Origin of the sequence: Methylobacterium sp. UNC378MF, assembly GCF_900103195.1 — a bacterium.
GTDB lineage: Bacteria > Pseudomonadota > Alphaproteobacteria > Rhizobiales > Beijerinckiaceae > Methylobacterium.
Genome location: NZ_FMWU01000016.1, coordinates 1 through 54,602 on the forward strand (window position 1 = coordinate 1; position 54,602 = coordinate 54,602).

A 54,602-nucleotide genomic window follows, 5' to 3' on the forward strand; every position below is an offset into this window, starting at 1 on the left:
CCGGACGTGGTGCCGCGCGTTGTCGCTGGCGCGGACGCAGACGATGTAGCGATTGGGATCCAACGGCGCGAGTGCCGTGATCTGCCGCTCCAGCATGAGCTGGCCGTCGACCTCCGACAACCAGACCGGGTAGGGATCGTCCTCGGTCGGCGCGCTCGCGCCCGCGGCCAAGATGAGGATGTTCATGGCGCCGCCGCCTCGATCTCGGCGATCCGTCGGTCCACGTTCGAAAGCGTGACGTCAGCCGGTGTCCGGACGACGAGCAGGTGCGCCCCTGAAAGCCGCGCCGCCTTGATGCCGTGTTCGTTGTCCTCGAGGATCAGGGTCTCCTCCGGCGAGACGCCAAGGCGCTCCATGGCGGTCCGGTAGATTTCCGGGTCGGGCTTGGCCCGGGAGACATCCTCGTTCGACAGCATCAGGTCCAAGTGCGTGCTGAGGTTGGCGCGCTCCATCATCATGGTGACCGAGTCCCGGACGGAGTTCGAAGCCACCGCGAGCTTGATGCCGCGCGCCTTGAGACGCGCCAGGGCGAACTCGTGGGCGAAGGTCGGCCGGCACCGGGTGCTGACGATCTCCAGCGTGTAGGACTGCTTCAGCCGGTTGAGGAAACCGTGGAGGCCGCTCGGCAGGTTTTCGGTGGCCGTCAGGAGTTCGAGCTTCCTACGGGTCGGCAGACCGTCAAAAGTCGTCAAGTGATCGGTCCGGCTGATCTCCATGCCGAACAAACCGAGCGCGCGGTTCAGCGCCTCGTAATGCCAATCCTTGGCGTCGATCAGGACGCCGTCCATGTCGAAGATGACGGCCTTGATCATGGGCTGATCATACGATGAGCCCGATCAGGGAAATCGGTGCACAGGGTGATATCGCCGGGCATCGTTAGGAGCCAGTCCCAGACGCGGTGCGGGTCGCGCCCGTGCAGTTCCGGCGAGACCACGCAGACGGCCTTGCCGGCCGCCAGATGCCGTTCGATCACCGGCCTGTCGAACCAGTCGCCGCGGAAGCCGTCGAGCCACACCCCCTGCGCCGCGCCGTAGAGAATCGGCTCGGGCTCGACGTCGCTGTGGCGAGTGTAGAACGGCAGGCCGGCGCCCGCGTACCGGACCGTCTCCGGGCCCGACATGTCGAAGGCGAACCAAGAGATGCCGCGTCCCTCGAATGATCGTGCGAGCGCAGGCCCGATCCCATCAGCCTTGACGTTGACGGCGAGCGGCAGCCCGGTCCCGGAGAACAGGTCGAGCAGGACCTCCCAGGGCAGGGGCTCATCCTCCGGGGGATCGTGCGAGACAACCAGCCGGCCTGCGCGGTCTCGGACGTCGGTCTCGGTGCCGTAGCCGGCGGCGATCGTGCGCTCGAAGGCCGGGACGGTGTTCTTCTCGTCCGGCTGATGCCACCAGCCGCGATGGCTGATGATTCTCATGCGGCCGCGGCGTCCCGCGAGATCGGCAGGCTCAGGAATAGGTCCAGGTCCCCCGGCATGCCCAGCCCGTACATCCCGTCCGCCTCCCGGCCAATATTCATGTGCGCGATTCGGGCGCCGGCCTTGATCAGCTCCTCGTAGACGGGGGCGACGTAGAACTCGCCGTTGACGCGCTTGTCGGCCGCGATCATGCGCTTGGCCGCCTGGACGAAGTCGTCGCCGCGCCGGAAGTTGTAGATCCCCACAGTGGCCTCGTCGGAGATCGGCTGCTTCTCGACGACGCGCGTCACCCGACCGGCCTTGTCTAGGCCGACGAACGACCATTTCGGATCGTGCGCCGTCATGGTCATGATCAGGCCGTCAACCTCTGGGTCGTCGGTCTTGCTTAGGTAGTCGTCGATTGCGCAGTCGATGAACTGATCGCTGTTGGCGATCATCAGGGGGTTGCTGGAAAGATGCCGCTCGGCGAGGAGCACCGTGCAGGCCGCACCCTCGGTGACGCCGTCGATCGCGACGAGCTCGGCATTCGGCGCCCAGTCGGCGAGCTTACGATCCAGGCCGTAGGCTTCGACATGCTCGCGCTGGCAGATGAAGATGAAGCGGTGCGGACGCGTCGGGCGCAGGTTGCCGATGACCACCTTGATCATCGGGGTCTCGTGGATTGGGATCAGCGGCTTGGGCTGAGCATATCCGACGGACGCGAACCGGCTCCCCCGTCCAGCCATCGGTATGACGATATCGAGCATGATGGGCCGGCGGAGTCGAGAGCGTTCGAAGAGGTCGGGACGCCATAAGCGATCTGCCCGCGAGGCTCAAGGTGACCGGATCACGCGCCCGGCTCCGCAGTCTCCGACGTCATGGCCGATGGGATGTCGAACGGCGTGGCGTGGATCCGGTCCATGGCCGCCTCTCGCCTGATCGGCAGATTGGATATACGGCGGGATCAACACCCCGGTCCGGCCGGGAGATGCGGACGTGCCCTGTACCGCGGTGAGGCCGCGTTTGACGATAGAGCTGGCATGCGGGTTTCGTAGCGCGAATGCCAGCGCGAGCTCGGCGCTGCTGTCGGAGCCGAAGTGCAGAGACGGGATGCTATGACCGACCGTATCGGTTTGAAGACAGGATCGGATCGAAGCCTCGTGGCGGATGGGATCGCGCGGGCGATCTACGCATATGCCGGCCGGACGGGGCGCGCCGTCGGCCACGCGACCGTGCGCAAGGGCATGGCCCTCCTGCCCGCGCCCGTCGTTGAGACGATCACGCAGACCCTGTGTCGCGAATTCGCCAGCCGCGCCGGGACGCAGCCGTCACAGAGCGAACTTCGGCGGTTGGCCTTCCTTTACGGCGTGTTTCCGCGGGATCCGAACCTCATCGCGCTAACGTTCCGCGTGAACGTGTATCCCGACACCAACGCGCGCGCGATCGAGCATCTTCTCGCCCGCGTGACCCCCGACATGGACCGGCGCGACGACCTGAATGTCATGCGCCTCTTCTACGTCCACAAGACATCCCCGGCAGGGTTCGATCCGCAGCAGTTTCAGAGGATTACGTTCGACGCGATCCAGCACGATGGCATTCTGGTCGACATCTGGCGGGTTCTCTTCATCAAATTGGTGATGGAGAAGATGGACGCCGGCCCATTCGATAAATCGATCGTCCGGCACTATATCGAGATCGAGAACGATCCGAATATTTTATATTCGATCTTATACATATTGTTCGACAAATTCAATCGGCTCAACGATCTCGATGCTCTGGCAGCCGTCGTCGCGGTGGCGCAGTTCAAGAATTCTGCCGAGGGCTTCGCGATCGCGTATTTCTTCCTGGTGTCGTTCGGTTTCGAGGCGCAGGCGGAGGCGCTAGAGGAGTCGCACCGCGGTCTCCCGAACGCCCCGCTCCATCCCATGTCTATCAAGGGCCGGCTGGCGCCGCGGCCTGTCTCCGCCGCCTCGGACGACTGGGCGGCGGATGACCAGATCGATCCCGCCTACGCCGCCCTGACCTGGGCTTGGCGCGATGCCGAGCTTCAGAAGGTGGAGATCAGGACTCGGTTGGCGCGCCAGCCGCGCGCGGCGTCGCCGCAGGCTCCGGACACTCCGGCGAAGCCCCGCCTGCTGGTCGCGTTCTTCGGGCAAATGCGGTTTCCCGAGGCGACTCTGCCGGGCGTGCGCGACTGGATTCTGAACGACTTCGCCGCCCACGCCGCGGAGGTCGACCTGACCTTCGCGATCTGCACCTGGCGCGAGACCGGTGGCAAGGTGTTCTTGCCGGATGATCACATCGATACGATCGGCGGGTTCCTGTCGCCGCCGATCATCGCGCTCCTGAAGGGCCTCGGCTGCTGCACGATCTCGGATATCCGTCCGCATTGCCCGCGCGTCGTGAGCAAGATCCTCGATCAGGCGCATGTCAGCACGGAGATCGATGAGAGCCGGATCGCCCGCGACTTCCCGGGAGAGACGTATTTCGATGTCGACAGTGAGGCCGGCTACATGCGCGCGCTGGGCCAGATCATCGCGGAGGCGGTCGACGGCAACAAGATGCTGATGAATCAGGGGCGGATGATCTCGCGGATCAGCGCGGTGACGCAGATCCTGGCCACCATCGACCGGTCGCGCCCGGCGCCGACCCATGTCCTGTTCATCAGGCCGGACCTGTGCGACCTCTCCGGCTCGCTCGCCTCCGTCTTCCAGCAGATGCGAGGTCGGTCGAACTGGGCCGTGGTGGACCAGGATGCCTACGCGCAGGTCGTGGAGGGCGTCGGAGACCGCTTCATCCTGGCGGACAGGTTAGCCGCGGATGAGATCGCCGGGATCGGGCCGTATACGCGGCGGATCTTCGATGGCGTAGACCCTGAAAGTGCCCTGCGCCGGAAGCGCCTGGAGCCGCACCAGATGCTGCGGTCGCTGATGTTCGAGGCGAGCATTGACATCCGGACGGTGTCGCGCCGAACCGTCGGCTGGAACCTGTTCCGCGGCGCCGTCAATCCCGATACCGTCCTTGCGGAGCTGCGGGTCGACGTGGCCCATATGGCCGATGGCACCCTCAAGGAAGCGTTCACGGCGCGCCTGTAGTCCCGCCGTCCGAGTGCGGCCCAAGGTGCAGCGCCTGCGCCGTATGACCACGGGCCGGCTCCGGTCCGCAGTCAAGTGGCAATCACATCTGATCGTCGAAAGCGAGCTGCTCGATCGGGTAGTCGATCATCATCTGGCGGCGCTCCGGCGAGTTGTCCCACTCTCCGACCTTGGTGTACGCGCCCGCACGGTCCACGACTTCGACGATTTTGCCTATAGTGGGGATTCCCCTGAAGTGCTGAGGCCATCCGGACGCGAAGTAGTACACCTCCTCGACACGTTCGGAGAGATGGCAGACCCCGGGCCCGAATGTGCCGAGGCCGAACACCAAGTAGCGGCCGTTCACCAGGGCGGCGACGTCGTCAGCCAGCGTCCCGCTTTGCGTCTCCAGCGGGATGCCGAGCCCGACGATATATGCCTCGAGTTCGGAGATCACGGGGTTGAGCCGATTTTCGAACACCAGTTTGATGGAGGCGATGCCCTTCTCCGAAATCAGGCGCTCGATCACGAGCTTGTAGAACGCCAACGGCGGCTGCGGATAATGCGGCGCGACCCACGTGCTGAAGATGTCGCCAGACCGGATGTGGATCAGGAGCTGATCGTCGGGCTTCGTAGGAAACCGGGTCGGAAGCCGGTTGAATAGGGGGCGGATGTAGTTCGTGATGATATGGCGCGAGCGCTCTTGCTCCAGATCCCCGGCCAGCTTCTGGATTTGGACGTCGAAGAACATGCCCGACAAGAAATATCCGTCGGTCGGGAGCGGATGGGAGGCCGGGATGAAAGTAATGCCGCCGATCTCGCGCGGTTCGGCGTAATCGAGGACTTCGCTCCTGTCCCGGGCCGGGAGCTTGATGTATTTCAGCTTTAGCGCGACGCAGATGCCAATCGCTAGCAGACACTGGATGATGAAATTACCGAAGGCACCGTTCTCGTAGAGGTCGATGCCGACGATCGACAAGCTCCTCTGCTCCGGATGGCCGAGCAAGCGATACCCCCGGTAGAGATCGATGCCCGGCCGCTCGGACACCAAATCAAAATCTGCGTTCATGAGATTGCGCCAAACGATCAAATCGAAGGCGGAACGCTCGGTCCACACGCGCGTATTACCGGCGTCATCGGCAGCTAGGGCGGAGGTGGAAACGCGGATATAGCGGGTCCAGCTCGTCTCCGATGGAGCGATCAAGATCGATGCAATCGCGGCCGCACCGTCGGCCCGCGGGACGATTTCGGGGTACGTCCAGGTCTCGCCATCGTCCGAGAAGGCGATCCGAACCTCGGGTGTGTCCGCCACACCGGCCCGCGCGATCTCGATAGAGTGGACGGGGAAGCGGAGGCCCAGGTCGATCTGCCGCCAAACGCCGGCCTCGGTGGCTAACGATGGCGCGGCGATGTTCGGATCGACGACCGTCCACGCACCGTTCGGAGCGAGCGCGACAAGATCGCGATGAGAAGCTTGTTCGTCTGCCATCGACCCCGTTCCGTATGTCTCGCCTGACATCCCTCGTCGGGCTGACCGAGACCGAGTCCCGACCCGCTACATCGCCGGCCGCGCCGGCAGCCTCTGATCGTGCGGGTCGATGCAGGGCGACAATTCCACGCCGCGCACGCCGACGTTTCCCGCACCCGCGCGCCGTCTCTAATAGAGGCCGGCGTGGAGGTCGAGGGCTAGCTTCAGTGCGCACCTGCGTTGCGCACCCGATCGCTCCGCATGGACAGGCTGCATCGGTCGATGCGATATGTAACGCCGTTTCACCGTCGTCCGTATATGCGCGATCGTCGTCAATGCGGCTTACAGCCAGCCCAGGAAGCTGAGATCGAACAGGCATGCCCATCAAGATCGTCGACTTCGGCCAGAACAATCAGATCGATGCGGCGGACGGGTTCCTCGAGACGCAGAATGGAACCATCTTCTTCGAGCGCAGCAATAATCACGTCATCATCGGAAAAAATTCGAACAGTGACGACATTTATCTTCACTGCGGGTCCGACGCGACGGTCCATGTCGGAGATCACGTACGGCTGGCCAAGGCCAGGATGCACATCGTGGCGCCCACCAAGCTGATCGTGGCAGAATTCACATCGTTCGTCGGGAACGCGCAGATTTCGGCGCACGAGGCGGCTGAGATCACGTTCGGGCACAACTGCCTCATTGCCGACGAAGTGACCGTCTCGGTAAGTGACATGCACTCGGTCATCGATCTAGAAACTGGCGCGCGGATCAATCCTGCACGGCCAATCATGATTGGTCACCGCGTCTGGATCGGCGCTCGCTCGACTGTGCTGAAGGGCACGACAATCGGCGATGGATCCTTCATCGGCGCGCATTCGCTGGTGCGCGGCAGCTTCCCGCCCAATGTAATGGCTGGTGGCGTGCCGGCTAAAATAATCCGTACCGGTGTCACGTGGCGCACCGATCTGATTTAAGGACCTGGAAGTATGAGCTGTAGATGGCACTGTTTGTAGTAATTCTAGCGGCTAATGCTAAGCGTTCCCGCCGTGTGATCGCGTCTATATGAAAACGATAGATCCACTCAGTTGTCGGATGTGATAAGAGAGCTCTTGGAAGCCGTCATGACGCTCATTCGTCTTTTTCGTGGAACTGAACCTGGATCTGCGCCCGACCCAGGTAAGATGCGTCCTCGGGGACTCGCTGTAAACGTCGCTGATCGGACGATTTACTATCTCGACGCTAAAGGCAAGTTGGCATATTGGAAGGCGACCTCCATGCCAGACGAGCTTTGGGATCGTCTGGCAAATGGATTCGAAGTTCAACGCCGGGTTTAGCCGCATCTCAGAGTAATAGGAACGAGGCAGCCTTAAACACGAAGAGGCTTGTTTTGTCATGCAAAGGCGCCAAGAAGCGCGCTTTAGGGTATTATAGTGCGGTGCGATCGCTTCACCTCATGACGAGGATGTGAGGCTTTATGCAAAAAGCGTTCAAAATGCTTGCGCCGGATGAAAAATCTTATTGCGACAATAGGCGCTTGATGAGATCGTCCTGTGGCAAGCGTCCGCGTCTGAATGCTCAAGGTTCCGGCCGCCGAACCGCTACTTCTATTCCGACGTCGCGTGAGACGCCTATCGTGCAGACTTAAAGCCTGCACCTATTTTGAGATCAATGAAGCCAACCATTTTGCAGGCCCGAGAACGGCCTTAAGTGTTATAGTTCCGCCGCTCAGCCGTCGAGCCCGAGCATCAGCCCGAGATTTTGCACGGCTGCCCCGGAGGCGCCCTTGCCGAGATTATCGAGGCGCGCGACCAGCACCGCCTGCCCGTGCTCGGACGAGCCGAACACGCGCAGCTCCAGCCGGTCGGTGTCGTTGAGATCCTCCGGCTCGATCTTCTCGCGGTGCGCGCCGGTGGCGGCGCCCGGCACCACCTCCACCAGCCTCTGCCCGGCGTACCAGTCGCGCAGGGCCGCCTCGAGATTGGAGGCCGTGGGCCGGCCCGGCAGGGTGTCGAGGTGCAGCGGCACGCTCACCAGCATGCCCTGCCGGAAGTTGCCCACCGACGGCACGAAGATCGGCCGCCGGGTGAGGCCGCTGTAGCGCTGCAGCTCCGGCAGGTGCTTGTGGGCGAAGCCGAGGCCGTAGAGCTGGAACGGCGGCGCCGTGCCCTGCTCGTAGGCCTCGATCATGCTCTTGCCGCCGCCGCTATAGCCGCTGACCGCGTTGACGCTGATCGGGTGGTCGGCCGGGATCAGGCCGCCCTCCACCAGCGGGCGCAGGAGCGCGACGCCGCCGGTCGGGTAGCAGCCGGGATTGGCGACCCGCCGGGCGCGGGCCACCGCCGCCCCCTGCTCCCGGGTCAGCTCTGGGAAGCCGTAGGTCCAGCCCTCCGCGACCCGGTGGGCGGTGCTGGCGTCGAGGACGCGGGGGCCACCGCCGGGCAGGCTGTCGGCCAGCGCCACGGTCTCCTTGGCGGCCTCGTCCGGCAGGCAGAGCACGACGAGGTCGACCTCGGCGAGGAGCGCGCGCTTCGCCGCCGGATCCTTGCGGTGCTCCGGCGCGATGCTGCGCAGGGCGACCCGCCCGTCGCGCTCCAGGCGCTCGCGGATGCCGAGACCGGTGGTGCCGGCCTCGCCGTCGATGAACACGGTGGGCTTCGTCGCGCCTGCGCCAGACATCGTCCGTCTCGCTCTCTCAAACATGCCTTGCCGCCCGAGTCGGGCACCGCGGCCGGGGATCAGGTGCGCGCGGTGCGACAGCCTGTCAACGACCACGCCGCGGCCTGAAAACGCGAAAGGGCGGCTCCCGCAGGAACCGCCCTCTCCGTGACACCGGTGTGACCGGATATCAGCGCTTCGAGAACTGGAAGCTGCGGCGGGCCTTCTTGCGGCCGTACTTCTTACGCTCGACCACGCGGGCGTCGCGCGTGAGGAAGCCCTCGCGCTTCAGCGGGCCGCGCAGCTCCGGCTCGTAGTAGGTCAGCGCCTTCGAGAGACCGTGGCGCACCGCGCCGGCCTGGCCCGAGAGGCCGCCACCCGCCACGGTGACAGTGATGTCGTACTGGTCGACGCGGCCGGCGATCTCCAGCGGCTGGCGCAGGATCATGCGCAGCACCGGACGGGCGAAATAGGTCTCCACCGGGCGCTTGTTGACCGTGACGGTGCCGTTGCCGGGCTTGATCCAGACGCGGGCGACCGCGTCCTTGCGCTTGCCGGTGGCGTAAGCCCGGCCCTGCGCGTCCAGCTTCTGGACGTGGACGGGGGCTTCGTTGGCCGGATCGACCGCGCCGGTGTTCGACCGGTTGAGGTCGGCGAGAGACTGCAGGGTCGCCATGATCAAGCGCTCACGTTCTTGCGGTTGAGGGCGCCGACATCGAGCGCCTGCGGCTGCTGGGCCTCATGCGGGTGCTCGGAGCCCTTGTAGACGCGGAGGTTGCCGAGGATCTGGCGGAAGAGCGGGCCGCGGGGCAGCATGCGCTCGACGGCCTTCTCCACCACGCGCTCGGGGAAGCGCCCCTCGAGGATGAACTTGGCCGTGCGCTCCTTGATCCCACCCGGATAGCCGGTGTGATAGTAGTAGCGCTTCTGGACGTACTTGCGGCCGGTGAACTTCACCTTGTCCGCATTGACGACGATGACATGGTCGCCGCAATCGACGTGGGGCGTGTAGGCAGCCTTGTGCTTGCCGCGCAGGCGCATCGCCACGATCGACGCAAGGCGGCCGACGACGAGGCCCTCCGCGTCGATCACGATCCACTTCTTGTCGACCTCGGCGGGCTTCAGCGAGGTGGTCTTCATAGCCAAATCCCAGGGGTTCCGACGGACCGGCCCCCGACGCGTCGGGATCCGCGGACATCGGGGTGCCGAAAAACGAGCCGCCGCGTGGGGCACACGCGGCGGCGGTGCCGGGTGCATAGACGGACCCGCGGGTTCGGTCAACACCGAAATGCGGAGTCGCAAAAAATCTAGACTTTTGAACCGTTTAACTGGTGAGGTATCAGAATACCTTTAGCTGTCGGTGCGCCGGCCCCGCTCCGCGATGGTGAGCTTCTGGACGCCACGGGCAGCGAGCACCGGCTTCTTCGCACTGAGGATCCGGGAATTCACCCCGGTCCAGCCGATCTCGCCGGAGAGGCGGCCATACTCGATCTTTGGACAGCGGTTCATGATCACCGTGAGCCCACATGCTTCGGCCCGGGCGGCGGCGGCATCGTCGCGCACGCCGAGCTGCATCCAGATCACCTTCGGCAGCGGCGTCAGCGCCAGCGCCTCGTCGACCAGCGGCCCGGCCGCGGCGGAGTTGCGGAAGATCTCGACCATGTCGATCGGCTGGTCGCCCTGCGCGGCCTGGACCTCGGCCAGGGAGGCCATCACCCGGCGTCCGAGCAGATCCTGGCCGGCGAGACCCGGATTGACCGGTGTCACTGCGTAGCCGCGGTCGAGCAGATATTTCAGGACGATCCAGCTCGGGCGCGCGGGGTTCGCCGAGGCGCCGACCAGCGCGATCGTGCGCGTGCCGTTCAGGATGGTGCGGATCTGCGCGTCCGGGTAGCGGGCGTGCCGCTCCGCGAGCGCCGCCGCATCGCTGGGCGCGGGCGGCCGGTTGTCGTGGCCCGTCTCGTCCATGGCGTGTTCCCTCGTCGTCCGGATGATCGCGGGTCGTGCGGCGTTTATCGCCGCGTTCCGTGCCGCGCTTCTTGCCGAGTCTATGGCCGCGCGTCTCGTCGCTGTCCCGGCCTCGGCGCGGCCGCCGTCACAGCCGCCAGACCTCGTAGCCCAGCCGCGCGAACGGCGCCTTCTCGAAGAGCGCCTTCACGTCCACGATCAGGCCGCCGGGCTTCACCCGGGCAGCGATCGCCTCCGGGCCGAGGCCGGCATAGTCGCGGTGCGGGACGGCGATCACGGCCGCGTCCGCGTCGGCGGGCAGGTCGGCCCAGTCGACGAGGTCGATGCCGTACTCGGCCCGGGCCTCCGCCTCGCTGGCGCGGGGATCGTGGACCGACACGGCGCAGCCGAATTCCTGGAGCTCCCGCACGAGGTCGGCGACCTTCGAGTTGCGCAGGTCCGCGCAGTTCTCCTTGAAGGTCAGACCGAGGACGATGACCCGCGCCCGCCCCGTCCCGCCGCGCCGGACGATCCGCTTCACCGTGCTGCGGGCGACGTGGGCCGCCATGCTGTCGTTGATCCGCCGCCCGGCCAGGATCACCTGCGGGTGGTAGCCGATCATCGCGGCCTTGTGGGTGAGGTAATAGGGGTCGACGCCGATGCAGTGGCCGCCGACCAACCCGGGGCGGAATGGCAGGAAGTTCCACTTGGTCCCGGCCGCCGCGAGGACCTCCTGCGTGTCGAGGTCGAGCTTGTCGAAGATGAGCGACAGCTCGTTCATGAGCGCGATGTTCAGGTCGCGCTGGGTGTTCTCGATGACCTTGGCGGCCTCCGCCACCCGGATGGACGAGGCGGCGTGGAGCCCCGCCTCGATGATCGACCCGTAGAGGGCCTTCAGCCGCTCCAGGGTCTCGGGTGTGTCGCCCGCGACGATCTTCACCACCTTGGCGAGGCCGTGCTCCCGGTCGCCCGGATTGATCCGCTCCGGCGAGTAGCCGACGAAGAAATCCCTCTTCCAGCGCAGGCCCGAGGACCGCTCCAGGACGGGGATGCAGACCTCCTCGGTGGCGCCGGGATAGACGGTGGATTCGAACACCACGGTCGCGCCCGGCCGCATGTGCCGCCCGACGAGGTCGGAGGCCCGGATCAGCAGGTCGAAATCGGGACTCTGGGCCGCATCGACCGGGGTCGGGACCGTGACGACGATCACGTCCGCCGCGCCCAGCGCGGCCGGGTCGTCGGTGATCGCGAGGTGCGCGGCGGCCCGGAACGCCTCCGCGTCGATCTCGCCGGCCGGGTCGCGCCCGGCCCGGTAGGCCGCCACCTTGTCGGCGTCGCGCTCGTAGCCGATCGTGACCCGCCCCCGGCCGAACGCCAGGGCGAGCGGGAGCCCGACATAGCCCAGGCCGACGATTGCCACGCTGTCCGCCACGCCGGATCCCTCTGCGGGCTCAGAAGGCGCCAATGACGATCCGGCCGCCGGGCGCGTATAGGGGCGGCCCGCGCCGGCGTCGACTCACATCGGCCCGCGCGGAGCGCTGGCCCGGACTGCGCACGGGGTGAGACCATGGGGCGTGACAATGCCTGATCTCCGCTGGACCGAGGGGCCGGTCCACTGCACCGACCTCGTCGACGGGACCGGCAAGGTCTTCGGCTACGTCGGCCCGTGCGCCGCGGGCACACGCGGCTACGTCGTCCAGTCCGGGTCGGAATGGCCGCCGCGCCCGGCCGCCTTCACCGATCACTCCGCGGCCGCGGCGGCCCGCGCCTGGGTCGAGGCCGAGGTCGCCGCGCGCGCCTTCCGGCCCATCCGCATCCTCCGGGAGGACGTTGCCCGGGAGGACGGCGCGCCGGAGGCCTGATCGCCTGGCGCGGTTCAGGAACTCGTCAGGTTCGCTCGGCTTTGTTGTGGCGTGGAGTGGAGGCGCGCGATGGCCGAAATCTGCATCATGGAAAACCAGAACGGACGGTGGACCGTCTACACCGCCGGACTGGTAGTGACCGATCTGACGCGCGAGGCCGCCGAGGCCTTCGCGGCAAGCTACCGCCGCGTCACGGCCGGCTGAGCGACGGGCCTTTCCGGCCCGCGGGGCGGCCTCCCGTAGCGCCGGCGCGTTCGGGCTCCGGGGCGCACCGTGCTATGAGGTCCGCCGAGCCCCGATCGCCCAGTCGCGGGCAATGAGGTCGATCATCATGCGCCTGTTCATCCTCGCCGCCGCCCTGCTGGCGCTGCCCGCTCCCGCCTCGGCGCTGTGCCGCTGCACGTGCATCCGGGGCGAGATGAAGGCGATCTGCCAGGAGACCGACCTCACGGTCCCGATCTGCCAGGGACTCTGCGAGACCACGATCCGGCAGGACCGGGTCGTCATCCCGCTGGCCGGCGGCCGGCAGGCCTTCGAGCCGGCCCAGTCCACCAACCCTGCGCCGGGGGGCCTCGTGTCGCCCGATCTCAGCCTAGACACCAACCCGAATGGCACCCAGCTCGGAACGCCGAGCCAGCTCTCCGGTAGCGTGGGGTCGAGCTTATCCTCTGGCGGCGGATCGAGCTCGCTCTCAGGCAGCGGGCGCTGAGCCGCGAAAAAGCCCCGCGCGGCGAGTGCCGGCGGGGCTGAAGGTTGAGGACGCCCGGTGCGTTACGCCGAGCGACTGCGCCCAGAGTAGCATGATCCCGCGCGTTGGGAAGCTCTCGCGAAGAGAAACCAAGGTTAATTTTGCCGGCCGCTCTTAAAACAACGACAAATCCCCCGCTCGGCCGGGCCGGGCGAGGTTGATCGCAGCGGAAGCGCGGCGAGAGACCGCGCGTATCCTTGGTCTGGGACCTGTTCGAACTAGGACTGGGTCTTCAGATAGGCGATGAGGTCGTTGATCTTCTTGTCGTCCGCGATGCCCTGGAAGATCATCTTGTTGCCGGGCACTTTCGTCTTCGGGTTTTTCAGCCACTCGTGCAGATTGGCCTCGTCCCAGGTGATGCCGGAGTTCTTGAGAGCGGCGGAGTAGTTGTAGCCCTCGTAGGTGCCCGCCTTGCGGCCGACGACGCCCTTCAGGTCCGGACCCACGCCGTTCTTCTGGAAGTTGTGGCACGCCTTGCAGGGCGCGAACGCCTTCTCACCGGCCGCGGCATCGCCGGCGTCCTGGGCCTGCGCCGCGAGAGGCATGACAACGGCGAGAACTGCGCCGATTGCGAGTATACGCATGTATTAACCCCAATCCAGAAGATAAGCTTCGCGTTTCTGGCAGAAAAAACGCGCAATGCAAGCGAAAAAATCTGAGACTGCGCGCAGATTATATTGTGCGCTGCCTCAGATCATCTCGAAGCTCGTGCCGGCCGCGATGACAGGTCTTCGGTGGCCGGTCGCCGCCCGGTGGCGGGCGCGACGCCCGCGCACAGCCCGTCGCGCCCGCGGAGGGGCGCGGACTAGTCGGAGCCGGCAAACCTGAGAATTCTTCCAAGTTTCGCATGTCGGGATGTTGACGTGCGCCGAGGCGCGATAATCCATCCCGTGTCGGAAAACCCGTCACGCTGTCGAAGCCGGGGGCGATGCGCACGAAGAAGAGCCTGCCGCAGTGAGCCGTGCTTGGTTTTCGGGGAGGCCTCAGTTGGTACTGCTGGTGACCGAGCAGGATCGGTGCGCGCGCAGTAATGCTGCTTCGTTCGGTAGTGGGTCTGCGGCGATGCGCGCAGACGTCGAAGTCGCGCTAGGCTTGGCTTCCAGGGCAGCATGGCCGATGACGACGCTGATGTCGAAATGGGACCCCGGCGAGCCAAATGTCCGACGACTTGCAGAAGGTACCGATTGAGCGTGTGAACTGGGTGCGCTGGGACGGGAGCGAACTCGTGGTCAGCCTCGTCACGATGGGTCGGTCACTCGCGTTCGGCTTCAAGCCGGAGGCGGCACATAGCCTTTTTGAGGGCATCGTGAAGACGCTGCGCGAGCAGGCTGACGAGGCGATCCCGGCGAACACGGCTGGTTCGGACGAACCAGCTGCTGGCTGAGATCTCCACTCGATGAGGCGGAGCGGTGATGCATGGCCATGAAGGACTGCGCACGCCGCATTCGTTCGCCGCTCAGGACTGCTCGTGATAGAAATAGAACCCGTGGCTGAGTTCGGCGTTGATGATAGTTCATCTAGGGAATGGCCGATGTCCTTCATCGACGAGATCAGAAACGACCTGGCGGGGTGGTTTGCACGTGCCCGCGCGGAGCCGGAGGACGCACTGGTGAGCACGCCGGGCCTGTCGCTGTCCGCCGATGATGCCGAGCGCCTGGAGGAGGTCGTGTCGGGCAAAAGCCCGAGCTATGGGAGGCCCCTCATTTCAGCTGGAGCGGCCGCCATGGGCAGAGCCGAGCCGGATGGCGATCGGTGGGCGCGAGCGAACGCCGCGCGCATCACCGGCGAACGGTTGGGCGCGTTCACAAGTGGGCGTGATCAGCGCGATGAAAAGGGTCGACGGGCGGGCTGATCGCGCCGCTTCAAGGGAGGGCTGAGCCTTCATACCCCCTCTTCGTCGGGAGGGCTTCGGAGCGTCGGAGCTTGGCTCATGCGACAATCCACAAGTTGTCCGTAATTCCGAGCTTGGCCATATGGCCGTTCCCATGTAGCTGACCCTGACCGGCTGGCTTTAGACCGGGCTGATTGAGAGGATCAGCCAGGACTGGAGGACTCGGACATGCGGCGAGGTCAGAAGACGAGCGCGGAGGGGACTGTCAGGAATTCCGTGTGCGGGCGGCGGGTTGAACATCAGGCCGCCATGGCGCGGGTGAAGCGCTCGCCGAAGATGACGGCGAACTGCGCCTTGGCCATGACCCACTCACGCGGTCCCATCTTCCACGCCTTCTCGGAGCGGTTCAAGACCAAGTAGAGCAGCTTCAGCGCGGCCTCGTCCGTCGGGAAGTGCCCGCGGGCGCGCACGGCCCGGCGCAGCGTGGCGTTCAGGGCCTCGATGGCGTTCGTCGTGTACAGGATCCGCCGACTCTCGCCGGGGAAGGCGTAAAACGGGATCACCTCGACCCAGGCCCGTCGCCAGCTCTGGGCGATGGCCGGGTAGCGCCGGCCCCATTCGCTCGTCTCGAAGGCCGCTAACGCCGCCTCGCCGGCGGCGGCATCGAGCGCGCGGTAGATGTCCTTCAGCGCCGCGGCCACGAGCTTGCGGTCCTTGTAGGAGACGAAGTCGAGGCTGTGGCGCAGGAGGTGGACGATGCAGGTTTGGACCAGCGCTTCGGGGAACACCGCCCGGATCGCATCGGGGAAGCCCTTCAGGCCATCGACCACGGCCAGCAGCACGTCCTCGACGCCGCGGTTCCTCAGCTCGTTCATGACCCGTAGCCAGAACTTGGCGCCCTCGTTCTGCTCCAGCCACAGGCCGAGGATTTCCTTGGCGCCGTCGGCGCGCACGCCCAGCGCGATGTGGACGGCCTTTGCGGACCACGCCCTCGTCACGCACCTTGATCCGCAGGGCGTCGAAGAACACGATCGGGTAAACCGGCTCCAGCGGCCGGGCTTGCCAGGCGGCGACCTCCTTCAGGACCGCGTCGGTCACCGCGCTGATCAGGTCGGGTGAGACCTCGATCCCGCAGAGCTCGCGCAGGTGCGCGACGATCTCCCGGGTGCTCATGCCGCGGGCGTACATCGACACGATCTTGTCGTCGAAGCCGGGAAAGCGGCGCTGATAGCGGGCGATCAGCTGCGGATCGAACGTCGCCTGCCGATCGCGCGGGATCGAAAGCTCGATCCGGCCTGTCTCGGTCGTGACCGTCTTGCGGCCATAGCCGTTGCGCGTGTTGCCGGCGTCCTCGCCCGCCAGATGGTGGTCCATCTCGGCGTTGAGCGCCCGCTCGGCCAGGGCCTTCTTCAGCTCGTCCAGCAGACCATCGGCCTCGAAGGCCGTCTTCGGATCGGCCCCGGCCAGGAGCTGGTCCAGGATCGCGTCAGGGATGCGGGGTGCTTTGCGTCGTGCCATCGGGAACCTCCTTCGGATCCACTATGGCCGCCCGCACACGAAATTCCTGACAGTCCCGCGCGGAGCAGCGTCAGGGTCTCACAAAACCGGAAAACTCGCACTCACGCCGGACTAAATCGATGGCGAAAGTCATGCGCGACCCACGTCTAATTCGAGCGCGTGTCACGCCAACTTCGTATAGGCACAGCTCACACGCTGGTGAGATCGGACGCTCTCTCCCGGTCCGCGGACGCAGGTGTTCTCGTTTGCGTTGATCGACTATCATCCTGACATCGGCAGCTTGGACGGCCGCCGTCACTTCAGCCCCGCCCGCACCGACGCGCGGGGCTTTTCTTTGGCAACTGCCGGTATATCTCTAGGATCAAGCTCGGCTTTCTCCCCCCAGTGTGCCGAATCTGAGTAGCCCGACCGGTCCGCGGGTGCAGGCATTTTCGTCCCCGTCCGTCAGCGTGGCTTCGGAGCCGGCGACTTCGGGTCCTTGAAGAATCCGCTCCGACCCTCAGCCAACCCGGTGTTCACGAAGTGTACTAGTGGGTTGTGACCGGAGGCGGCCACATCGGGGTTCGCGGCCAGATAGCCGTCCGTGCTAAAGCCCGCGCTCGGATCCCGGCCTTCCTTCCAGCCGTGTCGCAGGTAGTGGTCGAGCGGGTTGAGCCCAGCCACCTGCACGTCCGGGTACGCGTTCAGATAGTAGACCGGATCGAAGCCCGGCAACCGGACTTTGACGAACGACGGAGGGCGCCTGAACGGCCTCAGCATACGCAACTTCATGATAGATCCCCGAGCCTGAAACGCCCGCTCGATCCATCATTCTGAGCCGTGTTGCAAGTGCTGACCGGTCCGCTTGCGCGGGTTCTTCTGCGCCCCGCGCCGGCCCGCGACTTGCGATGGCCCGACATTTCTCCTCAGGATTCAATCAGTTCCGCCGGGACCGCTGCGTGGGGCTTCCTCGTTTGACCAACGCATCATGGGACCGTGGCTCGACGTTGCAGTGCGGACTATTCTTCGACTGAAACGAGCCAGTCCTCGCGTTAGTCGCCGCGATAGAGGACCCTAGCCTTTCCGGCATATTCCGCAGCGCATTTCGTGGCTTCGGCTTCGTTCGCGAATACATAATGTCTGCGCGACACATCGTACCTCCACGTGGGTGCCTGACGACAAAGAAGGCTCGTGCGACCTCGGTGACAATCCGTTTATGTACTTATGCTCACCGTCTGAGCCGCAGCCGACCTGCGCTGGCGACCGCTTCCCCTCCTTCTCCCAAGCCGCGTCGCGTATCGGCTCGGCTCACTCGCTGGTGAGATCAGGCGTTCCACCGCCCTGTGAGCAGATCGGGGCGCAGCCGAGCCGCTGATCTGCGCCCTTTACTACAAGCATAGCGCACTGCGTGATGTTCAGCCGAACCCCCGTCTACCTCAACCAATAAGGCCAAGAACGGGGCAATCCGATCCGGAGATTCGTAGCCACGGTCCACTGCCACGCACCGTTCGCTCAGCATGCCTTCCCGGCGTTGATTGCACTATCTTCGTCAGCCACCGGTCAGCCGATCGGACTCCTGAGAAGCGCGAATAATTTATCTCCAGGAGCTGTATTCCGGCCGTTGGTCCGCAAACATGCGGACGCGTTCTGCGAATTCTCGGTGAGTAACCCAAATATCAGAACGAATATAGGGAAAAAATTTATGCCTCAACGTAAATAGCTGGTTTCCGTTAGCGCCTTTGATGCGATCTCTCCAACAAGAGAGCAAATGCTGCTCGATACGAGCGAACTCTTGAATCTCATAGCTGAGGTGAAATTCACCTAGGAAGTGGGTCGACAATTCGGTGAAATCCGAGTGTATTTGATGAACTTCCGGCGATTGAATGACGCCGGCGCCCCAAAACCCGTGCAGATTCCAGAATCGTATCAGTTCACAATCTACATAGCTATAGGACCGATTGCTAACGCTTGTACCACTTTTAGAGGAATCAAGCTCTAGCACGTCAGCTGCAAACTGAGCCGCCACGTCGGGAATCTGATCAAATAAGAAAATCTGGACTGCGTCTCGGCCGAAATACTTAGACCAGGCATCAAGAAGCACATTCGGAACAAGCAAATGTAGATGCTGCGGCATTATTAGGCAATCAAGAGCGAATTCCAAAAAGGACTGCTCACTTCCGTGTTTTAATTTCTCCTGCCACCACGGATGCATCAACGTCAGGATATTTCTTTGGTAAAAGATAATTGAGACGTCGGCTTGCGGGAAAGCTTCTCGAATGCTCGCCAGCGCATCCTCGCTCAGATAACAAAGTTCCTCGCTCGACAGTACGCAGGTCTTATTCGCCTTTTTCAGCTCCGAAAGCATTTCTTTGAAGGTGGGATCCTGCGGTTCGCCTGCCCTTTGCGCGAACGTGTGCTGCCCGATTTCATTCGGATTTGTGAACGGATAAATAAATTCGGCATTTTCAGACGTGGACGCATCGTACAACATCTTCTGGATGGATGTTGTTCCAGTTTTATGCGGGCCAATGTGGAATACTAATCTGTCAACCATTGCCGGGGTAATTTCACATATCAATCCAGTTAACAGTGCAGATCAGGTCTCGCAGCCCTAAGCGGATTGAAGGATAACGACCCGGCCCGTTGAGAACTCGGGATGCTGAGGCGCATCAGCACGTCGATCAGGGGCTGTGCTGAGGTCGCGATGGTTTCTCCGGCTGTCGCGAGTGTCAGATCCGGCTTGAGCGGCACTTCGTATGGAGCCGAGATGCCAGTGAAATTTGGGATGGCGCCTGACCGCGCGCGACCGTAAAGGCCTTTGGGATCGCGTGCTTCACAGATCCTAAGAGGAGTGTCCACGAAGACCTCAAGAAATGTGATGTCACCTGCGATGATTCGAGCCAATTCCCGCGTCGCACGAGAGGGTGAGATCAATGATACGATCGTAATAAGACCGGCGTCTGCCATAAGCTTGCCGGTTTCAGCAGCACGGCGGACATTCTCGGCTCTGTCACGCTCAGTAAAATGCAGATCGCTGTTGAGGCCGTGGCGCAGGTTGTCCCCGTCCAACACCATTGTAGCGCGGCCGGCCCGAGTCAGCGCACGGTCGACTTCGCTCGCAATGGTGGATTTTCCCGCTCCGGAAAGACCGGTCAGCCACGCAATGACAGGCCGTTGGCCAAGTACCCGCCAACGATGCTCGCGAGGTTGTAGCTGCTGCCAAGTCAGATTGCGATCTGCGAGTTGGTTCGCTCGTCGTCTCAAGTCTCGCCCTCCGGTCATGTGCGGAGGCAGGATGACACGAAATCGTGATTGGTTGTGTTGCTACAACGTCACGTTGAGTGGCCGCGTGCCTCACCGTCGGCCCGCTGGCTGTCGCGACCGACTGGGATAAAGCACAAATTAGGCCCACCGAACTCGATGATGCGCGTTGACGGACGGACTGTCCAAGTTCCCGTTCAGGCCACATCAGTCCGGCTCCTAGATTCGGCTTCGGGCAGGGATTTTTGCTTTGAGAATATGCCGGCGCACTGATGGTCGCCGACGGCCGGGTCGTCGGTGCGGAGCCGGATCGAATCGTGTTCGATCGATTCTTTGGCTACCGGACGAAGCCTGGGCAGACCTGGAGATACCCTATCTGGAAGTTCGCGGCTGCTTCAGCTCGATCGATCAATGGATTGGCAGGCGAGGCCTTCGGCGTGCTCGGTAATTGGGCAGCTGCGAAAGCAGTAACATCCCTCGCACCATTGTGCATTCAAGCGAATGATGCTCAACAAGGGTCTTCGGTTTGATCTCGCTGCGCGCCACGCTCGGCGGCACAGAATAGGGTATGCGTGTATGCCGCGTGAAGGGTTGGAAGAAGTCGACATCAAGCGGCTCGTTGAGCGTTCGAACGCGACAATTCTTGATATTGGAACGAATAATGGAGATATGAGTGACAATTTTTCAAAATGGTTTGCCTACGCGCAAATTTTTTCTTTCGAACCAGATCCTCGCGCGGTCAAAAAAATGCAGGCCCGGAATCTGAGCACTCGGATACATCTATTCGAGAAAGCTCTAGGGCAGAGCGTTGGAACGGCGACGTTCCACCAGAGCGCCGGAAAGGATCTCGGTGCTGGGGTTGTTGATAGGGAGACTGGGCTTATTGAGGAATGGGATCAGTCTGGATCCTTGAGGGCGCCGAAGGACCACCTCGAATTATTTCCATGGATCTCATTCGAGAATAAGATTGAGGTCGAGGTGACCACGCTTGATGCGTGGTGCGCAGATCAGAAGATAAAATACATCGATTTCATATGGGCCGATGTGCAGGGGGCCGAAGAGGACTTGATAAGGGGCGGAATGCAGGCACTGAAAACCACAAAATATTTTTATACTGAATTCTCCGACCGGGAGATTTACGAAAATTCCATAGGTTTGCAAGGCATCTTGGACCTGCTGCCAAATTTCGAAATTGTTGAAGTCTTTCAGAGAGATGTCCTATTGCTGAACCGACACCCATGGGGATGAAGCGCTGAACTCCGCTTCCTGTCGCTGCGGCCGACTACTTCCCTCGCGAACTGCGAGGATGTCGGGAGCAGTCGCAATATGAGCCGGCGTAGGGTGTTGCGCCAGGCTAGCCTTTAAAGCAACGAGCCTTTTCGAAGCGCAACGTGCCGGTATGTCCACTCACAAACTGCGCCAGCCATGCATTTCGAGATCCGATCCACCGGACGCCACCTCTGGAGCTGGGTGCTGCTTCATGCCACGCAAATGAAGGTGATGGAATCGGATCGAACCTCTCCATCCGAGGCGCAGGCTTTGGCCTTCTCGAAGCTGGTGACCCCGGCCGGTTAGGCGCTGACCGCGCCAATGGCGGATGGCCTGCTTTAGTTTCCGCCCCGTTTGGGCCACGCAGGCTCCGTCCGCGGATTTGACTTCGAGCATGCGCTGCAACGGAGCGTCTTTCCCGCATCCGGCAGGAAGCTCGCGGACGACCAAGCCCCAACGTATATCGGCAGCTCCTCGACGTGCCCGCAGTCGCAGGTTGCACGGACGGCCCGCACCCCTTTGTCCATCGGCTGCTGGAGCGTCATCGGCGCGATCTCAAAGCCGTTGATGTCGTAGGCCCGGCGCGGATTGTGCGAATGACCCGGCAGCGGCGATCGGGATGCGCGCGAGATGTGAGTGGACACTGTCCTTCATCCAGCCCTGATCGCCTTGGATCACGCAGCAGCGCGGAAGTACGAGCACCTCTGCCTCGCCGCGATCACGCTACCGCCGCCCGCCAAGCAGGCCCCGCCGGTGCCACCGGGCAACCCCTACACGATCGAGGTGTGGCGCGAGACCGGCGGCGGCATCGAGTTGCATCTCATCAAGATCTACCCGTTGTCGCTGGCCATGGCGGCGTTTGAGGTGGCGTGCCTGGAATGGCCTACGCACGAGGTCACCTTGCGGGGCAGGGCCCGGATCATCGAGAGGCGGGAGCGGCTGCCGCGGAGCGCGACCGCGTCTCTGTCCGGAGGATCACGCTGAGCGCCAAGCCCCCCGCTTCCAGAGGCTCAGGGCGCGGGTCGCCTGCATGGCGCGTTCCCGGCGGGGATGCCGGCGCGCAGGGCCTCGGCAGCTTCCAGGACCGGATCAGTATCATCGACCATGTCACGAAGGCTGCGCGGGTGCCTTTTGAGCCTCTGCCGAAAGCGCAGCCAGAATTCGGGGCGCATGTTGATCGCCGCCAACGCCGCGCTCCAGCTTGCTGACCGACCGTGGCCACATGGTTGGCCGGAACCCTGAGTCGGACGTACCAGCGCCCGCGACGACGTTGCAGGTACTCGGCGAGCTGCACCGCTGGCCTCGCTCCTTCATGGCCACGGGGACACTGTGTCACCGCGCGGGCTCGAAGCGAGCGCTAAAAACCGTTTATTGACGGTGTCTTACAGGTGGCTGGCGGAGGGAGCGTCCGCCAACACAGGCGATTTTATTATTAAAAATCATGCGCTTGGCTCCATACTGGATTGGTCTACCCACGTTCTGATCCACATCTCACGCGCGGATCTCTGCATGCAACGGCGAACGGCTGCGGACACTGCCGCCCGCACCGGATGCGCGAGCGGGGTTCGTGAAGGGCAGTCACGGTTTGGCAAGCCTCGCCGTGCTTACTTGCCATGCCAGTGAGTTTTCGACCGTCTCACGGCACATCCACGCCCGCCCACAGATATGCCCCTCAGCTGTCACGGCGGGCGTGGATGCGTTGATCGATTGCCGTCCGCACCGGATGCGTGCGGGACACGGGAACGTGATCGAACGCTTCGATTGAGTTCAACATTTCGGGCTCGTCGACATCGGTCGATCTCCACGCCCGCCGCCTGGTGGACCCCTCAAGCCCCTGAATGGTGGGCGTGGATGCATAATTTTTGCGTTGGCTCCGCGTCGGGCCTTCTCCCGACCGCCACGCCCGCCCCGACGTTCGTCCCCCCTTCCGACGGGCGGGCGTGGATGCTGACGAGTTCCTGCCATAGCCACGGATGCGCGAGCGGCGTTCAAGCCTGACCATTTCGTAACCCCGACGCCGGAACCATCGATCGGCACCGCGGCTTCGTGAGACGCCACTGTTCCCGGTGGCGGCACGAGAGGAACTACCCCTTGCGCACATCGATGATCACCGCGGCTCTGCTGGCCGCGCTCGGCACCGCCGCCCTCACCATGCCGGCCTCGGCCGCGCCTCTCAGCCCGGTCCCAGCCGCGGCTGTCACTGGCGCCCAGGACAGCATCACCAACGTTCGCTGGCACCCGATCCGCCGCATGCATCGCGCGGAACGTCGCTTTATGCATCGGCACTTCCGCCACCGCAGGTAGCAGCCAGGCAGTCGCTACCGGCGACCCTGCTGGAGGCTCGGCCGCGGTATCATCCGCAGCCGGGCCTTTCTTTTGCGAGCTGACGCACATCGTCAGCGCATCGCTGCCAGCGACGGCAGATCCGCCCGAGCTGCCAGGGCTTCGGCGATCCGTACCCGCTGCCTGGACCGGGCTAGAGCCGCATCCGCGTCAGCCATCAGCAGCTCGTGCCGGAACAGGTCGAAGCGGGCCAGCCGGAGCATCCGGACTGCAAGGAAGGCGTAGATCAGCCGCATAGCGCCACCACCTCGTTCAAGAGTGCGATGAGCGCGCGATGCCCGACAAACTCGTCACCGTCGTCGTGCTCCGCAATCAAGAGACGCGCCTTCGCGGCGAGGTCTTGCGCGCTTTGGCTCGGCTCTTTGACGCACCGCTCTAAGACAGCGGTGCAGTGGTCGATCTCCGCGTCCACCTGTTCATCAGTGAAAGCTTCGGCGGGAAGGCTCTGGTCTGTGACCAAAGCCCACCTCTTGGCCGCAGCGTTGCAAGCCGCAGCGAGGTCGGAGGTCGGAGCGGCGACAGAGGGCACGGAGGCCAACGGTGCCGCGAGGATAGCGCCGAGCGCGGCGCGGCGGGTGGAGGGGGTCATTGGTCACCTCGCGCAGCCGCACAGGCGAAGTCGAACTGCTCCTTGAGTTCGCGACCCGCTTCAATCAGTGGTCCGACCAAGGCGTTGAGCACCTCAGCCTCGATCTCGCCGTCGCGTTCACCGAGATACATCAGCAAGCGGCCGATGCGCTCGACGGTGCGGATGTCATGTTCCATGGCCAGGACGTGGCCCAGGGCGGGATTGGGCTCACTCATGCCCGGCCTCCGTTGGTGGAGGGCCCGGCCGCAACGAACGTGGGCGCAAAGTTTGCGCTCACGTCAGCCGATCGCATCGCGCGGATGGCCTGCGTGACCGGTCCTACCTGTGCTGAAGGCAAGCGCGGGCGTTCACCGCCGCCGAGGGGCGGTGTAGGGTGGTGGATAGCCATGAACAGCACTCCTGGTGCGGTTGGTGGTTAGAGCCGTGAGCGAGGGGTCCAGCCTTGCTCCGGCTCGTTTTCTGTCGTACCTTTATAGAATGCTGATGTCAATTGAGGTCACACCTAAAAAGCGTGGTCGTCCTGCCACCGGCAAGGACCCCGCCACCTCAATTCGGCTGTCGCCAGAGCTGCGCGCTGAAATCGACGCTTGGTGCGAGCAGCAGCCCGACCGGCCCAAGCGCTCCGAAGCCATCCGCCGTCTTGTCGAGGAAGCCCTGAAGGCCAAGCGATCATAGGTGACGCATGAGCGGTCCCGAGTCTGACACCGAATTCCGCGAGCGCCTGCTGCGGGAGGTGCCTGAAGGTGCTCGAGACCATGTGATCGGGGCGTCGGGCAAGCAATTGGATGCGTTGGGCCGCAAGTTCGATGTGTACCGAACCGGCGTACCGCTGGAAGGGTTCGATGGCTTCGAGGATGGCGGCGCCGAAGATGATGATGCCTGACCCGAAGTCGACTCGACCTCAATTGATCCGCAAAGCCCTCACCGAGCACCTGAAGGCGAAGGGCTATCTGAAGTGAGGATGACGTCCGTCGCGAACCACGGAGCGGGCAAATGCGCACCATCCTCATCGCCGCCGCATTCGCGCTCGCCGTTGTCGCCATTGTAGTCCTCGGCGGACTCGCGAGCCAACTCAAGGACTGACCCTCAGGTGCTGTGGCCTGTGAACCACGCAAATTCTGAATTGACGAACCGTTAAGATTTATCGCTGGCGGCCGGAAGCTGCCTATGCGCATCAGTAGCCTCGCTTCTGCGGGCACCGTCCATGCCGATTTCTCGCAACGACCGTCTGCACCGCTACGTCGTGCTAGCGTTGGTGTGCGGCGGCGCCGCAATGGTGGCTGCGGCTTGGCTTTGGGAAGCCGTGTGATGGATTGGCTCCCCGGCTAGGGCTACGTGCGGCAATGTGAAGGAACGAAGGGGCGAACTGATGCTCCTCACTGAGCACCTGAGAGCGAAGGGCTATCTGAAGTGAGCGACGCTGACGCCCAGCCTGAGGAGTTGCGCGAGATCCTTCGGCTTGCAACGGCTCTGGCAGAGCAGTTTATGCAGTCAGAGGCTGCAGAGGACGCCGCCCATCCTGAGAGGCTCAAGGCTCTCATCAGCTCCGCTCAGTTCCTCCATGACCAAGGTGTGTCTTGGCCGCCTGTCCTGCGTGAGGCCGTGGGCAAGGCCGCAGAACGCATGGAAGCGATCCGTGGACTTTGAGGACCGCGACTTCGAGCACTCGCCGCTGTCAGGGCGGTTCACCCGCGACGGCATCACGGTCGAGGTCGAGATCTACCGGGCTGCTGGAACCCAGGATCCGTGGCGGTTAGAGGTCGCGGATCAGAACGGCGGCTGCACGCGCTGGCACGAGTGGTTTGCTGCCGAACAGGAGGCTTTCGAGGCTTTTGTCGCGGTCGTCGAGGTTGACGGCATAGGCTCCTTTGCCAGCAGGGGGCCGGAGCTACGGCACTGACACCGTCAACTTTTTCGTTGAGGAAGCCTCGAAGGCAAAGCAATCGTCGCGGAGGTGCCCTTGGCAAACCGATTTGCCCCGCTGCTTCTCGCCGCATTAATCGCTGTTCTGTCAGATCTGCCGGCGCGATCTCAGCCAGCGTTCGTCAACAATTGGGCTGAATTCCGCAACGCGGTGGCCGCGTGCTGGACGGTGCCGCCCGGCACTGAGGGGTCTTTGATCGCTTACCGATTTGGCCTCGATAAGACGGGTGCCATCCGTGGCAAGCCGCTCACCACCGCACGCCAGCTAGTCGGCGACCATGACGCGCGACGTCGCTATGAGGAGGCAGCATCCGCTGCGTTATCGCGCTGCTTTCCCCTGAAGGTGACGCCAGCGTTTGGCGCAATCCTCGGCGAAAGCCCGATCTACCTTCGGTTCGTCAACACCCCGCCAACGGCCGCGTACCAGATCAACAACAACGTGACGATCTTCGCGCCTCAGTAGGGCTTATGATCCCGTCTCCCGCCTCGTGGAAGAGGCGCTAGCCGTAAGGCTTATAGGTAAGGCGACTTCTTCCGATGGGAGCGTATGTAGAGGAACAGCAGCGCGAGTGAGGTCGCGTTGATGCACAACGCCCAGCCGTAGCTTGTCAGGTGATGTGTGCCGATTGAGGTCCCGACTGTGCCGGCGCCAACAAGCGACCCGAGCACGGCGAGCACTGTGAAGAGGCATGCGAATGCAAGCATAACCACCTCCCTATCGCGGATCGAACGCAGCCTCAGTTGACCTGAGTGCTTAACGATCCGCGATCATTCTAGGCCCCGACCACACTTGCTTGCAATGGGGATTGCAAGGCCGCGAACCGCCTTTTGTCGGCTCTTGCGAAGGCGGAGAAAGAGCGCCGAGCTTGTATGTTGCGCCTGCAGGGCAGCGACGGCTATGCGAACGCAGGGGCCTGTAGCTCAATGGTTAGAGCCGACCGCTCATAACGGTCTGGTTGCAGGTTCGAGTCCTGCCAGGCTCACCATGCTCTCCACCTCGTGGAAGAGGCGTTGAAGGTGGGGGCGTCAGCGCACTGGCGCACCCGCAAGCTAAGCGTTAGGTTGCAACGGCCGCATCTGCTGATGCTTGGACGCCCTTCTCCCCATAAATAGGCGATGAGCTGTCATGACGGTTTGCGTTGGCGTTGCGGTCAATGACTGTCTAGTATTTGCAGCAGACAGTGCGTCGTCATTAGTCACCACAGATCAGGCAACTGGTCAAAGTCGAATACTGAATGTATTTGCTCATGGAGAAAAGGTATTCAATTTATTCAAAGGCCTGCCAGTTGTCGCCATGACATGTGGCATGGGCAATGTAGGCACAGACTCGATCGGGACAATTGCTAAAAATTTGCGGCTCAGAATGGCCGGCAACGATCCTGCTTGGCATATAGATAAAGCCAACTATACGCTAGAGGAAATTGCGCACAAAGCGCGGCGGATATTTTTTGAAGAAAAGTATTCGTCCCTCGATCCGCAGCCGCCGGCGCCACATTCTTTTGAGTTCTGGATCGGCGGTTATTCCTCAAGTTTCGAGGCGGGCCACGAAGTCTGGAAACTTGTGATTGAAAACGGTGTTTGCCCTCAGCCCGAACAGGTAGTGAGCGATGGCAATGCCGGACTCTTTTATGGGGGACAACCAGGCCCGATCAATCGATTGGTCGTTGGCTTCGATCACGCACTACGCGAAACCCTTATTTCGGGTGGCGTCGATCCGAACGCGAGCGCACAGATGGAGGCATTCCTGCGGCAGCGCCTGGAGAGCGCGTTCGTCTGGCCAACGATGCCTGTTCGGGATGCGATTGACCTAGCCGACTTCCTGGTGGAAACCACCAAGCGCTATTTCCGGTTTCTGCCGGGTGCCGACATCGTTGGCGGCGATACCGACGTGGCGGTGGTAACCCGATATGAAGGCTTTAAGTGGATCAGACGGAAGCACTTTTATCCTGCCTCGCTTAACCCGCTGGAGACAGACCATGCCTGAGGGCAAAAAGGAACAGCCGGTGCGCGTCGTTCCGAAGGATCTGCCGCTTCCGCAGTACGATTATCAAAAGCCTGCCACCGGCAGCTTCACCGTCAAATTTGACGAGGGCCGGCAGCAGGACCAGCGCACCCAGGATGACAAGGCTCCTTTGGCGTCGCTGCAGAACATCCAAATCGCTTTTTGAGATAGCGAGTCTCAATCCGCCTTCGCCATCTGCCGCCCGTGGTTCTGAACCACGTCGCGGAACAGGTTCCCGGTGGCCGAGGTGGTGACCCGAGCGTCGGGGCCAGCCTTCTGCACATTGACCACCACGGAGCCGTTGTTCTCGACCTTCGGAGTGGCCACGATGCCAGCCCTCCCGGCTGAGGCGTCGAGCCGGCCCTCGCCCTGCCGCATCGCCTCGAAGGCTTTCCTGGCCTTCTCCCGGGCTGCCCAGGCCTCTCCGTCGGCCTTGCCACTGCGGAGCCGATCAGCCTCTTCCATCGTGATGCCGGGTGCATCCTTCATGCTGTTGGGCTTGAGGACGCGGGGAGCGCCGTTCGGCAGGAAGTCGCCGCTGCTCGCACTGGGCAGGCGAGCAGTCCGTCCACCGCCCTGTGGCACGTAGCCTGAGTCGCCCCAGCGGGGATCCGCGTCTCGGTCGCCGTGATAGCCCATCCAGTTCCGGAGCCAGCGGCGGCCGTTCTTAGCCAGTCCGCGGGCAACCCAGCGCACCTGATCCGGGATGGTGTTGCGATCCCGAACGTCCAGACCAGTCTCTTTCTCGAACTGGACGCCGAGGCCCCGCCGCCGGTTGAGCTGGAAAGGCCCCCACGAGCTTTCGAGAGCGTCGTCCTTTTTGTCATAGGCGGCATCCGGGTTGTTCCGGTTCTGGCGCTTGCCGCTCTCGCCGGCTCGGATGCCGAACATGATCCGCGGATCGACGCCAGCCGCCCGAGCCTCACGCTCGATGAGTGCCGTTAGGTTGCCCGCATCGCTGCCAGTCGGGACGCCTCCCGTCGCCCCGGGCGGCATGCTGGCGGGCGGCACCCTCGGGGCTGCACGGCCAAGGCCATTTAGGCGACCGCCGCCGAAACCACGGCCGGCACCTGGACCAGCAGGACCGGCCTCGCCGACATAACCCGGCCCCGAACCGCCGCCGGGCAGGTTCGCACCACGGCCGAGCCCAGACAGGCGCCCGAAGCCGCCACCGCCTCCGAACGCGGCAGTCTGGACCCGAGCGCCCGCGAACGGACTGTCTCCCTCGGCCGACGAGTTCTGCTTCGTCGCCCCCTGCTGCTGCTTGATCGTCTCCGACAAGCCGTCGATTGAGCGGCGCAGCTTCTCCGAGGACTCCTTGAAGTCGCGGTCGCGCTGCTCGGGCGTGCGGGCCTTGAGGCGGTTCAGTTCAGCCTCAGCGGCCGTCAGCTTCTGCTGCGCAGCCTCCGGGGTGTCGATCAGGCCCATGCGCTGCTGCGTCCGACCGATCAGGTGGTCCGAGGCTTCCTTCGCCACGTCCCGCAGCTTCCGAAGGCGATCAACGTCCTCCTGGGCCGCGATCTCGTCGTCACCCTTCATAGGCGCGAGCCGGCGCGCGAGCGGGCCACTACCGCCGTCCAAGTGCCGGAACGACTCAACGTACTTGCCTTCGCCGAACGAGCGGATCGCCGCCGCGATTTCCTTGATGTCGTCGGCCAGCGGCTTCACCAGCGCCGTGGTCGCCAACAGCATCTCCTTCGCGGAGTCGCCAGCGCCCTTCCAGTCGATAGCCCTGAGTTCGCGGCTGATGTCCTGCAGTCCACCCCGCAGGCCCTTCACGAAGTCGCCGCGCTGGTCCTTGGCGATGCCGTCGATCCACTGGGTGAACTCGGACGCGAACGGCAGCACCTCCTTTGCGATCGTCGTGCCGATCGTCTGCATGGAGGTGCGCAGGTCAGCGATGGCCTGCTCGAACTTCTCGGCCTGGAGGATGGCCTTCGGATCGAGCGGCCCGAGCCGTTCCTTCTGCGCGCTCCAGACATCGGCGATCTTGCCGAGGTGCTCATCCGCGAGCCGCCCGAAATCCGAGTTACCGAACACGTGCTGGGCGAAAATTCCGCGTTCAATCGGGTTCTTTATGGACTCCATGAAGGTGAGGCTCTTGCGGAGCTTTTCGCCCTCGTCCGTGGTGCCACGGATGTCCTGGGCGAAGTCCTGAAAGGCTTTCCGCCCGGCCGCGTCCGTGCCCTGCCGGTTGATCCACTGGTAGGTGTCGCCGATGCCGCGAGAGAACTCGCGCATGTTCCCGGCGAACGTCTTGGTGCCGGCGGCAACCGCGTCCTGTTCCAGTCCGAACTTGCGGGCGACTGCGCCGAAGGTCTGCAGCGTGCCGGCTGCTACGCCGGTCTCGCGCGACAGTGCGCCGAGGCTCGACAGGTTGCTGGACAACTTGCTCAGCGACATCGCCACGCCGGCCACCGCCGCGCCCGCCGTCAGACCGGTGACGCCGACCGTCGCCAGCGCGGGGTTCAGGACCGTCGTCGCCGAGCGTGCGGTGGACTGGATCGCCGCCTCGGCCTTGCCCATGCCCTTGGCTAGGGTCTCGCCGTGGCTGGCCCCCTGTCGGGAGACGTCGAGCAGCTGCGCTCGAAGGCTCTTCAGCGGGCCGCTGAACCGGTCAACCACCTCGGCCTGCATCCGCAGGGTCTCATCGGCCATGCCGGCCTCCTATGTCTGTGAGGGCGCTCAGGTGTAGAGCCCTGCAGGGGTGCCGCCGGAGCCTTGTGCACCGCTGGACTGAGTCTGACCGCCGCCGTTGTACGCTTCCGGCAAGACGAGGTTGATGTCGGTGGTGGTGCCCTGCGGCCCTTGCGATGACGTCACCGCCTGGATCGCCAGCGACATGCGGTCCTTGGTGAACAGCATTGGCGAGTAGACCGACACGACATCGCCGATGTGCTCTAGCCAGAGAGTGTTCTGGTCCTTGAACCAGCCCTGGACCTTGATGTTCACGTTGATCTGGTTGGCGAGATTGAAGCCGTTCTCGTGTGCGGCTCTCATTCTCATGTCGGCCTGATCGCCCGGCATCTCGGCGATGAAGTGGAATGGCGCGTGCTCGGTGACAGCCGAGTTTTTCACCAGACCGGTCACGTCCCTGGACGCATCGCCGAAGGTCTGATCGTTGCCGGGCTGCTGGCCGATGGACTGGATCTCGGAGAAGGCGTCCGCATAGTCGAACACAGCGCTGGCCGCTAAGACATTTCTGCCTTCCTCAAGCTCGGCGATGGCACCGGCCTTAGGCTTCAGCCGGTAGCCGACGATGTCCGCACCCTCGCCCGGCAGCAGGTAGATGTTCCGAAATCGGCACAAGCGCTCGATGAAGGCGAACACGCTCTCGCCAGCCTGCACGTTGATCTTCGAAAAAACTTTGTCCGCATCGGACGTGTCGCCCTTCAGGCTGAACTTGATGCCGTAGGGCTTGAGCACCGAGTTCGCGATCTGGGCCAACGTGTAGCCTTTGAATTCGCCCTGGTTGTGGTCGACGGTGGCGCGGGCGATCACCTGCGAGCGGGTCGTGCCGGTGATCTGCAGGCCGTGCTCGCGGGCATCGTATGCCGGTTGCCGGCCGGTGATGCGGCCCTCGGAGACGGCTTGGCGGCCGCCCAAAAGCACTTCGCAAGCATCACCAATCCCGAGCTTCATGGAGGCGAAGTCCGGAGCGCTCTCGGCCGGCGCCGCCGCGGTGAAGGCGAACTTCGGGAACAGCTCGACGCCGCTCCTGGTGACCGACACCGTCTGCCAGTTCAGGTAGCTCTTGCCCTTCACCTTGATGGAGGCGACTTCTTGCGGCTTGGGCATGTCAGGCCTCTCCGGTTCGAGGCAGACGAACGATGCGCTCCTGGACTTCGTTGAAATAGCGCTCGAAATCATCGTGATCGTAGGCTTCGCCACGCATGGCAGCGACTCGATCCCAATCGGGCTCTGTGTTCGGCTTGTTATACCGGTCCATCACGAAATCGCTGATGCCATTTTCAGCGAGATAGTCGGCCATGCATTCGCCGATGTGAGTGGCGGACACATATTCAAGTGCGAAAATTTGCTTCGAGGTTAAGCCCATCGCGAAGGCGGCCTCTGCTATGCGGCTGTAATGTTCCTTGATGAGGTGGCCGAATGCTTTGACAAGTAGCGCTTGCTCGTTCGACGGCAGCTGGAAAGTCTGCCCTTCGTGCCGGACAACCCGCCCCGTCGAGATGTACCGCTCGACCCATCCACGGACGGCGCGCAGATCGAACTGCGCAGCGACGCCACGGCGACCAGGTTTCAAGATCGGGCAGCCGCGTCGAACCCAAGAGTCGACTGTCGGCAAGCTGACGCCAAGCTGATTGGCTAGATCATTGCGCGAGACGACTTCGGTCATGCGTCAGGCCTCGGAATAAATAACATAAAGTGGTTTTGAAACTCTGGACCTAGAGACAAGCTGCGCTCGCGCCGACCCTCGGGCCTGACCACCCCAGACAAGGACCCGGGGACTCGCATCAGGGCACCCTCCGTGCAGAGATCCCTGTTGGGTCCCACCTTCCTCAAGCGATGCAGCCCCACTCCAAGACGGCGAGCGTGAAGCACATCACGGATGTCGGCCCGGTCCCGTGGCAAGGTTTCTTTAACCACGACGGCCTCCATTGATTGGGCGAGTCGGCCCGGCATGTTTGTGTCGGCGCGGAAGTTGCAGTTCTCAGCAAAGGAGAGGTGCGATGGACCAGCAATACGGCGATGATCACGAAGACCGTCAGCAGATGGAGTGACGTGCCGGTGGTCATGGTGACGTCCTCGATCTCGGGAGAGACCGCGGCGGGGTGACCCCACCGCCGCGATCTCCGATGGTCCCTGCTTGGTCAGGGAGTGCAGTCCTGCCGGCCTTGGCATCCCTCTCCATGGCCATGGGTGTGAGGGACAGGCTGGCTTTCCGATGTTGGACTGACTGCATCGCCCTCAATGGCGTGGGTAGGAGGCCCTTGCGGGCTGGACCCACGCAATTCCATTCAGGCGACGCGCTGCCAGCGGGAGCCGTCAGCGGCATAGCGCTCAGCGCCAACCGTGAAGGCCGAGCCGGGCACGTGCAGATCGCGACGGGTCTGCTCGACGGCCGAGCGGGTCTGAGTGGCCGTGGACTCAGCCTCGCGGTTGCGAGCCGACCAGGCGGCGATGCGCTCGGCCTGAGTGGGCTTGCGTTCGGCGATTGCCGGCTCAGGCTTCCGGAGGACACGGCAGGCCCAGGCAGCGCCGTCCTCGATCTCAGTGCGGGTCATAGGTGATCCTCCCAGGAAGCGGGACGACCTCGCCCCAGATGAAGCCGGCGTCGGTCCCGAGAGCGGGCAGCTTCACGCGGCTGGCGATTGTGCTGTGCGGCTGGTCAGACCTGCCGTTCCAACTGCAGCGGGGCTCGCCGGGTGGAACCGGCTCGGCGCCGTCAGGCAAGGCGAAGTTGGCAGCCTCGATCAAAGCGGCGCGCTCACGGATCTTCGCCAACAGCGGCACCAGACGCTCTGCCTCGATGACGTACTCGGCGGCCAGCTTCTCGACCTCAGCGCTGGCCTTCATGGCCTTGCCGTAAAGATCCTTGCGGCGCTTCTGCTCAGTCTCGTGCGCAGCTTGGGCCTCGGCCTCGGCGATCACCGCAGCCGCGTGCTGAACCTGCAGTTGGTCGAGCCGGACCTTGGTGACGGCGATGCGGTGGTCGAGGTTGGCCACGTTGTCGGAGGTGCCGTTCAGGAGCACGTCGGGCCGACTGGCTTCCAGAGCCTCACGCTCGACCTGTGTGGCATCACATTCGGCGAGGATCTGAGCGGCGGTTCTCGGTGAGGCTGGCAGAACGGTCTTCAGGTCAGGACGACTGCGGCCGAGGCTGACGTAGGAAGCGACGTGCCGGTCTTGGCGGATGTTGGCGATCGGGAGGTTCATGCCGATCTCCCTCAAGCAGCCTGGCGCATGGCCGGAGCGGCGGGAGGGGTGCGCGGTCCGTCGCCACCGTCCAGGGCAGGCAGAGCTACACCGTCAGCGGCAAGGCGCTCGCGGAGCGCGCGGCGCATCCACTCGGCGGACGAGGTACGAGCCTGACGGGCAGCGCGGGCAACGGCATGGTTCAGGCCGGGCTCAGCCCTGAAGCGGACGGGCTCGGAGAACTCGATACGGTCGGCGGACATCTCGGGCGCACTCCGTGTGCAAGTGATACCCTAAGATGTGGTACAAGGCGGTCCATAAAAGCAAGCACACGACTTGTGTCGTTCAGTCGTCCGCCGTCGTTCGCTGTTATGCCTAGTTGTTCGCTGTTGTGTTTTGTTACATCAGAACCGCGTTGTTCTGTCGCACATCTAATTGTTGAAGAAGGCCATGGCTTGCATGGGACCGGTGTGGGGGATGTTGATGCCCAGGAACTCGGCTCTTGCCTTGGAGGACTGGCAACGCATCATCCTGAGGTAATCCGCCCGCTCGGTCAGGCTTTCGGCAACGATGCTGCCTGGCCTCCGCTTGGCGAGGGCGCGCGCCGCCGCTTCCATCGTGTCGGGCTCCGTGCCCCATTGAAGCTGATTTTCAGCAACCGCGAGCAATGTCCAAAAGGGGGTGAACTCGTCCGACATCAGAATATACCTTGGAACATGCGGGCTTAGAAACGCTCCAATGCAATTGCCGAGCCCTGATTAATACAAGCGGCCTCTATGGTTAATCGTGCGTTAACCGACCTCGCGGAATGTGCATCTGCACGTCCGAAAACCGGGTCTGAGGCCCGGTGCTAGGGTTGGCTCAGAATTGAGTAGGAGGCGCACGTGCTGCAGACCTACAAAATCGACGCGGCACTGAAAGGCCGGGGGCGGAAGACCCTACGCTGCGCTTCGGCCTGGGTGGCCTATGAGCAGCGTGACCGCTTGGTCCGACAAGGCTGGACAGTAAGCGTCCTCGACCACGCGATGAAGCCGGTTGCGGTCGACCATCTGGAAGCCGCTGCGCTGGCAGAAAGCGGCAACGCGATGCGAGGCGCGTAGGAGCCGGGCAACCTCCCGGTCAGCGCCAGTCTCCCCCTAGCCCAAGTTTCGGATCCGGCTCTTCAACCCGGCCGCCGCAGCGCCTTCTGTTCCCTTCGAGCCTCCTGCACGTCCCCCATAGCAATCGCGATATCGCTGGCCGGCACGTTCTTGAGCCTGGGAATGAGTTTAAGCAGCGTCTCCCGCGGGATCTTTTCGACCAGCATCTCAGCCACGCGCTTCGCAGCTTCCTTCCGATCCGCATCGGTCAGATGAGCGTAGTGCTTTGCCCAAACCCCGCGGATGATGTCGTTCCGCTGCGGCTTGGTGATGTAGCCGATGCGGAATAGCTCGCGGGCCGCTCCCTCCTGCCAATCAGGGTTGTCCTTCGCCTCGTCCCAGACCTGCTTCAACTCACTGAAGTCATGCTCGACCTCGGGCGATAGCGGCTTCCGAGATGCCGCAGCCCGCTTCGGCCCAGTCGCCTCGGCCGCCGCCTCACGCACGCTCAAACCCGCAACGCGTTGCGCTTTTGCCGGGTCACCTTCGACGTGCCGGGCGATCCGCATATAGAGCTGCGCCGTGCGGGGCGAGACCGTGGTGTTCAGTCGGAGCCAGGTGTCCCAGCCTCCGTGCGGAACGGTCTCCTTGGCCTGGGCGAGGAGCCGACCGCACTCGACGGCGTAGCGGGCGCCCTCGCGTTTGGCGGCCTCGACACCGGCATGGGCGGCGTTGATGGCTCCGGCGATATTGGAATGCGTCATCTCAATCTCTCCCTGCTGTCCCAACTGTCCCACGTGTCCCAGCCGTCCCATCAAGCGTGCGCTGAAAGTGTCCCACTCGTCCCATCCCTAGTGCGTGGGACAGTGGGACACCTCGAAACGGGCTCATAACCGCCCCTCGGCGCGCAGCTTGGCTTGCATCCGCTGCACCCTCGACTTGCTGAGGTTCAGCTCCGCGCTGATGTCCCGGACGCTCATGCCCTCGCCCGACAAGTCGGCCACGCGGTCAAGTTCGCGGTCGCGCAACACCTGGCAGGTCCAGCAATCGACGCCGTCGACCACATCGAGCTTGGCCTCGAACGGCTGCGCATCGTCGCCGACAACACCGCGGGCCTTAGTGAGGTGCACCTCGAAGCGGGCACCTTCTTCCATGTCGTAATCTTCGGGGCGCTTGAGCTGGATCACGGTGTCCAGCACGTCCTCCCGCTTCGAGGTGCCACGGGCGTTGTCGCCGCGACCGGCATGGTGGATCAGCAGTACGCTCACCCCGCGGCGGCGCAGCTGCAGCAGCCACGCCTGCATCGCGTCCCAGGAGTCGGCGTCGTTCTCCCGGCCGCCGTTCACGAGCGTTGAGATGTTGTCGATCACCATGAACTCGACGCCGTCGAGGTGTTTCTCCAGCGCGGCCTGGTGCTCCGGCTTCGACAGGTTGATAGACACGCCGAGCTTCTGCCGGTCCATCGGCAGGATCGTGAAGTAGCTCTCGTCCGGCGGGCTGTACGGAGTCGCGGCGGCCAGGGAGCGCGCACGCTCCTGCAAGGCCTCCTGCGGCATCTCTCCGTCAACATAGAGCACCCGCCGCGGCCGGGCGGCGTGCCACCGGAGGAAGGTAGCGCCGGACGCAATGGCATAGCCCATCCCCATGCCGACGTGGGTCTTGCCGGTGCCGCGGCCGGCGAACAGCATGGCGAGGCCGCGGACTGGGATGATAGGCGCGAGGATCAACTCGCGTCGTGGCAGCGTCTCGCGCAACAGGCCCGCGAGGGTGACGGTCTCAAAGTTCAGGTCTTCACCGTCGGGCTCACTGGCGCGGCCGTGATCCGGCGCGAAGTGCTCGATCGTGTAAGCGGCCTCAACCATGCCGCACCTCCCTGGTGACGTCGTTGATGTCGGCGCCACGCACTTTGGCCTTAACCAAGAACGTCTCCTTGCCGGCGAACCGCCAGCGGCCGGCGCAGGTATTGGCGGCCTTCTCCCCGCCGGGATCATGGTCGACGGCCAGCCACAAGGACTCGATGCCCGGCAGGGGCATGAAGCCGGAGACGCCCGCCGTGTTCAGCAGGGCCCAGACAGGGGTGTCCCCAAATTCGGGGACACCTCGAAGGGACATGGTGCTCTCGATCCCCTCACCGACGCCTAAGCAGATCGTCACCTCGGCGTCGGCGGTGAGTTTTACGGCGGCGCCGCGAAAGCTCCCGAGGGCGAGGCGGTCGCGGCCGTTCACGACAGCCTTCTGACCTTCGAGGGTGAGTGCCGTGCGGTGGATCGCCTGCGGTACGTCAGTCACGACGTTCCGGACGAGAGCGACCATCGCCGGGGTCCGGCTGCCCGCGAAGGGGCAGGCCGGCGTGTACCGGATCACGTCATGCGCGTCGGCGGGTAGGCTGAGGCCCCGACTGGCGAGGTAGGCCTCGACGGGCGAGCCGGCTGCTGGCTGAGCCTCCCGCCAGATCCGTAGGGCGAGCGCTGCACGATCCAAACTTGGATCATGGCCGACATTGTCAGGATTGATCGTCTGCGGAGCGCGTCTGAAAGTCTGCACATTGTGCAAGCTTTCGAGCCCGAGCCGGTCGCGAACGTGATCACGGCAGGCGCCGAAGTCATCGCCTGCGTGAGAGTGCAGGGTGAACCCGCCCGGCGCCGAGGCGTCGAACAGGATGCTAAGAGAGCGATCCTGGTGGCTGTGGTGCGGACCGGGACAGATGATGCCCCGGCCGACCACCTCGCCGCCGAGCGCACGCGCTACGGAGCGAAGGTTTATCATCGTGGCGCCTCCGCTGCAGCGGGGCGGAGGATTGCTGCGGCCTCAGTGGCGGCCAAGATAGCGCGGCCGGCACACGCCAAGCTGTGCACCATGCCGGGAGTGTCGCCGACCGCCGCAAGGTTCGCAGCCGCTACTGCGTAGGCGGCGGCCACGTTGCACCGCTCGGCAACGGCGTCTTGGACGAGAGGCGCGCCAGTCCAGGCGCGCGAGTGGTGGAGAGGCGATGTCATTCTGTGCCTCCCTGATTGTGGAAGGCCTGCATCGCCCAGGTGAAACGATCTCCTGCCGCCGGCAGGTGCGCGGTGAGCGCGTTCATCGCGGCAACACCAGCCCGAGCATATTCACGGTCGACGATGTCGGGCGTCGTGGTGACGCCTTTCCCGATCTCCTGGGCCATGCCGATGAGGCCTTGAGCGACAAAGTGCGGCGCGATCAGCACCGGCTCGCCGTCGACCTCGACGGTGTGGCAAACCTCCTTCCAACTCTTCAGAAGGGCCGCCTTCAGGGCGCGGCGCAGGTCGCGTGGCAGCGCAAGCGCCGCCAGCAAATCCTCATGGGCGTGCCACGGCATATCAGGACCAGTGGCCGGCCCGCAGAAGAAGCGAACCAACGTGCTGTTGATCTCGGCTGCGTGGATTGGGGTCGCGCGCTCAATCACCGCGTCGCCCTCCATGAGCCGGAGGAGGTGAACGCCAGTTCCGCGATTGCCGCGGCGAGGCTGGGACTGAAATCGTACCGAGCCCGGATGCGCGCGGTCTGGATTTCGAGCGGGGTGGGTGCTATCTCAGAACCATCGGTGCCCACCGAGAATTCCGAGGCCCGCCGGCTTGCCAGAGCCGTGCGGGCTTCACCTTTTCTATAGGCCATCGTGCTAAGCGGCCTCCATCTCAAGCGCGGCCGTGAAGGCGCGTAGGGACTCATCGGTGATCCGTGTGGCGCTCCCGATCTTGACCGCCTTCAACTTGCCCTCGCCGATCAGGCGGTAGAGCGTGGTAGTACCAATGCCGAGCGCTTCGCGGACCTCGTTCGGCCGATGCAAAAGCTTCAGCGTTGACGGACGCAGGTCTGCCTGCGCCGCCTGAAACCTCTCGGTGTTCATGGCTGCTGTCCTCTAATTTCGCCGGGTTGCCAGCGAAGACAGGCGAATACTGGCGCTAAGAGCTTATTTGCTCAATAGTCAAGTTTCCGCGCTCTTAAGACCGCGCTAAATCATTCCGCGATCTTAAGAGCGCAGTTTCTTGAGCCGGCGTCGAACCGCGTCGTCGCTGACCGCTTTGAAGCCGGCATCGGTCAGCGCATTATTGATCGTCTTCCGGATGGAGCCCACAAATTCTCGAGAAGCAATCTTCTCAGGCGTCTTGCCTACGAGTGCATCGTCGAACGCGCGATGAAAGGCTTGGACCTGGGGATCCTTGTTGCGCTTATCCTCGCGCGCCTCACGAGCCTTGGCTGCCTGGACAGTCGGTGCGGACATCTCAATCTGAGCCTCGGCAAGGAAGCGAGATCCTTCCAGCAGGCCCCTCAGCATCTGGGCGAGGTCAAACACGATGGCCTCGGCGGTCTCTGGATCTGACTGCATTAATCGATCTGCAGTTTGGAGAAGCCGCCGTCCCGCCTCAGACACTGACGACCAAGTCGAGCGTTCAGCAACTGAGTCCGCTGCAGGCGTAAGCTCTTCAACCTTGGCTTCTACCGCGTCGAGGACGCCAGCGATCCAGTCGTGCGTGCGCTGAGCTAGTGAAGGAGCTTGCCGCATACCTGTTAGCCGGATGTGAGCTGGGCTAAGCAATGGGTGGCCCAAGCTTTCATCAGCTCGCGCCGCTTCTCGAACAGGTCGCCGCGCCGGTACGCCCGCTCCACCTTGGACTCGACGGTGTGGGCGAGCGCCATCTCCACCACCTCGGACGGGAAGTCCGTGATCTCAGAGGCCCAGTCCCGAAACGAGCTGCGGAAGCCATGGGTCGTGATGTCGGTACGCTCCATCCGCCGGAGCAGCACCAGCATGGCCATGTTGGAGAGCGGTTTGCCGCGCCGCCCGCCCGGGAACACGAACGTGTCGTCAAGGCCCCGCATCTCAGCCAGGAGCGTCGTCGCCGCCGCTGACAACGGTACGCGGTGCTCAGCGCCGGCCTTCATCCTCTCGGCCGGGATGACCCAGACCGCGGCCTCCGAGTCGATCTCATGCCAGCGAGCGCCTAGCGCCTCGCCCGTGCGCGCGGCCGTCAGGATCGTGAAGGCCATCAACTTCGCGGCGACGCCTGGCTGCGCCGCCACCGTCTTCATGAACGCAGGAACGTCCTTGAACGGCAGAGCGGCGTGATGTTCGACCTTCCGGACCTTCGACCGCTTCGGCAGCAGGTTCTGGAGGTGGCCCTTCCACCGTGCCGGGTTCTCTCCGCGCCGGTAGTCGCGCGTCGCGGCCCAATCCAGCACGGACTCAATCCGCCCCCTCACCCGTGTCGCCGTCTCGGGCTTCGTGGTCCAGATCGCCTCCAGGGCTTTGAGCACCAAGTCGGTGTCAACCGCCTGCACCGACAGGTCGCCGAACGCCGGGTAGGCGTAGGTCGCCAGCGTGGCCGTCCACTGCGCGGCGTGCTTGTCGTTGCGCCATCCAGCCTTGTGAGACTCGATGTAGCCTTCGGCGCAGGTGCGGAAGGTGATCGCCTTCGCGGCCTCTACGGCTGCTTCCTGGCGTTGCCCACGCCGCATCTCAATCGGGTCGATGCCTTCGTAGCAGAGCTTCCGGCAGGTCAGCGCCTTGTCGCGGGCCTCAGCCAGCGAGAACGTGCTCACCGGGCCAAGCCCCATCTCTCGGGATTTGCCGCGAAGCGTATACCGGAAGACCCAGCTCTTACCGCCCTTGCCGGAGACCTGAAGCCACAGGCCGCCGCCGTCCCCGTACATGCCGGGGGCCTTCAGCTTGGCGACTCCGAGGGCGGTGAGCTTACCCAGCATGGCATTCGCACCCATGATGCTATCCACATCATAAACGCGGATTTGGGCGAACGCCAGCGAACCGCTGCGGAAGGCGAGCAGTGGATTACTTAGCTTTTTGAGTGCTTTAGTGGTCTGTGGCGAATGGCTACGAACAGGTAGCTGGCGGAGGGAGCGGGATTCGAACCCGCGATACCGTTTCCGGTATACACACTTTCCAGGCGTGCGCCTTCAACCACTCGGCCACCCCTCCGTCCGCGAACCGGGCACCCGGGCGCGCCCGCGGCGCGCCGGGCGCGGCCAGGGCCGCGCGGTGCCGTGCTGTTAGCCGGGTGCGCGGTCCGGCGCAAGGCGCAGACGGCCGGGGGCTGAGAAAACCGCCCGGCCGCGTCCCTCACCCCTCAGCGTCCTCGAGGTGGAAGCGGACATGCTCCACGTTCGCCCGCTCGAAGGCCTGCATCACGTGCTGGTAGGAGCGCTCCATGGCGTTGTCCTCGACGCCCGGGCTGTCCTCGGGCTTCAGGACGAACATCAGGAGCGAGCGCCCGGTCACGTCGTAGCCGGAGCCGAACTTGAAGCTCTCCACGTCCTGACTGTCGGGCAGATTCGTGTCGAGAAGCCGCGTCCAGGCCACGCCGCCGACCGATTCCGGCAGCGTGAACGTGACAAGGTCGTGATAGGCGTTGAACATAATCAGCAGCGTCGCGTCGCCGCCGCGGCGGTGCAGGCCGGTGGCCTGGGCGCGCCCGTCGAGCTGGACCGCGAAGGCCCGGGCCTCGCCGTCCGACCAGTTCTCGCCCGCCATCTCGCTGCCGTCCGGCCGCAGCCACGTCACGTCCTTGACGCCGAACTCCTCGTCGTACTGGCCGGTGAGGAACCGCCCGCGGCTCAGGATCGGCAGGGCGTTGCGCAGGATGATCAGGCGCTGGGTGAACTCGGCCAGATCCCGCTGCTCGTCGCCGATCGCCCCCCAGTCGAGCCAGGAGACCTCGTTGTCCTGGCAATAGGCGTTGTTGTTGCCCTTCTGGGTCCTGGCGAACTCGTCGCCGGCGAGCAGCATCGGCGTGCCGCGAGACAGGAACAGGGTCGCCAGCATGTTGCGCATCTGGCGCAGGCGCACCGCCCGGATCTCGGGATCGTCGGTCGGACCCTCGACGCCGTAATTGTACGAGAGGTTGTGCGAGTGGCCGTCGCGGTTGCCCTCACCGTTCGCCTCGTTGTGCTTGTCGTTGTACGAGACCGTGTCGTGCAGGGTGAAGCCGTCATGGGCGGTGAGGAAGTTCACCGAGGCCCAGGGCTTGCGCCCGCGCTTGTTGAACTTGTCGGCCGAGCCCGTGATGCGCGCCGCCAGATCCGGCAGCAGCCCGCCGTCGCCCTTCCAGTAGGCGCGGACGTCGTCGCGGAACCGGTCGTTCCACTCGGCCCAGCCTGGCGGGAAGCCGCCGACCTGGTAGCCGCCGGGGCCGCAATCCCACGGCTCGGCGATGAGCTTCACGTTGTTGAGCACCGGATCCTGCCGGCAGGTGTCGAGGAAGCCGCCGCCCTCGTCGAACCCGTAGGGCTCGCGGCCCAGGATCGTGGCGAGGTCGAAGCGGAACCCGTCCACCTGCATCTCCTGCGCCCAGTAGCGCAGGGAGTCGGTGACGAGCTGCAGCACCCGCGGATGCGACAGGTTGAAGGTGTTCCCGGTGCCGGTGTCGTTGATGTAGTAGCGCGGATCGTTCGGCAGCAGCCGGTAGTAGGAGGCGTTGTCGACGCCCTTGAACGACAGGGTCGGGCCCTTCTCGTTGCCCTCGGCGGTGTGGTTGTAGACCACGTCGAGGATCACCTCGAGGCCGGCGCCGTGGAAGCGCGAGACCATCTCCTTGAACTCGGAGAAGGCGAAGTCCGGTACCGCCGCGTAGCGCCGCGCGGGGGTGAAGAACGAGATCGTGTTGTAGCCCCAGTAGTTCACCAGCCCCTTCTGCTCGAGGTAGTCGTCCTGCACGAAGGCATGGACCGGCAGCAGTTCCACGGAGGTGACGCCGAGGCTCTTGATGTAGTCGAGCACGTCCCGGGTGCCGAGGCCCGCATAGGTGCCGCGCAGTTTTTCCGGCACCCGCGGGTCGAGCTTGGTCATGCCCTTGACGTGGGTCTCGTAGACGATGGTCTTCTCCCACGGCACCAGCGGCTTCTGGTGCCGCCCCCAGGTGAAGGCGGGATCGATCACCCGCGAGCGGCGGGTGTAGGGTGCGCTGTCGCGCTCGTCGAAGGTCAGGTCGTCGCCCGTCTCCATCTGGTAGCCGAACAGGGCCGGGTTCCAGGTGATCGAGCCGACGAGCCCCTTGGCGTAGGGGTCGATCAGCAGCTTGTTGGGGTTGAACCGGTGGCCGGCCTTCGGCTCGTAGGGGCCGTGGACCCGATAGCCGTAGATTGTGCCCGGGCGGGCGTCCGGCAGGTAGCCGTGCCAAATCTCATCCGTGTATTCGGGCAGCTCGATCCGCTCGATCTCCTGCTCGCCCTGATCGTCGAACAGGCAGAGCTCGACCTTGGTGGCGTGGGCCGAGAACAGGGCGAAGTTGACGCCGAGCCCGTCCCAGGTGGCGCCGAGCGGGTAGGGTTGGCCTTCCTGGATGCGCGAGCGGGTCGCGCGGGCCTGCGATGCGGGACGTCGGGAATCGGACATGAACACTCCGGAACGCGACCCGCCCGGGCACGTGCCGCGACGGGGAGCCTCTGGAGAACGTGCTGCAAACAGCGAAGCTCCCGCATTGCCGCAAAAATCACGGGTGCCTTGCGGCCGCCCTTCAGTTCGAGGCCGCGGCCGTGAAGCTCCGGTCCACGGCCCGCCCGACGTCGAGGGGCCTTGGCAGTATGCCGTACCGCGTCGCCCGGTCCGAAGCCTCCTGAACCTCCTTCACGACGCCGTTGTCGAGCGCGATCGGGCTGGTCCGCTGCGCCGTGTAGGCCGCGCGCAGGACATCCTCGGGCAGCTTGGTCAGGCTGGCCGTGTTCCGGGCGTAAGCATCGAGATGGTCCAGCGACCAGAGCCGGGCCTTGTTCAGGCGGCTCAGGAAGTCCTGCAGGGCCGCCCTCTTGGTGGCGATGGCGCTGTCCGAGGCGACGATGAAGGTGAGGGTCGGCGTCAGGCCCGCGCCGTCCGCAATCGGGCGCGCCTTGTCCTTGAGCGTCGCGAACGAGACGTAGGGCTCCCAGACCGCCCAGGCATCCACCGAGCCGGCCATCAGCGCGACCTTGGCGTCGACCGGGTTGAGTGGCGCGAAGGTAGCCTCGGATGGTGCGATCCCGGCTTTCTCCAGGGTCGCGCTGATCAGGAATTGGCCCCAGCCGCCGCGGGTGCCGGCGAGCCGCTTCCCCTTGAGATCCGCGGTCGACTGGATCGGCGAGTCCTGGCGGACCAGGATGGCCTGCGTCCGGGCGTCAGACCGGGTGCCGCCGATCGCCTTGATCGGTGCCCCGGCCGCATAGACCGTGAGGAAGGAGAGGTCGCCGGTATAGCCGACATCGAGGGCGCCGGCGTTGAGCGCTTCCAGGATCGGCGCGGCGGCGGGGAATTCCGACCACGCGTTCCGGTAGGGCAGATCCTTCGCGTAGCCGGCGATCTCGAGGAGCGACCGGTTCCCGCCCTTCTGGTCGCCGACCCGCAGGACGATCTCGTCCGCGCGGGCGGCCACCGCCGAGGCCAGCGTCAGTGCGGCGAGCAGCGCCCTGGCGAGCCGGGGAGCGGCGGGGCGCGGATGCGATCCGATGAGCATGGGGCCTGCCGCGATATGCTGCCCGCCCGATGCGTGGCTGTTCGGTGGAAGGCCGAGTTTATGCTTGCGGCGAAGGCGGTCAATGAAAAGAAAATCTGTATTATCTGCGGCCGACGCGGAAAATGACATCTGATATAGCCGCGCGGAGAGACGAACGTCTTTCCCCGCGTGCCGCGTTGATCAGCGGGCGGGCGGAAACGCGTCCGCCAGATAGGCCCGCACGAAGCCTGGCATCCGCGCGTCATCGATGTCGGCGAGGCCCCGCACCACGTGCATCCCGGCGAGTTCCGGCTCGCTCTCACCGCCGAGATGGTCGGCGATGCGGGCGACGATCCGCTCGGCCGGTTCGGGGAAGCGCACCGGCCGCAGGAAGGCGAGCTGGCCCTCCCCCTCCAGCAGAACCCACGCGGTTTCAGCCCCCGCTGGGAGCGCGAGACCCGTCTCCTCGGCGAGTTCCCGGGCAGCGCTGCCGGTGAGATCGACACGGGCGCCGCGCACGTCGTCCGGGTCCGGGGTGCCGCAGGGGAAGTAGAGCTGGCCGCCATTGGCCGTGTGGGCCCCCATCTCGCCGAGCAGGACGGCGCCGTCTGCCGTCCAGGGCACGATCGCCGCGAAGGCGTTGGCGATGCCGGCCTCGGCGTGGGGCATGTCGCGGTAGTAGGTGAAGGTGGAGTAGCGCGTCGCGAACAGGTCGAGGCGGGCGACCCCATCCGCGACGGTGTGGTCGCAGCACAGCAGGACGGTGCCGTCGAACATGCCCGGGCTGCGTTGCAGCCGGGTCTGCCAGTGGGCTGCGATGGCGGCTTCGTGCGCGCGGGGGAAGGCCCAGTCGTGATCCACGAACCGCGCCGCCACGTCCGCGACCCCGGTGATCCGGAAGCCCTCAGACATGCAGGGTGCCGTCCGACAGGATCACGGCGGCGCCGCCGATCTCGACGCCCTGCAGGGCGCCGGCCGCGATCGTGAGCTGGAGCGCGATGTCGCTCGGCCGCCCCATCGCCTCGCCCTGGCGGATCGCCACGTCGTGGGTGCCGTCGCCCAGCGCCTCGAACTGCATCAGCACCCCCGCGAAGGCGGAGGCTGCCGAGCCGGTGGCGGGATCCTCCGACACACCGAGATTCGGCGCGAACATGCGGACGCGCCAGCTCTGGCCGGTGCCTTCGGGATCCGGGGTGTAGAGGTAGAGCCCGTCGGCCGGATCGGGCGCCTGGGCCGGCCGGGCCGCGTCGAGGGCGGCGATCGAGGCCACCGGCACGCAGGTGAAGGTCGGCCCCACGCCGTGGCGGCTCGGCGCGTGCCGGCCGGTGCCGATATCGCCGGGCTCGAGGCCGAGCAGCCGCGCCAGCGCGGCGGGGTCGGGGCCGGGACCGAGATAGTCCGGCAGGAGAGGGAGCCGGAACCGGGCCCGGCCGCCGGTCCCGTCCGCCAGGGTCTCGACCACACAGGGGACGATGCCGATCCCCTCCTCCAAGCCGAAGGCCCGGGCATCGCCCCGGGTCGGGTCCTGCAGCGCCAGCAGCACGGCGGTGCCCACCGTCGGGTGCCCGGCGAAGGGCAGCTCCCGGGCGGGGGTGAAGATGCGCAGCGACGCCCGGTGCCGGGCCTCCCGGGGCGGCAGGACGAAGACCGTCTCCGACAGGTTGAACTCCCGCGCGACGGCCTGCATGGCGGCGGTGTCGAGCCCCTCCGCGTCGAGGACGACGGCGAGGGGATTGCCGGCGAGCCTCTGCTCGGTGAACACGTCGAGGGTGACGAAGCGGCGCGCCATCGTGTCGGATCTTCCTGCTCTGGCTGCCACCTGCCTGCCGCGCGGCCGGCAAGGGTCGGCGGCGCGAGTCGTAGCCGACGGTCCGGTTCAGGTCACGTCTGGCAGCCGCCGGCTATCACCCGTTCGGTGCCGGGAGCAGGTCACCTGATCGGCAGGCGATCAGGCGGTCCGCCTTCGTGCCGCTCGCGGGGGCTTCAGAAATCCGAGGTCGAGACGGCCGCGCCCGATTTCACGGGAGCGGCGGCCGGTGTGCCGCCGACCGCCTCTTCGGCGGCGGGTGCCTTAGGCACTCCGCCCTGCTGCCTCATGCGTTGCTCAGCCGCGCCCATGGCCCGGCCGACCGCACCGGCATCCGCCGCCCAACGCTGGCTCCAGGCGACGGCCACGACCTGCATCTTCGCCTTCGACCAGGGATGCTCCCCGCGCCATGAGAGAATTTCGGTGGCACCCTTCAGCTGAAGGTCCGCGGCCTGGGCCCTGACTTCCTGGTTGAAGGCGTCGAGGTTGAAGCTCTGGGTCGAGCCGTCGCTCATCCCGCGCTTCTCGTAGGCCTCATCGGTCTTCGCCTTCGCGACCACCCGCTCGCTGACGAAGCGCTGGATCGCCGCCATGGCCGTCAAGCTCGCGCGGCTCTGATCGGCGGGCATCAGGCTGGTCTGAGGCGCGACGCCGAAACCCACCACGACGCGTTCGCCATTCTCGTCGGTGAAGACCCGTGCACCGAGCGTATAGGCAAGCCAATCCGGATTCGTGGCCTTGATCGCCTCGAATTGCTGCCGAAGGGGGGCCTGCGGCGTCTCTTTCTGGAGCGTCAATGTCGGATTCCAGATCGTCTCGGCGATCCCGGCGAGCTTCGGCGTCCAGATCAGGCCGGTCAGCACATGGTATTTGCCGCCGTCCTCCTGACTCGGGCCCTCGCATTGAACCACCGTGAAGGCGCCGGAGGCAAACATTTCGGCGCTGCGCTCGACGCTCTGGTCGATCCGCAACTGCTCGCTGGCGATCGCCGCGTGCCGCTGCGCCTCGGTGCCCCCCGACCATTGAGGATCGAACTTCTTGATCTCGGCATCGAGAGCCTTGTCGGCCAGCACGCGCGACTTGTCGACGATCGAGAGGCGCTCCACGACCGGCCGCAGCGACGGCGGCGCCTCGTCGCCGCCGAAGGTCCTGATCGCCGCGGACCGGCTCGACCGCATGTTCGAGCGCATCGCCTCAGCGAGCGCCTGCCGCGTGCTGATCTCCGCATAGGTAAAGGCCGCGTTGCGGCCCACGAGCCAGTTCCGCGAACCCGGGGGCTCGTCGACCGAAGCCTGTCTGTGGGCGACGTAGACGAAGTAACCGTTCGTCTTCTCGTTCTTACCGTCCTCAAGCTTCTCCTTCGCCTTCCAGTCCGCCCAGCACGTCTCCACCGACGCGGGCTGTGCGCCGGCGGTCAGATGGGCGCCACCATTGAGCCCGGCCGACGCTTCCGCGGTGCCGGTCGGCGCGAGCGACTGCGCGGCGGCCCCGCTCATGCCGGCCAGCATCAGGGTGGCCAGACCTAAGAAACGGCTGCGGATCGCGGTCATCCGGTTACTCCCATCAGCGCCGGCCGATGCCGCCCAGGGCACCACCGACAATTCCCATGAAGGCGCGCGCCGCCTGCTCGTTCTGAAGGCGCTGCTGCTCGGCCTGACGCTGACCTTCCATCAAGCGTTCGACTGCGTCCGCCGCATCGCGGTGTCCCATCGATGCCGCACGTTTGAATAGCCGATATGCATCATCCGGCCCGGCTCCCTCGACGCGGCCCTTCGAGATCATCGTCGCGAGGCTGACCATCGCGTCCGGATCGCCGAGGGTGGCGCCCTGCCGGAAGCTCGCGATGGCCCCTGCCAGATCGTTACGGCCGACTCGGGTGTCCAAGAGAGCCCAACCGAAATTGTCGTAGGCGGCGCGGTAGTTCTGCCGCATCAGCACCTGCAGCAGTGGCAGCGCCCGCTTCGGATCCGACGTCTGGTACGCCCGAGCGAGTTGGTAGCGGTAACGCCGCTCCTCCGGGTATTGCCGAACGGCGATCTCGCAGGCCTCGATCGCCTCGATTCCCGCCCCTTTCAGGACGTCCCATGGGACACCGGGCAGCGCCTTCGGGCGATCGGGATCGTACAGGCCGGCCGCCGACTGGTCGCACAGATCGCCCGCACGCGCGATCTTCGCCTGGCGCTGAGCCTCGGCCTCCCGCTGGGCCGCGTCCCGTTGGGCGCGCTCCACGGCTTCCCGCTTCGCCCGTTCGACGCTCTGCCGCCACTCGGTCACGACCTTACGATCGACGATCAGCAGCTTGTCGCCGGTTCTCGGGTGGAATCCGGAATTGTCGAAGAACTCGTAGCTCAGGCCGTCGCGCCAGTACCAGACCCGCGGTTGCCCGGTAACGGGATCGAACCAGGCCGCGCTCGCCGGATCGACAGGCTTCGGCGGCCGCAGGCGCCGATCCGCGCGCTCCTGCTCTTCCTTCCGCACAGCCTGCGACTTCGGCACGCAGACCGTCACCTCGGACTTGATCGAGAGCGAGCCGCCGGCATCCGCCTCCTTGCGGGTCTCTTCGAGGACCTTGACCCGGACGAACCCGGCGAGATTGATTTGTTCGAATTGCTTGAAGCGCTGCTCGGCGTCGCTGTTCACGATCTCCGCGCGATTCTCCCGCGACGACTTGACCTCGAAGCCGATCACTTGGCCGATGGCGACCTGATTGATGCGGTCCAAGGCCCGCTTGCGGGCCGCGTCCATATCGGACCACGTGCCGTAAGCTTCCTCGACGGTGACCGGAACGGTCTCCTGCCGAACGCAGTCGCCCTCGTCGTAGGCTCGGACGGGCCCGATCATCATGAGCAGCGCCCCGGCGCAGGCCAGTGTCAGCGAGGCGTACAGTTTTCCTGCAGCTTTAATGAGAGCTGGGGCGCTGATCGTTTCGCTGATCTGCGTTTGAAATCTGAGCACGGGCGAGCGGCCATCGACGAAGAACCGTATCTGCGGCTTCTGCCACGCGCGTACCGGCATGCACTACGTGTTATTCTCGTTAAGATTGAATTTTCCCCAGTAATTGCCTTAAGGTTGACGCTGCGTCGCCGGGGGCAGACGCGGCTTCGGTGTTGGGGCAGGCGTCAACGCCCGACGGTGCGGGATGCGCGCGGCAGTGCGCATAGCGACGGGGCGCCTGGACCGAGGCAGGAGATCGATCGCGCGATGCCGTCGCGTTCAGACCGCCTCGACCGGAAACCGCGCGCTCGGGTTCACGTATTCCTCCTGCGCGGCCACCGTCAGGATCTCCCGGGACCCCGCCTCGGCGGTGCGCTTGAGCAGACCGTAGATCGAGGCCGCCGCCGCGCCGAGCGCTGCCTCGGCCGAGCGGGTCCGGGCGTAGTGCACCAGAAACAGGGCCGCGATGCAGTCGCCCGCCCCGTTCACCGCGATGGCGAGCCGCGGGGTGCGGACGCGGAACACTCGCCCCTCCGACCCCGCGAGCAGGTCGATGCTGTCGGAGGGCGTATCGGTGCAGAGCGCCGAGGTGACCAAGACCACCCGCGGCCCGCGCGCCTGGAGCGCCGCGATCGCGGCTGCAGCCTCCGCCAGGGTGACGCTCGGCAGCCCGGTGAGAAGGCCGAGTTCGAACTGGTTGGGAGTGAGGATGTCGGCGGCCGGGACCGCGCGCTCGCGCAGGAACGCCTCGATGCCGGGCCGCACGTAGACGCCCTCCTCGACGTCGCCGATCACCGGGTCGCAGCAGTAGAGCGCCCCCGGGTTCGCCGCCCGCACGGCGTCCACCGCCTCCAGAATCGCCGCACCGATCTCGGCCGAGCCCATGTAGCCCGACAGCACCGCGTCGCAGGTGGAGAGCACCCCGCGCTCGCCGATGCCCTGCACCACCGCGCGGATCATCGCCGCGTCGAAAACGGGGCCACGCCACGCCCCGTAACCGGTGTGGTTGGAGAACTGAACCGTATGGACCGGCCAGACTTCGACCCCGAGCCGCTGCATCGGAAACACCGCCGAGGCGTTGCCGACATGGCCGTAGGCGACGTGGGACTGGATCGATAGGACGTTCAACGCAGGACTCGCTCGTCGTCCCGCTACGGTTAGCCGGTTCCGGCGCCGCCTGCACCCCCGTCCCTTGCCGCCCTCCCCCGCGCGCCTCAGATGGGACCGACCCTCCTTGCCCCAGAGCCCCATCCAGAGCCCATGGACCTCGAAGCCCTCCGCACCACGACCCTTGCCTTCGTGGAGGCGCACAAGGCCTGGACCCCCGTCATCGCCGGCGGCCTCGCCTTCTGCGAATCGATCGCGGTCCTGTCGCTGTTCGTGCCGGCGACCGTCATCCTGGTCGGCATCGGGGCCCTCGTCGGCGGCGCCGACATCCCGTTCTGGCCCGTGGTGATCGCCGCGGCGCTCGGCGCCGCCCTCGGGGACTGGATCTCCTACGAGGCCGGGCGCTGGCTCGGGCCGGGGGCGAAGACCAAGTGGCCGCTGCGGCGCTATCCCGAACTCATGGCCAAGGCCGAGGCCTTCATCGGCCGCTGGGGTATCGCCGCGGTCGCACTCGGGCGGTTCTTCGGCCCGGCCCGCGCCCTGGTCCCGCTCTTCGCCGGGATCCTCGGCCTGGCGCGGCTGCCGTTCCAGCTGGCCAATGTCGCCTCCGCCCTGGTCTGGGCCTTCGTGCTGCTGGCCCCCGGGGCCGGGCTACTCACATGGCTCGACCGATGACCCGGCTCGACCGATGAAACCGGCTCGATCGATCACCCGGCTCGACCGCTGATGCGCCGCTTCCCGCCCGAGCGGATCGTCTGCCTCACCGAGGAGACGGTCGAGACCCTGTACCTCCTGGGCGCAGAGGACAGGATCGTCGGCGTCTCGGGCTACGCGGTGCGCCCGCCCCGGGTCCGCCGGGAGAAGCCGCGCGTCTCCGCCTTCACCAGCGCGGACATCCCGAAGATCCTGGCGCTGGCGCCGGATCTCGTCCTGGCCTTCTCGGACCTCCAGGCCGGCATCGTCGCCGACCTCGCCCGCGCGGGCTTGGCGGTGCACCTGTTCAACCAGCGCGACGTAGCGGGCTGCCTCGCCATGGTGCGGACGCTCGGCGCCCTCGTCGGCCTGCCGGAGCGGGCCGAATCCCTGGCGGCGGGTTTCGAGGCGCGGCTGGCGGAGGCCGCCGCGGCGGTGCGGGACCGGCCGACCCTGCGCGTCTACTTCGAGGAGTGGGACGCGCCGATGATCTCCGGCATCGGCTGGGTCTCGGACCTGATCGGCCTCGCGGGCGGCCGGGACGTGTTTCCGGAGTTGAGCCGTCAGCCGGCCGCGAAGGACCGGATCGTCACCGCCGAGCAGGTGATCGCGGCCGCGCCCGACGTGATCCTCGCCTCGTGGTGCGGCAAGCGGGTCAATGTCGAGCGCATCCGGTCCCGGCCCGGCTGGGCGGCGATCCCGGCGGTGCGCGACGGGCGCATCCACGAGATCAAGTCGCCACTGATTCTGCAGCCCGGCCCGGCCGCGCTCACCGACGGGTTCGACGCGATCCGGGCCTGCCTCGGGTAATCGCCCCGGGGTGATGCCGCGCCGCAGGTGACGGACCGGGCGCGACTTGGCAGGATGTCCCGATTCGGTACAGACGCACCCACAGACGCATCCCCCGAGATCGATGTCCGCTTCCCCCGGCCTTCCCGATTCCGCGCCCCCGTCCGTCGAGGCGCTGCTGCCGCCCGACCGGCGGCAATCGCCCACGGCCCTGCGGATCCAGCGCGGCGTGCGCCGGCTGTTCTCCGAGATGGGATGCGTCACCCTGCCGGAATTCTCACTCGTCAACGGCCGCCGCGCCGACGTGATCGCCCTCTGCGGCGCCGGCAAGCTCACCATCGTGGAGATCAAGTCGAGCGTGGCCGATTTCCGCGCCGACCGGAAATGGCCGGATTACCGCGACTTCTGCGACCGGTTCTTCTTCGCCATCCCCGAGGACGTGCCCGAGTCGCTGATCCCGGAGGAATGCGGCCTGATCGTAGCCGACGCCTACGGTGCAGGGATCCTGCGCGAGCCCCCCGAGCACCCGCTGAGTGGGGCCCGCCGCAAGGCCGTCACGCTCCGCTTCGCCCACAGCGCCGCGCGCATCCTGCATGCGCTGGCCGATCCGGGCGCGGTGCGCGAGGGGGCACTCTAGGTCGCGGCCACACCGCAACCCTCGGCCGAACCGGTATTCATCCGACCAGGAAACGTCCTAGAACGGCCGCGCTTGCCGGAGTTCCGGCGCCGAGCCCGGTTCATCGATGACATCCGTCGCCCTGTTCGAATTGATCCTCGGCCTTCTCGGCGCGGCCCTGCTGCTGTCGCTGGCGGCCGGGCGCCTGGGCTTCCCGCCGGCCGCGGCCCTCGTCATCGGCGGCATGGCGCTGGCGGTGGTGCCAGGCCTGCCGGCCTTCGATCTTGATCCGGACCTGATCATGGTCCTGTTCTTGCCGCCGCTCCTGCTCGAATCCGCCTACTTCACCGTCTGGCGCGACTTCCGGGCGAGCCTCGGGCCGATCCTGTCCCTGTCCCTCGGCGCGGTCCTGTTCACGACTCTCGTGGTCGGGCTCGTCACCCACGCGGTGGCGCCTTCGCTGCCCTGGGCGGCCTGTTTCGCCCTCGGCGCCATCGTCTCGCCGCCGGACGCGGTGGCCGCCAAGGCGGTGCTGGCTCGCGTCGCCCTGCCCCGGCGGATGATCACCGTCCTGGAGGGCGAGAGCCTCGTGAACGACGCCTCGGGCCTCGTGCTCTATCGCTTCGCGGTGGCGGCCGCGCTGACCGGCACCTTCAACGCCTGGGCGGCGGCCGGCAGCTTCGCGTGGCTCGCGGTGGCGGGCGTCGCGGTCGGGATCGCCTGCGGGCTGGCTGTGACCGCCGTGATCCAGCGGATGCACGATGCCAACGCCATCACGGTGCTGAGCTTCCTCGCCGCCTACGTCGCCTACCTCGCGGCCGAGGAGATCCACGCCTCCGGCGTGCTGGCCGTGGTCGCCTGTGGCCTGACGATGGGCGGCCGGGAGCACGACACCTTCGACGCGCATGCCCGTCGCCATTCCGTGGCGGTGTGGGAATTCGTGGTGTTCGTGCTGGAGGCGCTGGTCTTCGTGCTGATCGGGCTGGCGCTCCGCGGCGTGCTGGCGCGGACCGGCGGCCAGCTGGGGTCGCTCCCGGCGGAACTGCCGCTGGCGCTCGCCGTCACGGCGACCTGCGTCGTCGCCCGCCTGCTCTGGGTGTTTCCCGCCGTTTACCTGCGCCGGCTCCTGTCGCCGCGGTTCCGCGCGCAGGAACCGGCCCAGAGCCCGGCCGTGCCGCTGATCGTTGGCTGGGCCGGCATGCGCGGGGTCGTGACCCTGGCGGCCGCCCTGGCGCTGCCGGTGGACTTTCCCGGCCGCGACGCGATCCTGGTGGCGGCCTTTGCGGTGATCCTGTTCACCGTGCTGGTGCAGGGCACGACTCTGGGACCGCTGATCCGCCGGCTCCGCCTCGACCCCGTGGCGCACCTCCCCGACGGCCATCTCGACGCGCCAATGGCTCGCGTGGTGGTGAACGAGGCCGGGCTCACCGCCTTGGAGGGCTTGGTGTTCCCGGAGACCGGGGCGCTGCAGCACCCGCGCCTCGTCGAGGAGTACCGCCGCCGGGTGCGGGCCACGTCCCGGGACCGCGACGAGCGCAAGGCCCTGGAGACCGAGAAGAACGAGCATTTCGCGGCCGCGCTGCTCGCCGTGCGGTCAGGCCGGTCGGCGCTGATCGACCTGCACCGGCAGAACCGGATCCACAGCTCGGTGCTTCGGCAGCTGGAGACGGAGATCGATCTGGAGGAACTCCATCTCAAGCGTCTGGCCGGGACCGCGCCGGCCCACGGTTAGGTCACGGCCGGACCGGGGCGCGGCCCTCAATGGGCGGCGCAGCCGTCCGCCGACCGGCCGTAGCCGCTGTAGACGACCCGCACCTTGTGCCGGCAGATCCCCTCGGACGTTGCGGCCGCCACCGGGGCAACCTCCACGGGCTCGACCCGCAGGGTCGCGGCCACCGGCTGGTCCTCGGAGGTGGCGAGCGCGCGGCTGGCGCTCATCACGAAGGGCGTGGCCGCCAGCGACGAGATGGCGAGCGCGGCGAAGACGGCGATATTCTTGCGGCCGAAGGTGTTGCGGTTGCGAGCATTGAACATGACCGGTCGTCCGACATCTTGTGTTCGGCAGCGCTGAGGTGCCGAGATCCCCTGTTGCGCTGATAACTTGGCCGTCAGCTCGGCGGTTCCGGTTTATTGCCCAAAAACCGCCACGCTTGGGTGTCGGGGCGCACGTGGGACACCGGCGCTCAGAGGATCCTGCGGTACTGCACGAAGCCCGACTTCTCGGCGATCCGATCGTAAAGCTGCATCGCGTCGGTGTTGGTCTCGTGCGTCAGCCAGTGGACGCGGGAGCAGCCGGCCGCCTTGGCCGCCGCGTAGACGTGCTCGATCAGCCGCCGTCCGATTCCGAGCCCCCGGGCATTGTCTGCCACGAACAGATCCTGGAGGTAGCAATAGTCGC

General features: G+C 65.3%; 60 protein-coding genes, 2 tRNA genes and 1 pseudogene (1 of these 63 running past the window's edge). 22 read left to right on the forward strand and 41 right to left on the reverse strand.

The window, feature by feature from the left end:
* From BLT59_RS17295 to BLT59_RS17310, 4 genes are all read right to left on the reverse strand, one after another.
* Positions 1-186 (reverse strand): glycosyltransferase family protein (locus tag BLT59_RS17295; protein WP_139174063.1); only part of this gene is annotated, 186 nt, incomplete at its 3' end.
* Positions 183-812, reverse strand: coding sequence for an HAD family hydrolase (locus BLT59_RS17300; protein WP_091782827.1), 630 nt, complete (start codon positions 810-812; stop codon positions 183-185). The genes BLT59_RS17295 and BLT59_RS17300, both read right to left, overlap by 4 nt.
* Entirely contained in the window at positions 809-1,417 is a 609-nt protein-coding gene (locus BLT59_RS17305) for a PI-PLC domain-containing protein (RefSeq protein ID WP_091782829.1), read from the reverse strand. The genes BLT59_RS17300 and BLT59_RS17305 overlap by 4 nt, the downstream gene beginning before the upstream one ends.
* Positions 1,414-2,163: a glycosyltransferase family 2 protein gene (locus BLT59_RS17310; protein ID WP_091782832.1), complete on the reverse strand. Its 750-nt coding sequence runs from the start codon at positions 2,161-2,163 to the stop codon at positions 1,414-1,416. The genes BLT59_RS17305 and BLT59_RS17310 overlap by 4 nt, the downstream gene beginning before the upstream one ends.
* Before the next feature lie 348 nt (positions 2,164-2,511).
* Between BLT59_RS17310 and BLT59_RS17315 the strand changes: the two genes are divergently transcribed.
* Entirely contained in the window at positions 2,512-4,491 is a 1,980-nt protein-coding gene (locus BLT59_RS17315) for a hypothetical protein (protein WP_091782836.1), read from the forward strand.
* An 82-nt stretch (positions 4,492-4,573) separates the two neighbouring features.
* Here BLT59_RS17315 and BLT59_RS17320 read toward each other — a convergent pair whose 3' ends face one another.
* Entirely contained in the window at positions 4,574-5,959 is a 1,386-nt protein-coding gene (locus BLT59_RS17320) for a discoidin/SUN/FTP domain-containing protein (protein WP_091782839.1), read from the reverse strand.
* 356 nt (positions 5,960-6,315) lie between these two features.
* On the opposite strand from BLT59_RS17320, the gene BLT59_RS17325 reads away from it, so the two are divergent.
* Complete coding sequence (locus BLT59_RS17325) at positions 6,316-6,915, forward strand: acyltransferase (protein ID WP_091782842.1); 600 nt, start codon at positions 6,316-6,318, stop codon at positions 6,913-6,915.
* Between the two features lie 751 nt (positions 6,916-7,666).
* Here BLT59_RS17325 and argC read toward each other — a convergent pair.
* From argC to BLT59_RS17350, 5 genes are all read right to left on the reverse strand, one after another.
* The gene (gene argC, locus BLT59_RS17330) at positions 7,667-8,617 is read right to left on the reverse strand and encodes an N-acetyl-gamma-glutamyl-phosphate reductase (RefSeq protein WP_091782845.1); all 951 of its coding nucleotides are present in this window, start codon (positions 8,615-8,617) and stop codon (positions 7,667-7,669) included.
* 169 nt (positions 8,618-8,786) lie between these two features.
* Positions 8,787-9,272: a 30S ribosomal protein S9 gene (rpsI, locus tag BLT59_RS17335; protein ID WP_091782848.1), complete on the reverse strand. Its 486-nt coding sequence runs from the start codon at positions 9,270-9,272 to the stop codon at positions 8,787-8,789.
* A gap of 2 nt (positions 9,273-9,274) precedes the next feature.
* Positions 9,275-9,736 carry a 50S ribosomal protein L13 gene (gene rplM / locus BLT59_RS17340; protein ID WP_043356851.1) on the reverse strand — a complete coding sequence of 154 codons (462 nt, stop codon included), beginning with the start codon at positions 9,734-9,736 and terminating at the stop codon, positions 9,275-9,277.
* Between the two features lie 210 nt (positions 9,737-9,946).
* Complete coding sequence (locus BLT59_RS17345) at positions 9,947-10,564, reverse strand: CoA-binding protein (RefSeq protein ID WP_091782851.1); 618 nt, start codon at positions 10,562-10,564, stop codon at positions 9,947-9,949.
* 127 nt (positions 10,565-10,691) lie between these two features.
* The gene (locus tag BLT59_RS17350; protein WP_091782854.1) at positions 10,692-11,975 is read right to left on the reverse strand and encodes a nucleotide sugar dehydrogenase; all 1,284 of its coding nucleotides are present in this window, start codon (positions 11,973-11,975) and stop codon (positions 10,692-10,694) included.
* Between the two features lie 148 nt (positions 11,976-12,123).
* Here BLT59_RS17350 and BLT59_RS17355 point away from each other — a divergent pair, with 148 nt between their 5' ends.
* The 3 genes from BLT59_RS17355 (at position 12,124) to BLT59_RS17360 (ending at position 13,114) form a co-directional block, all read left to right on the forward strand.
* On the forward strand, positions 12,124-12,405 hold the full coding sequence (locus BLT59_RS17355) for a hypothetical protein (RefSeq protein ID WP_091782857.1): 282 nt from the start codon (positions 12,124-12,126) through the stop codon (positions 12,403-12,405).
* A gap of 69 nt (positions 12,406-12,474) precedes the next feature.
* Positions 12,475-12,609: a hypothetical protein gene (locus BLT59_RS32170; protein ID WP_280141059.1), complete on the forward strand. Its 135-nt coding sequence runs from the start codon at positions 12,475-12,477 to the stop codon at positions 12,607-12,609.
* Positions 12,610-12,736: 127 nt separating this feature from the next.
* Positions 12,737-13,114 carry a hypothetical protein gene (locus tag BLT59_RS17360; RefSeq protein WP_244514032.1) on the forward strand — a complete coding sequence of 126 codons (378 nt, stop codon included), beginning with the start codon at positions 12,737-12,739 and terminating at the stop codon, positions 13,112-13,114.
* Positions 13,115-13,371: 257 nt separating this feature from the next.
* Here BLT59_RS17360 and BLT59_RS17365 read toward each other — a convergent pair whose 3' ends face one another.
* A complete protein-coding gene (locus BLT59_RS17365) occupies positions 13,372-13,737 on the reverse strand; it encodes a c-type cytochrome (RefSeq protein WP_091782866.1) in 366 nt (121 codons plus the stop codon).
* Positions 13,738-14,309: 572 nt separating this feature from the next.
* Here BLT59_RS17365 and BLT59_RS17370 point away from each other — a divergent pair.
* Positions 14,310-14,537 (forward strand): hypothetical protein, encoded by a 228-nt coding sequence (locus BLT59_RS17370; RefSeq protein WP_091782869.1) that lies wholly within the window; start codon positions 14,310-14,312, stop codon positions 14,535-14,537.
* 147 nt (positions 14,538-14,684) lie between these two features.
* On the forward strand, positions 14,685-15,005 hold the full coding sequence (locus BLT59_RS17375) for a hypothetical protein (protein ID WP_091782872.1): 321 nt from the start codon (positions 14,685-14,687) through the stop codon (positions 15,003-15,005).
* A gap of 278 nt (positions 15,006-15,283) precedes the next feature.
* Here the strand turns inward: BLT59_RS17375 and BLT59_RS17380 are convergent.
* From BLT59_RS17380 to cysC, 4 genes and pseudogenes are all read right to left on the reverse strand, one after another.
* Positions 15,284-16,502 (reverse strand): annotated as a pseudogene (locus BLT59_RS17380) (IS256 family transposase).
* 444 nt (positions 16,503-16,946) lie between these two features.
* A complete protein-coding gene (locus BLT59_RS17385) occupies positions 16,947-17,273 on the reverse strand; it encodes a hypothetical protein (protein WP_091782875.1) in 327 nt (108 codons plus the stop codon).
* 802 nt (positions 17,274-18,075) lie between these two features.
* Positions 18,076-18,972, reverse strand: a complete 897-nt coding sequence (locus tag BLT59_RS30670) for a hypothetical protein (protein ID WP_210185979.1) — start codon at positions 18,970-18,972, stop codon at positions 18,076-18,078.
* Between the two features lie 92 nt (positions 18,973-19,064).
* A complete protein-coding gene (gene cysC / locus BLT59_RS17390) occupies positions 19,065-19,745 on the reverse strand; it encodes an adenylyl-sulfate kinase (protein WP_244514033.1) in 681 nt (226 codons plus the stop codon).
* Between the two features lie 498 nt (positions 19,746-20,243).
* Between cysC and BLT59_RS17395 the strand changes: the two genes are divergently transcribed.
* The 3 genes from BLT59_RS17395 to BLT59_RS17405 all read left to right on the forward strand — a co-directional run bounded on the left by BLT59_RS17395 (position 20,244) and on the right by BLT59_RS17405 (position 23,315).
* A complete protein-coding gene (locus tag BLT59_RS17395; RefSeq protein ID WP_091782881.1) occupies positions 20,244-20,990 on the forward strand; it encodes an FkbM family methyltransferase in 747 nt (248 codons plus the stop codon).
* Positions 20,991-21,647: 657 nt separating this feature from the next.
* Positions 21,648-21,995: a hypothetical protein gene (locus BLT59_RS17400; protein WP_244514034.1), complete on the forward strand. Its 348-nt coding sequence runs from the start codon at positions 21,648-21,650 to the stop codon at positions 21,993-21,995.
* A gap of 1,107 nt (positions 21,996-23,102) precedes the next feature.
* Entirely contained in the window at positions 23,103-23,315 is a 213-nt protein-coding gene (locus tag BLT59_RS17405) for a hypothetical protein (RefSeq protein WP_091782885.1), read from the forward strand.
* Positions 23,316-23,407: 92 nt separating this feature from the next.
* On the opposite strand, the gene BLT59_RS17410 is transcribed toward BLT59_RS17405, so the two are convergent.
* From BLT59_RS17410 to BLT59_RS17420, 3 genes are read right to left on the reverse strand one after another with little or no spacing between them, the layout of a single operon-like run.
* Positions 23,408-23,590: a hypothetical protein gene (locus BLT59_RS17410; protein ID WP_091782888.1), complete on the reverse strand. Its 183-nt coding sequence runs from the start codon at positions 23,588-23,590 to the stop codon at positions 23,408-23,410.
* A complete protein-coding gene (locus BLT59_RS17415; protein WP_091782891.1) occupies positions 23,581-23,943 on the reverse strand; it encodes a hypothetical protein in 363 nt (120 codons plus the stop codon). Before BLT59_RS17415 ends, BLT59_RS17410 begins: the two co-directional genes overlap by 10 nt.
* Positions 23,940-24,158, reverse strand: a complete 219-nt coding sequence (locus BLT59_RS17420) for a hypothetical protein (protein ID WP_091782894.1) — start codon at positions 24,156-24,158, stop codon at positions 23,940-23,942. The genes BLT59_RS17415 and BLT59_RS17420 overlap by 4 nt, the downstream gene beginning before the upstream one ends.
* A 208-nt stretch (positions 24,159-24,366) precedes the next feature.
* Between BLT59_RS17420 and BLT59_RS17425 the strand changes: the two genes are divergently transcribed.
* The 7 genes from BLT59_RS17425 to BLT59_RS17465 all read left to right on the forward strand — a co-directional run bounded on the left by BLT59_RS17425 (position 24,367) and on the right by BLT59_RS17465 (position 28,034).
* Positions 24,367-24,618 carry a ribbon-helix-helix domain-containing protein gene (locus BLT59_RS17425; protein ID WP_244514035.1) on the forward strand — a complete coding sequence of 84 codons (252 nt, stop codon included), beginning with the start codon at positions 24,367-24,369 and terminating at the stop codon, positions 24,616-24,618.
* 7 nt (positions 24,619-24,625) lie between these two features.
* The gene (locus tag BLT59_RS17430; protein ID WP_091782897.1) at positions 24,626-24,826 is read left to right on the forward strand and encodes a hypothetical protein; all 201 of its coding nucleotides are present in this window, start codon (positions 24,626-24,628) and stop codon (positions 24,824-24,826) included.
* Positions 24,827-25,579: 753 nt separating this feature from the next.
* Positions 25,580-25,843 carry a hypothetical protein gene (locus BLT59_RS17440; protein WP_091782904.1) on the forward strand — a complete coding sequence of 88 codons (264 nt, stop codon included), beginning with the start codon at positions 25,580-25,582 and terminating at the stop codon, positions 25,841-25,843.
* Between the two features lie 60 nt (positions 25,844-25,903).
* Positions 25,904-26,329, forward strand: coding sequence for a hypothetical protein (locus tag BLT59_RS17445; RefSeq protein WP_244514036.1), 426 nt, complete (start codon positions 25,904-25,906; stop codon positions 26,327-26,329).
* Positions 26,330-26,776: 447 nt separating this feature from the next.
* Positions 26,777-26,852: transfer RNA gene (locus tag BLT59_RS17455), tRNA-Ile, on the forward strand.
* Between the two features lie 140 nt (positions 26,853-26,992).
* Entirely contained in the window at positions 26,993-27,850 is an 858-nt protein-coding gene (locus tag BLT59_RS30675) for a hypothetical protein (protein WP_139174065.1), read from the forward strand.
* A complete protein-coding gene (locus BLT59_RS17465) occupies positions 27,843-28,034 on the forward strand; it encodes a hypothetical protein (protein ID WP_091782913.1) in 192 nt (63 codons plus the stop codon). Before BLT59_RS30675 ends, BLT59_RS17465 begins: the two co-directional genes overlap by 8 nt.
* A gap of 11 nt (positions 28,035-28,045) precedes the next feature.
* Here BLT59_RS17465 and BLT59_RS17470 read toward each other — a convergent pair whose 3' ends face one another.
* The 6 genes from BLT59_RS17470 to BLT59_RS17500 all read right to left on the reverse strand — a co-directional run bounded on the left by BLT59_RS17470 (position 28,046) and on the right by BLT59_RS17500 (position 34,443).
* Positions 28,046-30,526 carry a hypothetical protein gene (locus BLT59_RS17470; protein WP_091782917.1) on the reverse strand — a complete coding sequence of 827 codons (2,481 nt, stop codon included), beginning with the start codon at positions 30,524-30,526 and terminating at the stop codon, positions 28,046-28,048.
* A gap of 27 nt (positions 30,527-30,553) precedes the next feature.
* Positions 30,554-31,666: a phage baseplate assembly protein gene (locus BLT59_RS17475; protein ID WP_091782921.1), complete on the reverse strand. Its 1,113-nt coding sequence runs from the start codon at positions 31,664-31,666 to the stop codon at positions 30,554-30,556.
* A gap of 1 nt (position 31,667) precedes the next feature.
* On the reverse strand, positions 31,668-32,225 hold the full coding sequence (locus BLT59_RS17480; protein ID WP_091782924.1) for a terminase small subunit: 558 nt from the start codon (positions 32,223-32,225) through the stop codon (positions 31,668-31,670).
* Between the two features lie 622 nt (positions 32,226-32,847).
* Positions 32,848-33,114 (reverse strand): hypothetical protein, encoded by a 267-nt coding sequence (locus BLT59_RS17485; RefSeq protein ID WP_091782927.1) that lies wholly within the window; start codon positions 33,112-33,114, stop codon positions 32,848-32,850.
* Positions 33,101-33,766, reverse strand: a complete 666-nt coding sequence (locus BLT59_RS17490) for a hypothetical protein (RefSeq protein ID WP_091782932.1) — start codon at positions 33,764-33,766, stop codon at positions 33,101-33,103. Before BLT59_RS17490 ends, BLT59_RS17485 begins: the two co-directional genes overlap by 14 nt.
* Before the next feature lie 410 nt (positions 33,767-34,176).
* Entirely contained in the window at positions 34,177-34,443 is a 267-nt protein-coding gene (locus BLT59_RS17500) for a hypothetical protein (RefSeq protein WP_091782938.1), read from the reverse strand.
* A gap of 186 nt (positions 34,444-34,629) precedes the next feature.
* Between BLT59_RS17500 and BLT59_RS17505 the strand changes: the two genes are divergently transcribed.
* Positions 34,630-34,845: a hypothetical protein gene (locus BLT59_RS17505; protein WP_091782941.1), complete on the forward strand. Its 216-nt coding sequence runs from the start codon at positions 34,630-34,632 to the stop codon at positions 34,843-34,845.
* A 62-nt stretch (positions 34,846-34,907) separates the two neighbouring features.
* Here the strand turns inward: BLT59_RS17505 and BLT59_RS17510 are convergent, their stop codons facing one another.
* The 15 genes from BLT59_RS17510 to pdxY form a co-directional block, all read right to left on the reverse strand.
* A complete protein-coding gene (locus BLT59_RS17510) occupies positions 34,908-35,588 on the reverse strand; it encodes a DUF3102 domain-containing protein (protein ID WP_175544047.1) in 681 nt (226 codons plus the stop codon).
* Between the two features lie 123 nt (positions 35,589-35,711).
* The gene (locus BLT59_RS17515) at positions 35,712-36,686 is read right to left on the reverse strand and encodes an AAA family ATPase (protein WP_091782946.1); all 975 of its coding nucleotides are present in this window, start codon (positions 36,684-36,686) and stop codon (positions 35,712-35,714) included.
* A complete protein-coding gene (locus BLT59_RS17520) occupies positions 36,679-37,590 on the reverse strand; it encodes a DUF7146 domain-containing protein (protein WP_091782949.1) in 912 nt (303 codons plus the stop codon). The genes BLT59_RS17515 and BLT59_RS17520 overlap by 8 nt, the downstream gene beginning before the upstream one ends.
* Before the next feature lie 226 nt (positions 37,591-37,816).
* Positions 37,817-38,248, reverse strand: a complete 432-nt coding sequence (locus tag BLT59_RS17525; RefSeq protein ID WP_139174067.1) for a hypothetical protein — start codon at positions 38,246-38,248, stop codon at positions 37,817-37,819.
* A gap of 213 nt (positions 38,249-38,461) precedes the next feature.
* Positions 38,462-38,689 (reverse strand): helix-turn-helix domain-containing protein, encoded by a 228-nt coding sequence (locus BLT59_RS17530; protein WP_091782955.1) that lies wholly within the window; start codon positions 38,687-38,689, stop codon positions 38,462-38,464.
* A gap of 123 nt (positions 38,690-38,812) precedes the next feature.
* Positions 38,813-39,169, reverse strand: coding sequence for a hypothetical protein (locus tag BLT59_RS17535; RefSeq protein WP_091782958.1), 357 nt, complete (start codon positions 39,167-39,169; stop codon positions 38,813-38,815).
* Positions 39,170-39,351: 182 nt separating this feature from the next.
* Entirely contained in the window at positions 39,352-40,560 is a 1,209-nt protein-coding gene (locus BLT59_RS17540) for a tyrosine-type recombinase/integrase (protein ID WP_244514037.1), read from the reverse strand.
* Positions 40,561-40,687: 127 nt separating this feature from the next.
* Positions 40,688-40,777 (reverse strand) — tRNA-Ser (locus tag BLT59_RS17545).
* Between the two features lie 141 nt (positions 40,778-40,918).
* Positions 40,919-43,189, reverse strand: coding sequence for a glycogen debranching protein GlgX (glgX, locus tag BLT59_RS17550; RefSeq protein WP_091782961.1), 2,271 nt, complete (start codon positions 43,187-43,189; stop codon positions 40,919-40,921).
* Positions 43,190-43,310: 121 nt separating this feature from the next.
* Entirely contained in the window at positions 43,311-44,279 is a 969-nt protein-coding gene (locus tag BLT59_RS17555; protein ID WP_091782964.1) for an ABC transporter substrate-binding protein, read from the reverse strand.
* 180 nt (positions 44,280-44,459) lie between these two features.
* Entirely contained in the window at positions 44,460-45,170 is a 711-nt protein-coding gene (locus tag BLT59_RS17560) for an NUDIX hydrolase (protein WP_091782969.1), read from the reverse strand.
* A complete protein-coding gene (locus tag BLT59_RS17565) occupies positions 45,163-46,047 on the reverse strand; it encodes a PhzF family phenazine biosynthesis protein (protein ID WP_091782971.1) in 885 nt (294 codons plus the stop codon). The genes BLT59_RS17560 and BLT59_RS17565 overlap by 8 nt, the downstream gene beginning before the upstream one ends.
* Before the next feature lie 194 nt (positions 46,048-46,241).
* Positions 46,242-47,615, reverse strand: a complete 1,374-nt coding sequence (locus BLT59_RS17570) for a hypothetical protein (RefSeq protein ID WP_091782974.1) — start codon at positions 47,613-47,615, stop codon at positions 46,242-46,244.
* Positions 47,616-47,628: 13 nt separating this feature from the next.
* Positions 47,629-48,909: a tetratricopeptide repeat protein gene (locus BLT59_RS17575; protein WP_139174068.1), complete on the reverse strand. Its 1,281-nt coding sequence runs from the start codon at positions 48,907-48,909 to the stop codon at positions 47,629-47,631.
* Between the two features lie 369 nt (positions 48,910-49,278).
* Positions 49,279-50,127 (reverse strand): pyridoxal kinase PdxY, encoded by an 849-nt coding sequence (gene pdxY, locus BLT59_RS17580; RefSeq protein WP_091782980.1) that lies wholly within the window; start codon positions 50,125-50,127, stop codon positions 49,279-49,281.
* Positions 50,128-50,259: 132 nt separating this feature from the next.
* On the opposite strand from pdxY, the gene BLT59_RS17585 reads away from it, so the two are divergent.
* The 4 genes from BLT59_RS17585 to BLT59_RS17600 all read left to right on the forward strand — a co-directional run bounded on the left by BLT59_RS17585 (position 50,260) and on the right by BLT59_RS17600 (position 53,936).
* Positions 50,260-50,781 carry a DedA family protein gene (locus BLT59_RS17585; protein ID WP_091782982.1) on the forward strand — a complete coding sequence of 174 codons (522 nt, stop codon included), beginning with the start codon at positions 50,260-50,262 and terminating at the stop codon, positions 50,779-50,781.
* A 51-nt stretch (positions 50,782-50,832) separates the two neighbouring features.
* Positions 50,833-51,609, forward strand: a complete 777-nt coding sequence (locus BLT59_RS17590) for a cobalamin-binding protein (RefSeq protein ID WP_091782985.1) — start codon at positions 50,833-50,835, stop codon at positions 51,607-51,609.
* Positions 51,610-51,712: 103 nt separating this feature from the next.
* Positions 51,713-52,225 carry an MmcB family DNA repair protein gene (locus tag BLT59_RS17595; protein WP_091782988.1) on the forward strand — a complete coding sequence of 171 codons (513 nt, stop codon included), beginning with the start codon at positions 51,713-51,715 and terminating at the stop codon, positions 52,223-52,225.
* 106 nt (positions 52,226-52,331) lie between these two features.
* On the forward strand, positions 52,332-53,936 hold the full coding sequence (locus BLT59_RS17600) for a Na+/H+ antiporter (RefSeq protein WP_091782991.1): 1,605 nt from the start codon (positions 52,332-52,334) through the stop codon (positions 53,934-53,936).
* A gap of 26 nt (positions 53,937-53,962) precedes the next feature.
* Here the strand turns inward: BLT59_RS17600 and BLT59_RS17605 are convergent, their stop codons facing one another.
* Both BLT59_RS17605 and BLT59_RS17610 read right to left on the reverse strand, forming a co-directional pair.
* A complete protein-coding gene (locus BLT59_RS17605) occupies positions 53,963-54,238 on the reverse strand; it encodes a hypothetical protein (protein WP_091782994.1) in 276 nt (91 codons plus the stop codon).
* A 149-nt stretch (positions 54,239-54,387) separates the two neighbouring features.
* On the reverse strand, positions 54,388-54,602 hold the 3' portion of the coding sequence (locus BLT59_RS17610) for a GNAT family N-acetyltransferase (protein WP_091782997.1). 244 nt of this gene lie beyond the right edge of the window; 215 of the gene's 459 nt are visible here — the last part of the coding sequence; the start codon falls outside the window, past its right edge; its stop codon occupies positions 54,388-54,390.

Coding starts and splice junctions, on each gene's coding strand:
- BLT59_RS30670 (WP_210185979.1), bottom strand. CDS start 18,972: ATGTTGTACGATGCGTCCACGTCTGAAAATGCCGAATTTATTTATCCG.
- BLT59_RS17420 (WP_091782894.1), bottom strand. CDS start 24,158: ATGAGTGAGCCCAATCCCGCCCTGGGCCACGTCCTGGCCATGGAACAT.
- BLT59_RS17315 (WP_091782836.1), top strand. CDS start 2,512: ATGACCGACCGTATCGGTTTGAAGACAGGATCGGATCGAAGCCTCGTG.
- BLT59_RS17320 (WP_091782839.1), bottom strand. CDS start 5,959: ATGGCAGACGAACAAGCTTCTCATCGCGATCTTGTCGCGCTCGCTCCG.
- BLT59_RS17415 (WP_091782891.1), bottom strand. CDS start 23,943: ATGACCCCCTCCACCCGCCGCGCCGCGCTCGGCGCTATCCTCGCGGCA.
- BLT59_RS17575 (WP_139174068.1), bottom strand. CDS start 48,909: ATGATGATCGGGCCCGTCCGAGCCTACGACGAGGGCGACTGCGTTCGG.
- BLT59_RS17600 (WP_091782991.1), top strand. CDS start 52,332: ATGACATCCGTCGCCCTGTTCGAATTGATCCTCGGCCTTCTCGGCGCG.
- BLT59_RS17325 (WP_091782842.1), top strand. CDS start 6,316: ATGCCCATCAAGATCGTCGACTTCGGCCAGAACAATCAGATCGATGCG.
- BLT59_RS32170 (WP_280141059.1), top strand. CDS start 12,475: ATGGCCGAAATCTGCATCATGGAAAACCAGAACGGACGGTGGACCGTC.
- BLT59_RS30675 (WP_139174065.1), top strand. CDS start 26,993: ATGACGGTTTGCGTTGGCGTTGCGGTCAATGACTGTCTAGTATTTGCA.
- BLT59_RS17300 (WP_091782827.1), bottom strand. CDS start 812: ATGATCAAGGCCGTCATCTTCGACATGGACGGCGTCCTGATCGACGCC.
- BLT59_RS17490 (WP_091782932.1), bottom strand. CDS start 33,766: ATGAACCTCCCGATCGCCAACATCCGCCAAGACCGGCACGTCGCTTCC.
- BLT59_RS17535 (WP_091782958.1), bottom strand. CDS start 39,169: ATGCAGTCAGATCCAGAGACCGCCGAGGCCATCGTGTTTGACCTCGCC.
- BLT59_RS17410 (WP_091782888.1), bottom strand. CDS start 23,590: ATGCGGCTGATCTACGCCTTCCTTGCAGTCCGGATGCTCCGGCTGGCC.
- argC (WP_091782845.1), bottom strand. CDS start 8,617: ATGTCTGGCGCAGGCGCGACGAAGCCCACCGTGTTCATCGACGGCGAG.
- BLT59_RS17570 (WP_091782974.1), bottom strand. CDS start 47,615: ATGACCGCGATCCGCAGCCGTTTCTTAGGTCTGGCCACCCTGATGCTG.
- rplM (WP_043356851.1), bottom strand. CDS start 9,736: ATGAAGACCACCTCGCTGAAGCCCGCCGAGGTCGACAAGAAGTGGATC.
- BLT59_RS17500 (WP_091782938.1), bottom strand. CDS start 34,443: ATGTCGGACGAGTTCACCCCCTTTTGGACATTGCTCGCGGTTGCTGAA.
- BLT59_RS17355 (WP_091782857.1), top strand. CDS start 12,124: ATGCCTGATCTCCGCTGGACCGAGGGGCCGGTCCACTGCACCGACCTC.
- BLT59_RS17530 (WP_091782955.1), bottom strand. CDS start 38,689: ATGAACACCGAGAGGTTTCAGGCGGCGCAGGCAGACCTGCGTCCGTCA.
- BLT59_RS17375 (WP_091782872.1), top strand. CDS start 14,685: ATGTCCTTCATCGACGAGATCAGAAACGACCTGGCGGGGTGGTTTGCA.
- BLT59_RS17480 (WP_091782924.1), bottom strand. CDS start 32,225: ATGACCGAAGTCGTCTCGCGCAATGATCTAGCCAATCAGCTTGGCGTC.
- BLT59_RS17465 (WP_091782913.1), top strand. CDS start 27,843: ATGCCTGAGGGCAAAAAGGAACAGCCGGTGCGCGTCGTTCCGAAGGAT.
- BLT59_RS17605 (WP_091782994.1), bottom strand. CDS start 54,238: ATGTTCAATGCTCGCAACCGCAACACCTTCGGCCGCAAGAATATCGCC.
- BLT59_RS17360 (WP_244514032.1), top strand. CDS start 12,737: ATGCGCCTGTTCATCCTCGCCGCCGCCCTGCTGGCGCTGCCCGCTCCC.
- BLT59_RS17310 (WP_091782832.1), bottom strand. CDS start 2,163: ATGCTCGATATCGTCATACCGATGGCTGGACGGGGGAGCCGGTTCGCG.
- BLT59_RS17345 (WP_091782851.1), bottom strand. CDS start 10,564: ATGGACGAGACGGGCCACGACAACCGGCCGCCCGCGCCCAGCGATGCG.
- BLT59_RS17515 (WP_091782946.1), bottom strand. CDS start 36,686: ATGGTTGAGGCCGCTTACACGATCGAGCACTTCGCGCCGGATCACGGC.
- BLT59_RS17475 (WP_091782921.1), bottom strand. CDS start 31,666: ATGCCCAAGCCGCAAGAAGTCGCCTCCATCAAGGTGAAGGGCAAGAGC.
- rpsI (WP_091782848.1), bottom strand. CDS start 9,272: ATGGCGACCCTGCAGTCTCTCGCCGACCTCAACCGGTCGAACACCGGC.
- BLT59_RS17470 (WP_091782917.1), bottom strand. CDS start 30,526: ATGGCCGATGAGACCCTGCGGATGCAGGCCGAGGTGGTTGACCGGTTC.
- BLT59_RS17305 (WP_091782829.1), bottom strand. CDS start 1,417: ATGAGAATCATCAGCCATCGCGGCTGGTGGCATCAGCCGGACGAGAAG.
- BLT59_RS17385 (WP_091782875.1), bottom strand. CDS start 17,273: ATGAAGTTGCGTATGCTGAGGCCGTTCAGGCGCCCTCCGTCGTTCGTC.
- BLT59_RS17565 (WP_091782971.1), bottom strand. CDS start 46,047: ATGGCGCGCCGCTTCGTCACCCTCGACGTGTTCACCGAGCAGAGGCTC.
- BLT59_RS17590 (WP_091782985.1), top strand. CDS start 50,833: ATGCGCCGCTTCCCGCCCGAGCGGATCGTCTGCCTCACCGAGGAGACG.
- glgX (WP_091782961.1), bottom strand. CDS start 43,189: ATGTCCGATTCCCGACGTCCCGCATCGCAGGCCCGCGCGACCCGCTCG.
- BLT59_RS17520 (WP_091782949.1), bottom strand. CDS start 37,590: ATGATAAACCTTCGCTCCGTAGCGCGTGCGCTCGGCGGCGAGGTGGTC.
- BLT59_RS17370 (WP_091782869.1), top strand. CDS start 14,310: ATGTCCGACGACTTGCAGAAGGTACCGATTGAGCGTGTGAACTGGGTG.
- BLT59_RS17430 (WP_091782897.1), top strand. CDS start 24,626: ATGAGCGGTCCCGAGTCTGACACCGAATTCCGCGAGCGCCTGCTGCGG.
- BLT59_RS17585 (WP_091782982.1), top strand. CDS start 50,260: ATGGACCTCGAAGCCCTCCGCACCACGACCCTTGCCTTCGTGGAGGCG.
- BLT59_RS17395 (WP_091782881.1), top strand. CDS start 20,244: ATGATGCTCAACAAGGGTCTTCGGTTTGATCTCGCTGCGCGCCACGCT.
- BLT59_RS17560 (WP_091782969.1), bottom strand. CDS start 45,170: ATGTCTGAGGGCTTCCGGATCACCGGGGTCGCGGACGTGGCGGCGCGG.
- BLT59_RS17365 (WP_091782866.1), bottom strand. CDS start 13,737: ATGCGTATACTCGCAATCGGCGCAGTTCTCGCCGTTGTCATGCCTCTC.
- BLT59_RS17540 (WP_244514037.1), bottom strand. CDS start 40,560: ATGGGTGCGAATGCCATGCTGGGTAAGCTCACCGCCCTCGGAGTCGCC.
- BLT59_RS17485 (WP_091782927.1), bottom strand. CDS start 33,114: ATGACCCGCACTGAGATCGAGGACGGCGCTGCCTGGGCCTGCCGTGTC.
- BLT59_RS17595 (WP_091782988.1), top strand. CDS start 51,713: ATGTCCGCTTCCCCCGGCCTTCCCGATTCCGCGCCCCCGTCCGTCGAG.
- BLT59_RS17510 (WP_175544047.1), bottom strand. CDS start 35,588: ATGACGCATTCCAATATCGCCGGAGCCATCAACGCCGCCCATGCCGGT.
- BLT59_RS17555 (WP_091782964.1), bottom strand. CDS start 44,279: ATGCTCATCGGATCGCATCCGCGCCCCGCCGCTCCCCGGCTCGCCAGG.